This is a genomic window from Aliiroseovarius sediminis (assembly GCF_022678485.1).
Lineage (GTDB): Bacteria > Pseudomonadota > Alphaproteobacteria > Rhodobacterales > Rhodobacteraceae > Aliiroseovarius > Aliiroseovarius sediminis.
Map to the genome: position 1 here is coordinate 113758 of NZ_JALBYP010000026.1, position 57671 is coordinate 171428.

A 57671-nucleotide genomic window follows, 5' to 3' on the forward strand; every position below is an offset into this window, starting at 1 on the left:
AGAGCTGCGCGATCTGCGTGCCGCGCGCGACGATCTGGAACGTCGGGTGCATGACCTGAAGCTGACGCGACAGGTGACGATGCAATCCCTGCCCTCGATCCGGCTGGTGCAGGAAAACGACAAGTCACTGGTGACCAAAATCAATTCGACGCTGGTGAACACCGTGCCGCTGTGGGAAACCCAACTGGCACAGGCGGTGACAATCCAACGCTCGGCCGAGGCCGCTGTGGCCGTAAAATCCGCCACCGACCTGACGAATGAGCTTTTGACAGCAAACGCGGAAAATCTGCAAGAAGCCAACCGCCAAGTGCGCACGGAAATGGAACGCAGCGTCTTTGATATCGAGGCGGTGAAATCCGCCAACGCGACCCTGATCGCCACGATCGAAGAAAGCCTGGCCATTGCCGACGAAGGCAAAGCAAAACGGGCCGCAGCGGAAGAAGAACTGGTCAAGATGGAAGCGGAGTTGAAAGACACATTGGCTGCCGCGACCGCACATGGCACTGCGTCGGCGCATAACATGGCCGGCGCCGTGCCGCGCAGCTGATCGCACAAGGCCGAAAAGGGGACGGAATGCCACGCAATGCTTTGATCATGGCAACCGGGCTGCTGGCCGCTGGGCTGGCGCTATCGGCCTGCCAAACCGTGGGACCGGCGGGCACAGGATTGACTCGTTCCCCCTTGCCCAAACCGCGTGCGGCGGCTTTGCCCATCACGCCCAGTGCGGAAAGCAAGGCGCTTGAGGGGTATTACGCCCGCGTGCAGCGCAGCCTTCTGACACAGGGTCTGCTGCGCACCGATGGGGGCGGGGCGGACGTGCCTTTCAGCGCCGCGATGCTGGCCCGCAACTTCGAACGGATCGCGTTTTATAAGGAATATTCGCCATCTGGCGGGCGGCTCGTGGCGCGTGAAAGCCCCTCGCGCCTGACGCGTTGGCTAAAGCCTGTGCGCATTCAGGTGCATTTCGGTGCTTCGGTGTCGGACGAAAACAAAGCCCACGACCAGACCGTCCTGACCAACTACGTCCGCAGGCTGGGCCGCATCACCGGCCACCCGATCAGCTTGACCAAGGGCCGTGGCAATTTTCACGTCTACGTCATGAACGAGGATGAGCGAAAAGCCTTCGGGCCCGAACTGCAACGCATTGTGCCCGGCATCAGCGCGCCCAGTCAACGCGCGGTGATCAATATGCCGCGCGACACCTATTGCCTGGTCTTCGGGCGCGACCCTGTCGACAACGGCCAGTTCGAACAGGCCGTCGCCATCATCCGCAGCGAACACCCCAAACTGATGCGCACATCGTGCATCCATGAAGAGGTCGCACAGGGACTTGGTCTGTCCAATGATAGCCCGCTGGCGCGCCCGTCGATCTTCAATGACGACGAAGAATTTGGCCTGCTGACCACGCATGACGAATATCTGCTTCAGATGCTTTATGACGACCGCCTGCGGCCCAACATGACCGCCGACGAGGCGCGTCCAATCATCCGGAAGATGGCAGCCGAACTGATTGGCAGCGCCGTTTGACCAACACCTTAGAAAGAGAGCGTTATCATGGGAATTTTTGATTTTCTGACAGGTGAGTTCATCGACGTCATTCATTGGGTCGACGATACACGTGACACACTGGTTTGGCGGTTCGAACGCGAGGGGCACGAGATCAAATACGGCGCCAAGCTGACCGTGCGCGAAGGGCAAGCGGCGGTGTTCGTACATGAAGGGCAGTTGGCAGATGTATTCACTCCCGGCCTTTACATGCTGGAAACCAACAACATGCCGATCCTGACCACGATCAACCACTGGGATCATGGCTTCAAGTCTCCGTTCAAGTCGGAAATCTATTTCGTCAGCACCACCCGTTTCAACGACCTGAAATGGGGCACCAAGAACCCGATCATGCTGCGCGACCCCGAATTCGGCCCCACCCGTATCCGCGCCTATGGCACCTACAGTGTGCGCGTGTCCGACCCCGCGAAGTTTCTGGTCGAAATCGTCGGCACGGATGGCGAATTCACAATGGACGAAATCAGCTTTCAAATCCGCAATATCATCGTGCAGGCCTTCAGCCGCGTGATTGCGGGGGCCGGCATTCCGGTTCTGGACATGGCTGCCAATACCGCCGATCTGGGTGCGCTGATCGCCACCGAAATCTCGGGGATCGTGGCGGAATATGGCCTGATCATCCCGGAATTCTATATCGAAAACATCTCGCTGCCCCCGGCGGTCGAGGCTGCGTTGGACAAGCGCACGTCGATGGGCATTGCGGGCGACCTGGGCGCGTTCACGCAGTATTCCGCTGCCGAAGCCATGACCGCTGCCGCGCAGAACCCCAACGGAGGTGGCGGCATGGGCGCCGGTCTTGGTATGGGGCTGGGCATGGCGATGGCTGGCCAGATGGCGCAATCGGGGCCGTGGGGCGGGGCGCCTGCTGCAACCGCGCCCGCCAAAAGCACCCCGCCGCCCCCGCCACCGGTCGAACGCGTGTGGCATATCGCTGATGATGGCGAAACCAAGGGGCCATTTTCCAAGGCCGCAATGGGGCGCATGGCGGCATTGGGTGGTGTGACGCGTGATAGCCATGTCTGGACCCCCGGCCAAGACGGCTGGATGCGCGCCGAAGATGTGGCCGAGCTGGCACAGCTGTTCACCGTTCTGCCACCGCCCCCACCCGGCGCCTGACGCAAGGGACCGATCCGATGGCTTTCCCACGTGAAGATGCTCAAGCGGTGTTGGAAGAGCACCGCTTTCCCTGCGACAAATGCGGTGCGGATCTGCGGTTCGATCCCGAACGCAATCTGCTGACCTGCGACCATTGCGGCAATCAGCAGCCCATCGACGACCAGATCACCACGGCGCCCGTCATCCGCGAACTGGACCTACAAAGCGCCCTGGCCCAGCACCTGCCGGATACCGAGGTCGAGGTGGCGCGCGTCGTCACCTGCCCCAACTGCGCCGCGCTGATCGAATTTGACGGCGATACCCATGCCGACGAATGCCCCTTCTGCGCAACGCCCGTCGTCACCGACACCGGCACGCACCGGCGATACAAGCCCAAAGGCGTCGCCCCGTTTGAAATTCGCGAACGTGATGCCCACAAGGCCATGACTGATTGGTTGGGACGGTTGTGGTTTGCCCCCAACGGGTTGCGCGCCTATGCCCGCAAGGGGCGCAAGATGACGGGAGTTTATGTGCCCTATTGGACCTTCGATGCGAATACGCGCACCAGCTATCACGGCCAGCGCGGCACTGTGCATGAAAGCGTGCGCACCGTCACCGTCAACGGCGAGCGGCGGCAGAAACGAACGCAACATGTCAAATGGCAGGCGGTGACGGGCCGTGTCGCCCGATTGTTCGACGATGTTCTGGTGCTGGCCTCACGCGGACTGCCGAAAGCCTATACCGATGCGTTGGAGCCGTGGGATTTGTCACGGCTTGAGCCGTACCGCCCCGAATATCTGGCCGGGTTTCAAGCCGAAGGCTATACTGTCGATTTGGAACAGGGCTTCAGCGAGGCGCGTGATTACATGAACCGGATCATCCAGCGCGATGTGAAATTCGACATCGGCGGCGACCGCCAGCGCGTCACCTCTATGGACACCAAACTGTCCGACGTCACCTTCAAACACATCCTGCTACCGGTCTGGCTGGCCGCCTATAAATACCGCGGCAAAACATACCGCTTTGTCGTGAACGGGCAGAACGGCAAGGTGCAGGGCGAACGCCCCTATTCGGCCTGGAAGATCGCGTTTGCCGTTGTTTTGGGGCTGATTGCCGCGGCCATCATCGGCTATCTGTCCGCACAAAGCCAGTAAGAGGCGCCCACAACCGGAGAGGCCGATATGAGAGCTCTGATCCAACGAGTCAGCGAAGCTGCCGTCCACGTCGACGAAACCTTGATCGGCCACACTGGACCGGGCCTTTTGATCCTTGTCTGCGCGATAGATGGGGATGGCCACGCCAACGCCGATGCGCTGGCCGCCAAGATATCCAAGTTGCGGATATTCCAGGATGATGCGGGCAAGATGAACCGATCCCTGATCGACACCGGCGGCGGTGCGCTGGTGATCAGCCAGTTCACGCTGGCCGCCGACACATCGCGCGGGAACCGTCCGGGATTTTCGACCGCCGCCCCCCCGGCCGAGGGTGAAAGGCTTTACAATCATTTCGCGGACGCCCTGCGCGGTCTTGGCATCGCAACCCAGCAGGGGCAGTTCGGCGCGGATATGAAAGTCTCGCTGGTCAATGACGGGCCGGTGACGATCTGGCTTGAGATATAGCCGCCCGCGCGTCAGTAGCCCACCGCCCGGTCCACCAGATGCAAGAACGGCTCGTCCGCCTCGCCCCTTCGGATGTTTTCGGCGATCACTCGCGCCGCTGTGGCAGGGCGTGTGTCTGACGCAATATGCGGTGTCACGGTCACGTTGGGATGCGCCCAATAGGGGTGATCATCCGGCAGCGGCTCGACCCGGAATACGTCAAGAGTGGCGTGGCCGATCTGACCCGCATCCAGCGCCGCAAGAAGCGCCACATCATCGATCAGCGGGCCGCGTCCGGGGTTTATGATCACCGCGCCTTTGGGCATCTGCGCAAACCGGACAGCGTTCAACAAGTTCTTGGTCTGTGCTGTGGCCGGCAGCAGCAGAACCAGAATATCGGCGCAACCCAACACCGTCTGCAACCCGGCCTCGCCGCTGAAACTCTCCACACCATCGATCTGCTTGGGTGTGCGGCTCCACCCCACAACGTTGAAGTTCAACGCGCGCAGTGCTTGCGCCGCCGTCGCCCCCAAGGCGCCCAACCCCAGCACTCCTACCGTGCGGTCGCGCGCCAAGGGCGGGGCGGGGCAGTTCCAGATCGGCTGGGTGCGATGGATATAAGTGTCCATCCCAAGATGGTGGCGCAGCACATGGCCCGTGACCCATTCGGTCATGCCTTCGGTCAGCCCGTCGTCAACCATGCGGGTATAGGGCTGCGTCAGGCTTGGATTGCCCACTACCTTCTCGACCCCTGCCCACAGGCCAAGCACCGCCTTGGCGCGGGTGAAAGGTGTAAAATCCTGCACCGGCCCGTTGGGCGCATAGACGATGTAATCTACATCGGTCGCCGCAATATCAGGCGACAAATGCGCGGTGATACCTAGATCGGCCAACGCCCCGCTTAGCTCGGCGTCATAAACCGGCCACTGCGCCGGGTTGCCTGCGTAAAGAACTTTCACACTCATCTTTTCTGCCTTGCCCTATGAACATGTGCGCTTTGCACCAGACCGAACCCCACCAACAATACCAGCATCGCCGATCCGCCGTAGCTGACCAGAGGCAACGGCACACCCACGACAGGCGCCAGCCCCATCACCATCGACATATTCACCGCGAAGAACAAAAAGAATGTGATCGCCACACCTAGAATCAGAAGCGAGCTGAAACGATCCTTGTTCTGCAATGCCGCCGCAATGCAGAATGCCAGGATCAACACGTAAAGCGCCAGAAGCGATGCACCGCCAAGAAAGCCAAGTTCCTCGGCCAGTGTGGTGAAAATGAAATCAGTTTGTTTTTCCGGCAGAAAGTTCAGCCGCGATTGCGTGCCCTGCATGAACCCGCGGCCGGTCCAGCCACCGGACCCCAGCGCAATCTTGGATTGCGTGATGTGATACCCCGCCCCCAATGGATCGGTGGATGGGTCAAGAAACGTGTCGATGCGGCGATACTGGTAGTCTTTCAGCAACTGCCAATCGGTGCCGCGCGACATGAAAACAGACGTCACCAAGCCAATCCCCGCAGAGAAGACGATACCGAAATACCAAAGGCTGACACCCGCCAGAAACATAATTGCGCCCCCGCCCATCAATAACAGGATGGCGGTCCCAAGGTCTGGTTGCTTCAACACAAGCGCGGTTGGCAGAAGGATCAGGATGATCGGCAAAAGCACCCAAAACGGGCGAGAAACCTTCTTGATATCCAGCCAATCGTAGTAGGCCGCAAGGATCATCACCAAAGTGATCTTGGATAGCTCGGACGGTTGCAGGCGGATGAAGCCAAGGTCAATCCACCGCTGCGCCCCCATCCCTGTTGCACCGATGAATTCCACCAGCACCAGCAGCACCAGCGAGATGATATAGCCCAGCCCGGCCATGTTGCGCCAAAACCAGATCGGCACCATCGCAATGGCGAACATCAATGCCATGCCAAGGGCAAAGCGTTTCATCTGGGGCGCCGCCCACGGCTCCATGCTGCCGCCCGCGACGGAATAGAGCATCAGGAAGCCCATGCAGGCAACCGCCGTCAGCAAGAGTACAAGGAACCAGTTAAGATACAGCACCTTGCGCAGGCCTGTGGGCACATATTTGACATGATATTCAAGATAGCTCATGCCCGGTCACTTCCGTCCACGAAGCGTTCGACGGGGGGGCGGCGCAGCAGTTCTTCGACGTCGCGTTGCCGCGACCGGATCGTGCCGCGCTGGCTAGAGGGATACGCCTCAAGCGGCGGAGGACCATCATAGATGGTTTGAAGCAGAATATCGCGCGCAATCGGCGCGGCCGCCGTGGACCCGCCACCGCCGTGTTCAACCACCACCGACACCGCATATCGCGGCGCCTCGGCGGGGGCATAGCAGACAAACAGCGCATGGTCGCGCCGGTTCCACGGCAGGTCTTCGTTGCGGCTGACCCCGCGCGCGCGCTCGGCCTTTGTGATGTTGCGCACCTGGCTGGTGCCGGTCTTGCCGGCCATGCGCAGCCCATCGGCCACGATTTTAGATCGACCGCCAGTGCCGCGCTTGGCGTTCACAACCTGATACATCCCTTGCCGGATCAGCCCGAGGTTCTGCGCACCTATGCCCAGAAGCCCGTCATTACGGATCGGCTGCTCGACCCCGTTGATCGCGCGCACCAAGCGTGGCGCAATCGCCTGCCCTGTTGCGATGCGCGCCGTCATCACCGCCAGTTGCAGCGGCGAGGTCAGGACGAAGCCCTGTCCAATGCCCGCGTTCAGACTGTCGCCAATCACCCAATCCGCGCCTCGGGCTTGTCTTTTCCATGCTTTGTCAGGGATAAGCCCCTCGGCCACGGCGGACAGGGGAAGGTCGTGGCGTTCCCCCAACCCAAGACGACGCGCCATCGCCGCGATCTTTTCGATCCCGACCCGCTGGGCGATGTCGTAATAATACACATCGCAGCTTTCCCGCAAACTTTTGGTCAAATCCACTTTGCCGTGACCGGCGCGTTTCCAGCAGTGGAAGCGCCGCTTGTGGACTTCAAGATGCCCATAGCATTGGACGGTTTCGCCGGGGCTGATCACCCCTTCTTCAAGCGCCGCCAGTGCCGTGACCATCTTGAAAACCGACCCGGGCGGATAGGTGCCCTGCGCCGGTTTTGCCGCCAAGGGGCGATAAGGGTCATTCAGAAGCGCGTTATAGTCGGTACTGGAAATCCCACGCACAAATTTGTTTGGGTCAAAGGACGGGGCCGAGCCGATTGCCAGAAGGTCGCCGGTCTGCGTGTCCATCACGACCGCCGCCGCACTTTCACGCGCCATGCGTGCCTGCACATAAGCCTGCAAATCGGCATTTACCGTTAGCTGGATGTTGTCGCCCGCCTGCCCCTCTGCCCGGCCCAGTTCGCGCATTTCGCGCCCCATGGCGTTGACCTCGACCTCGCGGGTGCCAGCAGCGCCACGTAAGGGCATTTCCAACTTGGCTTCGACGCCGCTTTTGCCGATCTGGAAGCGCGGGATTTGCAGCAAAGGGTTTGGGTCTTCGAGCTTGTCCAAATCATAGTCCGACACCGGCCCGACATAGCCCACAACATGGGCAAAATCGGCTGATCGAGGATAGATGCGGGACAGTCCGACCTCGGGTGTAATGCCAGGCAGGACAGGTGCATTGACCGCCACCTCGGCCACCTCGCTCCATGCTACCCGGTCTGCGACCGTCACTGGTACGAAAGAACTGCGGCGCTTCATCTCATCCAGAATGCGCGCGACTTCGTCATCATCAATCCAGACGATTTTGCGCAAACGGTTCAGAACACGCGCCGGATCACCTGCATCTTCGCGCACCAAAACGATGCGATAATTCTGTTCGTTGCCAGCAATCAGTTGACCGTTGCGGTCATGTATCAACCCGCGCGATGGCGGGATAAGTTCGAACTTGATGCGGTTTTCTTCGGCAAGTGTGCGATATTCCTCGGTCTGGTCGACCTGCATGAAGCGCATCCGGCCAACCAGAATGGCAGCGAACGACACCTGCAACCCACCCAGAAACAGACCCCGGCGGGTAATGCCGCGGGCGCTTTTCTCGGTGTCTATCGGGGATCGTTTCATGCCGCCTGCCTCGCGATTGCGTCATCACCTGGTTGTAGCTTGCGAATACCCAGCACATAGGTCGTGACAAACACGACCAGCGGATAGACCGACGCGGTCGAGATCAGCTGCATCAGCGACCGCCCAAGCGGCAGTTGGTCAACAAAAAATACGGTCAACATCAGGCGCTGCCCGACCAGCATTGCCAGCAGCACCATCGCAACCAACCCCCATTCCAACAGAAAGTGCCGTTCCCGCAGCCGGGATTCGCGCCGTCTGAGAAACTCGGACCCCGCCACCACCATCAGGGGCCAAACACCGGGCACGCGCAAAAGCAGCATGTCCATGATGAAAAACAAAACGGCGACAAGCACGACCGGCACGTAATCGGGACGCCGCAGTACCCAAGCCAAAGTGAACGCTAGAACGATATCGGGCCCGGGCACGCGTCCCGGTGTCAGGTCAATCGGCAACAGGCGGGCAAACAATACCACCGCCGCAATCCCGACCAAGGTCAACGAAAACAACCAGCGCATAAGGGTCAGGCGGTCGGTCATCCGTCACCCCCTTCTGCAACTGGCAGGTCGGGCGCGGCGTCAGCCTCGGCGTCCAGCGCCGGCGCAGGGGTCGAGACGATCAGCGCCCCGTCATCATCCACCTTCTCGCCGGGGTGGCTGCGCAGGACGCGCAGGAACTCCAGCCGTTCATAGTCAGCGGACAGGCGCACCCGCAACCGCCTGTCCGTACCCATCGCAACATGGCCTACCAAAAGCCCCGCCGGAAAAACGCCGCCATCGCCGGATGACACGACACGGTCGCCGGGGCGCACCTTCTCTGGCGCCTCAAGAAAATCAATGGGGGGGGCTGCGCTGTTGTCGCCAGCCAAAAGCGCGCTCTGGCCCGAGGGCTGCACCATGATCGGCACCCGGCTGTTGCTGTCAGTCAGCAAGATCACGCGGCTGGTCCGTTGCCCGACGCCCGAAATGCGACCTGCCAGCCCCAGCCCGTCGGTCGTGGCCCAACCGTCAATGATCCCGTCCCGTGCGCCCACGTTCAGCAGCACCGATTGCCGAAAGGGCGAGCCACTGTCAGCCAAGACGACGCCCGTAACGAACGAAAGCTGCGCATCCAGCCGCACATTGTTCAGGTTCAGAAGCTGCGCGTTTTCCTGTTCCAACTGCAAAGCGGCCTCTTTCCAGGCTTTCATCTGCTGCAATTCGCGCCGCAATTCCTGGTTCTGGTCGTAAATCCGTTGATAGGACTGGAAATCCTCGACCATGCCGACCATGCGGGTGACAGGGACCAGCGCCCAGTCGAAGCTTGGCACGACGTGGTCGACAAGGTTTGCGCGGAACCGTTCGACGCGCGGGCTGTCAATGCGCCAGACCAGAAAGACAAGGAACAGGCACACCATGACCATTCCGACAAGCAGCCTGCGCAGGGGCCGGGCGTAGATGTCGCTTTGATTGGTCTTCTTTGCCAAGAATGGCCTCCGGTTCCTTTAGACGAGACCGGACCCGAGTGATCGGGGCTAAGGCTCGTCAGCTATCGTAGTCGATGACGTGGCGCAGTTGTTTTTCGTATTCCAACGCTTTTCCGGTGCCCAGTGCCACACAATTCAGGCTTTCATCCGCGACCGAGATCGACAGGCCAGTTTGTTCGCGCAGAGCAAGGTCCAGCTCGCCCAACAATGCCCCACCGCCGGTCAGCATCACGCCGCGATCAACGATGTCGGCTGCCAGGTCGGGCGGTGTCGCCTCAAGCGCGGTCATCACGGCTTCGCAGATTTGCTGCACGGGTTCGGCCAAGGCTTCGGCCACCTGCGCCTGCGAAATCTCGGTTTCTTTCGGAACGCCGTTCAGAAGGTCGCGGCCGCGAATTTGCAGCGATGCGCCGCGCCCGTCATCGGGCATCCGCGCTGTCCCGATCGAGGTCTTGATCCGTTCCGCCGTGGTTTCGCCCACAAGAATATTCTGCTGACGGCGCAAATAGTTGATGATGCCATCATCCATACGGTCGCCGCCAACACGCACCGAACGTGCATAGACGATATCGCCCAGCGACATCACTGCCACCTCGGTCGTGCCGCCGCCGATATCGACAACCATATTGCCGGTCGGGTCGGTAATCGGCATGCCCGCGCCAATCGCGGCGGCGATCGGTTCCGCGACCAACCCGGCCTTGCGCGCGCCCGCTGAAATCACTGATTGGCGAATCGCGCGTTTTTCAACCGGAGTGGCGCCGTGGGGCACACAAACGATGATCTTGGGCTTCGAAAATGTCGTGCGCTTGTGAACCTTGCGGATGAAGTACTTGATCATCTCTTCTGCGCTATCGAAATCGGCAATGACGCCTTCACGCATTGGCCGGATCGCTTCGATCGAGCCGGGGGTGCGGCCAAGCATCAGCTTCGCATCCTCGCCAACCGCCAACACCTTTTTGACGCCATCCTTGACGTGATAGGCGACGACGGAAGGTTCGTTCAGGATGATACCCTTACCCTTCACATAGACCAGCGTATTCGCTGTTCCCAAGTCAATTGCCATGTCCGATGAAAACAGACTCGCAAACCCCATCATCACTGCCTACCCCGTCTAAAACCCCTGTGGTCCGCGATTCCCCAAGGGATGCAGACCGGTGGATATATAAGGGTCGACCCGCGCAGGCGAAAGCCCTAAAGCACGTGCGCCGGCGGCTTATCGCTTAACGCACGGGCACAAAATTGCGTGACCTGCGGCTGGTCGAACCTAAGTGCAAAACGCGGTGTACCTGTTGCGGGCGGGGAACTGCCCACCCGCACACCAGTTGATAGCTCAAACCCCCTCGGGCTTCGTTTTCTCGCGCCGCACCAACAGGTTGTTCAGCGCGTTCACATAAGCCTTGGCCGAGGCCACGACCGTATCGGTGTCGGAAGATTGGCCGGTGACGATCTTGCCAGCTTCCTCCATCCGTACGGATACCGTCGCCTGCGCGTCGGTGCCTTCGGTCACAGCATGCACCTGATACAATTGCAGGCTGGCATCATGGGGAAACAGGCCTTTGATCGCATTGAAGGTCGCATCAACCGGGCCGTCGCCCGTAGCCGTCTTCTGGTGGTCCACGCCGTCAATCTCCAACGTCAGATCAGCTGATTGTGGTGCCTCGGTCCCACAGATCACGCGCAGGAACTTGACTTGGATGCGGTCGTTTTCGCTGTCGGTCCCATCCCGCATCAGGGCGATCAGATCGTCGTCGAACACCTCTTTCTTGCGGTCGGCCAGTTCCTTGAAGCGCACGAAGACGTCTTTTAACTGGTTGTCGCCCACGTCAAAGCCCAACTGGTTCAACCGGTCGCGCAGCGCCGCCCGGCCCGAGTGCTTGCCCAACACCAAGCTGGTTTCAGACAGGCCCACATCTTCGGGGCGCATGATCTCGAACGTCTCGGCGTTCTTCAGCATTCCGTCCTGATGGATGCCGCTTTCATGGGCAAAGGCATTCTTGCCAACGATGGCTTTGTTATACTGCACCGCAAAGCCAGACACCTGCGCCACGCGGCGCGAGATATTCATGATTTTCCGGGTATCAACACTCGTGTTCCACGGCATGATGTCGTTGCGCACTTTCAGGGCCATCACGACTTCTTCCAGCGCGGTATTGCCGGCGCGTTCGCCCAACCCGTTGATGGTGCATTCAATCTGGCGCGCGCCCGCTTCAACTGCCGCCAGCGCGTTCGCAGTCGCCATGCCCAAATCGTTGTGACAATGGGTGGCGAAGGTCACTTCATCCGCTCCCGGCACCTTTTCAATCAGCATGCGGATCAGATCGGCACTTTCGCGCGGCGCGGTATAACCCACCGTGTCGGGAATGTTGATCGTGGTCGCGCCCGCCTTGATCGCAATCTCGATCACACGGCACAGGTAATCGTGTTCGGTCCGGGTGGCATCCATCGCCGACCATTGCACATTGTCGGTCAGGTTGCGCGCGTGGGTCACTGTCTCGTGGATCAGGTCGGCCATTGCGTCTTGGGTCAAACCGGGAATATCGCGGTGCAAGGGTGAGGTGCCAATGAAGGTATGAATACGCGGCTTGGCGGCATTGCGGACAGCCTCGGCGCAGCGGTCAATATCCTTGATATTCGCACGGCTCAGCCCGCAAATGACCGAATTCTTGGACCGTTTTGCGATTTCGCTGACCGCGGCAAAGTCTCCTTCCGAAGCAATGGGAAAACCGGCTTCGATGATATCTACGCCCATATCGTCCAGCAGTTCGGCGATTTCCAGTTTCTCGTCATGGGTCATGGTCGCGCCGGGGCTTTGTTCGCCGTCACGCAGCGTTGTGTCGAAAATCAACACGTGATCCGATGTGGTGGTCATTTTTTTATCTTTCAGTAACTGTGTCTTAGCCTTGGTGGCCCGATGTCAGGCCGGTTCGTGGCGCGTATGGCGGTTCCCCTGAGCGGTCGCGCCGAAACGGCACGCTCAGAGGCGGCTAAGAAGAAGCAGAAGGCCCAGCGCGGGGCGGTGTGTTATATGTTTCTGCGATACCATGGGCGTGACTATAGGGCGCTTTGGCGCAAGATAAAGCCCCTTTTTCCGTCCATTGGCGACATTTTTCACAGCGCAATCCTAGTTCGTCGCGGCGCCTGAACTGGCTTCGGCGGCGGCAGCGCCTGCCGCACTGTCGACTTCCGGCGCAGCGGAAGATGTCACCGCCCCGGCGATCATGCCGTTTTCCCAAACGCCATCTTCTTGGCTGCCGTCAGGTCGCGTCACGACGCCTTCGCCGTGGCGTTTGCCTTCTTTGAAGCCGCCTTCATATCGGTCCCCGGTGGGGTAGTTGGCAACGCCTTGGCCGTGAAACAGCCCCGATACCCAGTCGCCTTCATACGTAAAGCCATCGGGTGCCTCGTATTTACCCTTGCCTTCGCGCAGCCCGCCAGCAAACGCACCGACATAGGTCGCGCCATCGGCAAAGACCGACTTGCCCTGCCCATGCGGCTTGCCTGCCTGCCAACCGCCCACATAAGACGTGCCGTCTGTCGCGGTCAGGCTGCCTTCGCCGTGATAAAGAGCATCCTTGAACGCCCCTTCATAGACTGACCCATCGTCATATTCGGCGACGCCCTGACCTTCGATTACACCGGCCTTCCATTCACCTTTATAGGTATTGCCGTCAGGGTAGGCGATCATGCCCGTACCATCGGCCAGCCCGTCGCGAAACTGTCCTTCGTAAACCGAGCCATCCGGATAGGTCATCTTGCCCTCACCCTGGATCACACCGGCGACCCAATCGCCTTCGTAGCGATAACCATCAGCGCCGACAAAGACCCCGGTGCCGTGGCGCTTGTCATCTTGAAACCCACCTTCATAGCGGTCGCCATTGGCATATTCGACGACGCCTTGCCCCTGCCGTTTGCCCGCTTCGAAATTGCCGGTGTAGATGTCACCATTGGCCTGTTTCAGAACGCCTTCGCCCTGCATTTGACCCTTGGCCCAGTTGCCGTCAAAGATCATGCCATCGGCCTGCGTCAGGATACCTTTGCCGTGACGTTCGCCGCCGGCCATTTCGCCGTCATACAGCGACCCGTCCGCATAGGTAGAGGTGCCGCGCCCCTCTTTCACGCCGGCAACCCAGTCGCCTTCATAGATATAGCCGGTCGGGCTTTGCAGCCGCCCCTGCCCGTGGTGCATGGCGTTGCGAAAGCCGCCTTCATACTTGATGCCGTTGGCATAGATGGCCAGCCCAGATCCGTTGATCTTGCCATCCACCCAGTCGCCTTCGAACGTCGAGCCATCCGCGAAGGTGATCTTGCCGAATCCTTCGGGCTTGCCCTTGGCGAAACTGCCTTCATAGATTGAGCCATTGGGGAAACGCGCAACGCCTTGGCCGATGATCTCGCCCTCGATGAACTCGCCGGTATATTCGTATCCTGTCGGCAGTTGCAGCGTGCCCATGCCATGCTGGACGCCGCCCTTGAACGTGCCCTCATAGAACGCGCCATCCTCGTATTGCTTGGTTTCGACCTGCGCCGCCGCCGGGGCGCCACCCAGCGTCAGGGCGATGGTGACACCACAAAGACCAGTGCGAAGGGAAGCCATGTGCAACCTCGTTTCAGAAAACCCTTTTCGCGCAAACCCCACGCGATTACGGCCCAAGCCTATCCAAGCCGTCGCCCTGAAACAACGCTTTTCCCACAAGCGGTCTTTTACACCGGCGCAAACCTGCTAAACCTGAAATCTTGATGACCCCGGCGTTGGTGGCCGGTCAAAAGGATACGCAGGATGAGCGAGACTTTCCGCCTGACACTGGCCCAGCTGAACCCCACGGTTGGCGCATTTGCGGCCAATGCGGCCAAGGCGCGCGAGGCTTGGGCGCAGGCCAAAGACGCGGGCAGCGACATGCTGGCCCTGCCCGAGGCGTTCATCACTGGCTATCAAACCCAAGACCTTGTCATGCGTCCACAGTTCTTTCGCGACGCGATGGCGGCAGTGGACCAACTGGCCACCGATTGCGCAGACGGGCCTGCGATCGGGATCGGAGGCCCGTTTTTCGACGGCACGGACTTGTTCAACGCCTATTACATCTTAAAGGACGGCAAGATCGCAGCGCGTGTTCTGAAACAACGCCTGCCCAGCCAGACTGTCTTTGACGAAAAACGCCATTTCGCCCCGGCCGACCCGCAAGGCCCGGTGGGAATGGGTCCGATCCGCATCGGCATTCCGATCTGCGAAGACGCATGGCACGGCGAGGATGTGTGCGAAACACTTGCCGAAAGCGGGGCGGAATTCCTGCTGATCCCCAACGGATCGCCCTATTATCGCAACAAATTCGACGTGCGCTTGAATCATATGGTTGCGCGTGTGGTCGAAACCGACTTGCCGTTGGTCTATCTGAACATGGTCGGCGGTCAGGACGATCAGGTGTTTGATGGGGGCAGCTTCGCCCTGAACCCGGGCGGCGCGCTGGCGCTGAAGATGCCCGCCTTTGACGAGGATATCCAGCATATCGACCTGACGCGCGATGACGAGGGCTGGCGCATCACATCAGGCCCCATTGCGGTGCATGGGGACGCGTGGGAACAGGACTATCGCGCCATGGTCGAAAGCCTGCGCGACTATATGCGTAAGACCGGGTTCAAGAAGGTTCTGCTGGGTCTGTCTGGCGGGATCGACAGCGCGATTGTCGCGACCATCGCAGCGGATGCGCTTGGGCCGGAAAATGTGCGCTGCGTGATGCTGCCGTCGGAATACACTTCGCAAAGTTCGCTGGACGACGCCAAGGATATCGCCCAGCGGCTTGGCTGCACCTATGATTTCATGCCTATCCGCGAAGGCCGCGACGCGATCACCAACACGCTGGCACCGCTGTTTGAAGGCACCGAACCCGACCTGACCGAAGAAAACATCCAGTCCCGCCTGCGCGGCCTGCTGTTGATGGCGCTGTCCAACAAGACCGGCGCGATGCTTTTGACCACCGGCAACAAGTCCGAAATCGCGGTGGGCTATTCCACGATCTATGGCGACATGGCGGGGGGCTATAACCCGATCAAGGACTTGTACAAGACACGAGTTTTCGAACAGTGCCGCTGGCGCAACGCCAATCACCGCGACTGGATGAAAGGCCCCGAGGGCGAGGTCATCCCCGTCTCGATCATCGACAAACCACCATCCGCCGAGCTGCGCCCAGATCAGAAAGACGAAGACAGCCTGCCACCTTACGAGTTGCTGGACGGCATCCTTCACGGCCTGATCGACGACGAAAAATCGGTGGCCGAGCTGGTGGCAGACGGGTTCGACCGGACAACGGTCAAAAAGGTGGAACATCTGATATTCATTTCAGAATACAAACGCTTTCAGTCCGCACCCGGCACACGCCTGACCAGACGCAGCTTGGGCCTGGATCGCCGCTATCCCATCGTGAATCGCTGGCGGGACGAAAGCTGATCGCCCCGCCGTGCGTTAGCCGATCAAAAGCTGATAGCTGTGCGGCACATAATGGAAGCCCTCGTCCTGGGTTTCGACATAACCCAGCGCCGGGAAGGGCATGTGATAGCCGATGAAGGGCATCTTCTCGGCGGCCAGCATCGACAGCAGGTTGCGCCTTGTTGCGGCGGCGGCTGATTTGTCCATGTCGAACTTCACTTCCCAGTCGGGATAGCCCAGCGACCAGACATAATGGTTGGCAAAATCTGCCGCGATCAGCAACGATTTTCCGTCGCTGTCCAACCGGAACGCCATGTGGCCGGGCGTATGGCCGAAGGCTTCGACCGCCTCGATGCCCGACACCACACTGTCGCCGCCCTTAATCATCGTTGTCTGTTCGGCCAATGGCGCGACCTTCGCGTCAAAATTATCATTGCCCGCCGCCGCCCAATGGTCAAATTCGACCGAACCGGTGACATAACGCGCGTTGGGGAATGTCACGCCACCGTCGCCGGACAATCCGCCGATATGATCCCCGTGCATGTGGGTCAGCACGACAATATCCACCTGATCCGGGGTGTAGCCCGCACCGGCCAACGCGGCCGTGATGCCCGCCGCGCTAAGCCCGGTGTCGAACAAAACAAGCTCGGCCCCGGTGTTGACCAATGTCGGTGTGAAAAAGAATTGCGCCGCAGTCGTCGGGATGTTTGCCGCATCAGATGCTGCTGCAAACTCCTCCGCACTGGCGTTCATGCCGAAAATGCTTTGCGGCTCTTCCACCGTGCGGTTGCCCGCCAGCAGGGTCGTCACCTCGAACGCTCCCAGTTTCACGGTCTGCGTGGCCGTTTTGGCTAGACCCATTTGTGGGGCCATAGCCTGCGCAGAACCGGCCACCAAGCCGGCAAAGGGGGTTGCGGCACCAGCGACCAATAGATGACGACGTGACAAGGTGGGCGTGGCAAAACGTTTCATATGGACCTCCCAAACGATCAGATTTTGTTGAAACACGAGCCAGCAGTATACTCGGATTTTAATGCTGAGGGATTCACACAATTGTGACGGGCCCATCGCAAGGCGGAAACACACAGATGACGTCCAACAGCAAAGCGACCAAAACCCAAGCGACAACGCTGGATGCCACCCGCTTCATCGAAGCGGTCGAGCCCTTGTCAAAACGCGAGGACGCCCGTTTACTTGACGACCTGTTTCGCAGACCCATTCTGGCCCAGCTTGGAAAACACAAGATGGGGAAGTCCTGCCTTTACGTAAACAAGCTGGCCGATATTGATCTGGACGTATTGGCCAAGCTTGTCCGCGCAGGACTTCGCGATCTGGACACGACATGGAAGGTTCAGCCTAGCTGATCACTCCCACCAGCGATCAATTTGCGCGATATCCTCATCCGACCATCCGAAGTGGTGTGCAAATTCATGCACAACGATATGACCCACCAGTTCCGGCAGCGACACATCCCCACGCGACGCCCATTCGTCCAGAATGGGTCTGCGAAACAGTGTGACCGTGTCCGGGGCGAAAGGTTGATCAGTGACCGATTTATGCGTCAAGGGAATACCTTCATAGACGGCGGTCAGCTCGAACGGATCTTCGATATCCATTTCCGCCAGCAACACAGCGCCCGGCAGGTTCTCGACCCGGATTGCAACCTCCAACGCCTTTTCGATAAAGGCGGGTGGCAGTCGCATTCGGGCGTCATAGGCGAGCGCCTCGATATCTGCGATGGAAGGGGCGTATTTACGAGTCATACCGGATTATATGGACAAAACCGGGCCAGTATGAAAGAGGGTCGCACCAAGGAGACATGACCCATGACCACCACCCGCTTTGCCCCTTCGCCCACCGGCTATATCCATGTTGGCAACCTGCGCACCGCGCTGTTCAACTATCTGATCGCTGCCAAGTCGGGCGGAAAATTCATCCTGCGTCTTGATGACACCGATCCTGAACGATCCAAGCAGGAATATGCAGATGCCATCAAGGAAGATCTGGAATGGCTGGGCCTGACATGGGACCGGGTCGAAAAGCAATCCGATCGGCTGAACCGTTATGAAGAAGCCGCCCAGCAACTGCGCGACATGGGCCGGTTTTATGAATGTTTCGAGACACCGACCGAGCTGGACCTGAAGCGCAAGAAGCAGCTGAACATGGGCAAGCCGCCGGTCTATGACCGCTCGGCGCTTGACCTGTCAGACGATGAAATGGCCAAGCTGCGCGAAGAACGCGGCCAAGGTCACTGGCGGTTCAAGCTGGATCACGAGCGGATCAGCTGGACCGATGGCATTCTTGGCGACATCTCGATTGATGCGGCGTCCGTGTCTGACCCGGTGCTGATCCGCGGTGACGGGCAGTTCCTTTATACGCTGGCTTCGGTCTGTGACGATATCGACTTCGGTATTACTGATGTTGTGCGTGGCTCGGATCACGTAACCAACACCGCGACGCAAATCCAGATCATCGAAGCCTTGGGTGGCAAGGTGCCATCGTTCGCGCACCACTCGCTTCTGACCGGGCCGCACGGCGAGGCGCTGTCGAAGCGCCTTGGCACATTGGCAATCCGCGATCTGCGCGAACGCGGCGTGCAACCGATGGCACTGCTGAGCCTGTTGGCGCGTCTGGGGTCGTCACAACCGGTCGAGCTTCGCAGCTCGTTGGAGGAAATCATCGAAGGTTTCGATCTGGAGACCTTTGGCTCGGCCCCCACCAAATTCGACGTCGAAGATCTGTTTCCGCTGACCGCCCGTTACCTGTCCCATCTGCCGGTGACGGCTGTCCCGGATACGCTGGACGGCCTTGGCGTCCCCGCCGACAAGGCCGATGCCTTCTGGACCGTCGCGCGCGAAAACATCACCACACTTCACGACCTTGAAGGCTGGTGGACCCTGTGCCGCGACGGTGCCGACCCTGTGATTGACGAAGAAGACCGCGAGTTTGTCGCGACCGCGATGGGCCTTCTGCCCGACGGTCCGTACAACGCCGATAGCTGGTCAAACTGGACCGCCGCCGTGAAAGAGGTCACAGGCCGCAAGGGGCGTGGCCTGTTCATGCCGCTGCGCAAGGCCGTCACGGGGATGAACCACGGGCCGGATATGTCGGCCCTGATGCCGCTGTTACACGTCATCCGCGCGAAGGAATGAAGCTTAGACCAGCGACGAAATCGGACGCGTCAAGCCTCGCCGCTTTATCGACAGAGGTCTGGCTTGGCACCTATATCAAACGCGGCATCAACGCCCGCTTTGCCGACTATGCCCTGACAGAGTTCACGACTGAGAAATTCGAAGATACCCTGGCCGACCCGGACGAGGTAATAACCGTTTGCGAACACGAGGACGGCATCATCGGCTTCGTGCGCGTGTCACACGGGAATGCGGCTCCTGCTAACGGGGCCTCTGACACCGAGATATCAACCTTGTATGTCCAGCCAAGACATCATGGTCAGGGGGTCGGAGCAGCGTTGCTGGCCCACGCGTTTCAGCAGTGCGGCAATCACGCCGTGAAAAAGGTCTGGCTGGCAACCAATTCAGACAACACCCCGGCGATCGCCTTCTATCTGGCGCAAGGTTTCCAAAAGATCGGACAAACGCGATTTCAGATCGGCGACGAAAGCTACCCCAACGACGTTTTCACATATCAGCTTTGACGGCGGTCGGGCAGCAGCCCACTGGCAGTTCGGGCAGAAGTTGGCCATGCTGCGCCGGTGCGACAGGAGTCGATAATGGCCCAACCGGCAACACCAAACCCCACGCAAGCAAAGTTCCTTCAAGGCAGCTTGTTGAAGCACATCATTGTTATGTCGCTGACGTCCTCGGTCGGGCTGATGGCGATTTTTCTGGTGGACCTTGTCGATATGATCTTCATCTCGATGCTGGGGCACGAAGAACTGGCGGCGGCGATTGGCTATGCGGGTGCGATCCTGTTTTTCACCACGTCCTTCGGGATCGGCATGTCGATTGCTGCGGGTGCGTTGGTTGCGCGGGCCTTGGGTGAAGGCGACCCTTTTACCGCACGGCGACGCGCGGCCACGGCGCTGCTGTATGGAATCGTGCTCGGCGGCGGCTTTGCGGCCTTGATCTGGACCTTTGTGCCGCAATTGACCGCACTTCTGGGCGCGTCGGGTGAGACTTTGTTGCTCGCGTCCAATTATCTCAGGATCGTCTTGCCCAGTATGCCCATTCTGGCGGTGGGCATGATCGGCGGCGCAATCCTGCGTGCCCATGGCGATGCGCGCCGTGCGATGGTCGCAACCATTGCGGGGGGTGTGGTGAACGCGGTTCTGGATCCGATCCTGATCTTCGGACTGAACCTTGAGCTGACAGGCGCAGCGGTTGCTTCGGTTTTTGCGCGTATCACGATTGCGGTGATGTCGGTCTATCCGCTTTTGCGACACCACGGCGGGCTTGATCGCCCTGACCCTGCCGGTTTTCGTGTCGATTTTCCGGTCATCATGGCCATCGCCCTGCCTGCTATCCTGACGCAGTTCGCCACACCTCTGGGGCAAGCCTATGTCACCCGCGCAATGGCCGAATTCGGCGAGGATGCCGTGGCTGGCATGGCCATCGTCGGGCGGTTGCTTCCGGTTTCATTCGCCGTGATCTTTGCGCTGTCGGGGGCAATCGGGCCGATTGTGGGCCAGAATTTCGGCGCAGGGCAGATGGACCGTGTGCGCCGGGCTTTGCGTGACGGGCTAATCTTCGTTCTGTGTGTGACGGTCGGCGTCAGCACAATCCTGTATCTGGCACGCGCACCCATCGCAGACCTGTTCAGCGCCAAGGGGCTAACGCGCGATCTGGTGTATCTGTTCTGTGGGCCGCTTTCCCTAGCGTGGTTCTTCAACGGCGTGATTTTCGTCACCAATGCCGGGTTCAACAACCTTGGACGCCCGTTCTATTCGACCATGATCAACTGGGGGCGCCAGACGCTGGGCACAATCCCACTGGTCATAATCGGCGCATCGGTTTGGGGCGCGCCGGGTGTACTGATCGGACAGGCGGCGGGCGGGCTTGTCTTCGCGGCCATTGCGCTTGCGCTATCTGCGCGCGTCCTGCGCATCGCCGAGCATGGGCGCTACCCGTCCGAAGCTCAGCCCTATCAGCGCCTAGCCAAACGCATCGCGCTTTTTCACTTTCGCAGATAGGCGCGACAGGGCATCATCGACAATGACACCATAAGCACAGCTTAGAACATGCCCTGCAGGCGACCGTATTCAACCTCTTGCCCAACGGCGCGCCGACCGCTAGTTTACGCAACGACGCATCGGGAGAATCTGGCGCCCGCCAGTGCCGAAGGAGCAACCGCCCCGGTAAACTCTCAGGCTCATGGACCGATGCGCCACAACGAACTCTGGAGAGTGGCACTTGTGCCCGCCGAAGGGATAACGATCTCAGGCGACAAGGACAGAGGGGGCATCGAGGGGCGCGATAGCGTCCGAACGGTGTCGGGCGCGTGGCTTTCCATTGCTTGCCGGCAACAGATGGAAGGAATGGCCATGAGTGCTTCCCAGGACGATCTGAAAAGAACCTGCCTGTATGATCTGCATCAGGAACTGGGTGCCAAAATGGTGCCCTTTGCGGGCTATGAAATGCCCGTGCAATATCCGCTGGGGGTTATGAAGGAGCACCTGCACACGCGCAGCCACGCTGGCCTGTTCGATGTCAGCCACATGGGTCAGGTGATCGTGCGCGGTGAAAATCCCGCCCTGTCGCTGGAACTGATCGTGCCGCAATCCATAGTGCCGCTTGCCGAAGGACGGCAGCGTTATGCTATGTTCACAAGCGAAGACGGCGGCATTCTGGACGACCTGATGATCGCCAACCGTGGCGACCATCTGTTTCTGGTGGTCAACGCCGGGTGCAAAGACGCCGACATCGCCCATATGCGCGCCAACCTGACCGATTGCGAGATCGAGGTGATCGAAGATCGCGCGCTTCTGGCCCTGCAAGGCCCCGCCGCCGAAACCGCGCTTGGACGTCTGGTGCCATGGGCGGTTGACATGAAATTCATGGATGTGGCCGTCACAGACAGCGACTTTGGCGAATTGTGGCTGTCCCGCTCGGGTTATACTGGCGAGGACGGGTATGAAATCTCGGTTCCCGTGGCGCAGGCCGACGCCTTTGCCCGCGCCCTTCTGGCAATGGACGAGGTCGAACCAATCGGCCTTGGCGCGCGTGACAGCCTGCGGCTTGAGGCCGGGCTATGCCTTTACGGAAACGACATCGACACGACCACCACCCCGGTCGAAGCCGCGTTGGAATGGTCTATCCAGAAGGCGCGCAGAACAGGGGGCGAGCGCGAAGGCGGCTTCCCCGGCGACGCACGCATCCTGTCCCAGCTTGAAAACGGCGCCGACCGCCGCCGCGTTGGTCTTTTGCCTGAAGGCCGTGCACCGATGCGGGCGGGCACGCAGCTTTATACCTCGGCCGAGGCTGACACACCGATTGGCCAAGTCACGTCGGGCGCGTTTGGCCCCTCAATCGAACGGCCCATGTCGATGGGCTATGTCACCACGGATCACGCCGAAATCGGCACCAGATTGTTCGGTGATGTGCGCGGCAAGCGCCAGCCGGTCACGGTCGCGGACACGCCATTCCGCCCCGCCACCGTTAAACGTTGACCCCAAATTTCCAGCAGGAGACACAAGATGAAATACACCGAAGAACACGAATGGCTGCGTGAAGAAGACGGCGTTTATACCGTGGGCATCACCGCTCACGCCGCCGAACAATTGGGCGATGTCGTCTTTGTCGAGCTGCCCGAAGTTGGCGATACCGTATCCAAGGATGACGAGATTGTCGTGATCGAAAGCGTCAAGGCCGCGTCCGATATCCTTAGCCCGCTGGACGGCGAGATTACCGAGGTGAACGAGGCCATCGTGGACGAACCCACCAAGGTCAACGAAGACGCCGAAGGCGAAGCGTGGTTCTTCAAGATCAAAGCCTCGGATACCAGCCCGTTGGACGATTACATGGACGAAGCCGGTTACAAGAAATTCATCGGCTGATCCACGGGCTTTAGCCCAAATGCCTAACAGCGCAGGGGCTTATCGGCCCCTGCCCGACCCTACATGCCTGCCCCCGCACGGAGAAACGCCATGTCGTTCACGCCCACTGGTTACAAACCCTATGACTTCGCCAACCGTCGCCATATCGGCCCCTCGCCCACCGAAATGGACGAGATGTTCAAGACTGTCGGCGTGAAGGATCTGGACGACCTGATCGACCAGACCGTCCCCAAAAGCATCCGCCAAGGCGAACCGTTGGATTGGGGCCCTGCCCTGTCCGAACGTGAGGCGCTGCACAAAATGCGCTATGTTGCGGCGAAGAACGTGGTCATGCGCTCGCTTCTGGGTCAGGGCTATCACGGCACGGTCACACCCCCCGCGATCCAGCGCAACATTCTGGAAAACCCGGCGTGGTATACGGCCTACACCCCTTACCAGCCCGAGATTTCGCAAGGCCGGCTTGAGGCGCTGTTGAACTTCCAGACAATGATTTCCGACCTCACCGGGCTTGAAATCGCGAACGCATCCCTGCTGGATGAAGCCACCGCGTGTGCTGAAGCCATGACCATGGGCCAGCGCATCGCCAAGTCGAAAGCCAGAAAGTTTTTCGTCGATAGGCGGTGTCATCCGCAAAACATCGCCGTGATGCAAACCCGTGCCGAACCGCTGGATATCGAGATTGTCATCGGTGATCCCGAAAAAGATCTGGTCGCGGACGAAGTCTTCGGCGCAATTTTTCAGTATCCCGGCACCTATGGCCGGGTCAGCGATTTCACCGATCAGATCACCGCTCTGCACGAAGCAAAGGCGATCGGCATCGTAACCGCCGACCCGCTTGCGCTGACCGTGTTGAAAGAACCCGGCGCGATGGGTGCCGATATCGCCGTCGGGTCTTCGCAACGGTTTGGCGTGCCGATGGGCTTTGGTGGCCCGCACGCCGCCTATATGGCGACGGCAGACAAGCACAAACGCTCGATGCCCGGTCGCCTGATCGGTGTGTCGATTGATGCACGCGGCAATCAGGCCTATCGCCTGTCGCTGCAAACCCGCGAACAGCACATCCGGCGCGAGAAGGCGACCTCGAACGTCTGCACAGCGCAGGCTTTGTTGGCTGTGATGGCCGGTTTCTATGCCGTCTTCCACGGCCCCGAAGGCTTGAAAGCCATCGCGCAAGACGTGCATCTGAAAACCGTGCGTCTGGCCAAGGGGCTTGAGGATGCAGGCTTCACCATCACCTCGGACCACTTCTTTGATACGATCACCGTGCATGTGGGCGGATTGCAAAACACCGTGCTGAAGTCGGCGCGTGAAGAAGGCATCAACCTGCGCCCTGTCGAAACAGAGTATGTCGGCATCACGCTGGATGAAGCCACCCGCCCTGCGGTGATCGAAGGTGTCTGGCGTGCCTTTGGCATCACACGCAGCTATGACGACAGCGACAACGAATATCGCCTGCCCGATGACAGCCTGCGCACGACTGACTACCTGACGCATCCCGTGTTTCACATGAACCGGGCGGAAACCGAGATGATGCGTTATATGCGCCGTCTGGCCGACCGCGACCTGGCACTTGACCGGGCGATGATCCCCTTGGGGTCGTGCACGATGAAGCTGAACGCGGCGGCTGAGATGATGCCGATCTCATGGCGCGAGTTTGCGTATATCCACCCGATGGCACCGGAAGATCAGGTCGAAGGCTATGCCGAGATGATCGAGGATCTGAAGCAGAAGCTGTGTCTGATTACCGGCTATGACGACATGTCGATGCAACCAAACTCGGGTGCCCAGGGCGAATATGCGGGGCTTTTGACCATCCAAGCTTACCACAAGGCGCAAGGGCAAGATCAACGCAACGTCTGCCTGATCCCGATCTCGGCGCACGGGACCAACCCGGCCTCGGCCCATATGGTCGGGCTGGACGTGGTCGTGGTGAAATCGGCCGAGAACGGAGACATCGACCTTGACGATTTTCGCGCCAAGGCCGAAGCGGCGGGCGACAAGCTGGCGGCGTGCATGATCACCTATCCATCGACCCACGGCGTGTTTGAAAAAACCGTGCGCGAGGTCTGTCAGATCACCCATGATCACGGCGGTCAGGTCTATATTGACGGCGCGAACCTGAACGCGATGGTTGGCCTGTCGAAACTGGGTGAAATCGGGGGCGATGTCAGCCACCTGAACCTGCACAAGACCTTTGCCATCCCGCATGGCGGCGGCGGCCCCGGCATGGGGCCGATTGGTGTCAAAGCCCACCTTGCCCCACACCTGCCGGGTAACGGGCTGGTGGGCGAAGATGGTGCGGTGTCTGCCGCCCCCTTCGGATCAGGTTCGATCCTGCCGATCAGCTGGGCTTACGTGCTGATGATGGGCGGTGATGGGCTGACACAGGCGACGAAAGTGGCGATCTTGAACGGCAACTACATCGCGGCCCGTCTGAAAGGCGCGTTTGACGTGCTGTTCACCGGAAAGAATGGCCGCGTGGCGCATGAATGCATCATCGACACCCGCCCCTATGCCGACAGTGCGGGCGTGACCGTGGATGACATCGCCAAGCGTCTGGTCGACAACGGCTTCCACGCCCCGACGATGAGCTGGCCCGTGGCAGGCACGCTTATGATCGAACCGACCGAGTCCGAGACCAAGGCCGAACTGGATCGTTTCTGCGACGCAATGCTGGCGATCCGCGAGGAAATTCGCGAGATCGAAGATGGCAAGATCGACCCGGAAAACAATCCGCTGAAAAACGCGCCGCACACCTATGTGGACTTGGTTGGTGAATGGGACCGGCCCTATACCCGCGAACAGGGGTGCTTCCCGGCAGGCAGCTTCCGCGTGGATAAATACTGGTCGCCTGTGAACCGGGTGGATAACGCCTATGGCGACCGTCATCTGGTCTGCACCTGCCCGCCTTTGTCGGATTACACCGACGAAAACTAAGCGGTCTGACAAAGAAAACAAACGGGCGGTGAACTACTCCACCGCCCGTTTTTGTATCGCTGGCCTAGCTTGCGGACCGCTGCAACATCCCGAACAAATCACGCGGGTCGTCGGGGTCGGCCAGCATATCAAGCTGCGTGAAGAACTCGGTCCCTACAATTGCTTTCGAGATATAGCGCAAAGCCGAGAAATCCTCGATCGCGAAGCCCACACTGTCGAACAGCGTGATCTCTTTGTCCGTGCGGCGGCCCTCGGTCTGTCCGGTGATCACCTGCCATATCTCGGTAATCGGGTGGTCTTTTTCTAACTGCTGGATTTCGCCTTCAACCCATGTCTGTTCTGGATATTCCACGAAGATGTTTGACCGCAGAAGAATGTCGCGATGCAGCTCGGTCTTGCCCGGACAGTCTCCGCCAATCGCATTGATATGTACGCCTTCGCCAATCATGTTGTCGGTCAGGATCGTGGCATATTGCTTGTCGGCGGTGCAGGTGGTGATGATCTGCGCACCCTCCATGCTTTCCTCGCCTGTTTTGCACGGCACGACGGTCAAGCCCGACCCTTGAAGGTTGCGGGCGCATTTTCGGGTCGCAGCTGAGTCCACATCAAACAGCCGCACCGTGTCGATCCCGCAGATCGCCTTGAACGCCAGACACTGAAATTCCGACTGCGCGCCGTTTCCGATCATCGCCATCGTGGTCGCGCCCTTGGGCGCCAGATGCTTGGCGACCATCGCCGAGGTCGCAGCGGTTCGAAGCGCCGTCAAAACCGTCATCTCGCTGAGCAGCTTGGGATAGCCCGAGTTCACTTCCGCCAGCAAGCCAAACGCGGTGACAGTTTGCAGGCCTTCCTTGGTGTTCTTCGGATGGCCATTCACGTATTTGAACCCGTACATCTCGCCGTCCGAGGTGGGCATAAGCTCGATAACCCCCACATCAGAATGGCTCGCCACGCGTGGTGTTTTGTCAAACAGATCCCACCGTTTGAAATCGGCTTCGATCTCGGCTGCAAGGTCGATCAGCACTGTCTCGATGCCGATGTGATGGACAAGTGCCATCATGTGTTCGACCGACACGAAAGGCACATAAGCAAGTTCAGAGGGCAGAGGCGGCATGAGGCGTCCTTTCGACAATCAATAGCTTTGTGTGCGACGGTCCAGAACGCGCCGGCCAAACAGGCTTGCGGTCAGGTCCACCATCAACCGGGCCGTGCGGCCACGGTCATCCAGAAACGGGTTCAGTTCCACCAGATCAAGCGATGAGACAAGGCCGCTGTCATGCAGCATTTCCATGATGTGATGGGCCTCGCGGAAGGTTGCGCCACCGGGAACCGTGGTGCCGACAGCGGGCGCGATGGCTGGTTCGATGAAGTCTACATCAAGGCTGACATGCAAAAGACCATTCGTTTGCGCGACCCGATCCAGAAACGGCAGCAGCAACTTGGCCAATCCATGCTCGTCAATCGTGCGCATATCATACGCATGTGCGCCCGAGGCTTGCAGCAAGTCCCGCTCCATCCCATCCACAGACCGCAGCCCCATCAGGCACAGATTGTCGGGATCCAGCCGCGCTGGCAGCGGCTTACCAAGAATGTCGGGAAAACCGTCAAGCCCGCAAGCAAACGCGACCGGCATCCCGTGGATATTCCCGCTGGGCGACGACGCGGGGACGTTGAAATCAGAATGCGCGTCCAACCAAAGTACGAATTGCGGGCGCCCCATCTGCGCGGCAGCGGCAACGTGGCCCGTGACGGTACCAAGCGACAAAGCGTGATCACCGCCGAGGTAGATCGGCAGCACGTCCTGCCCCGCCAAATCAAAGGCGTGACGGTGCAGGCTGCGCGCCCAGCCAGCCACTTCGGGCAGAAATTTCAGGTGGGTGTGTTCGGTTTCGACCGTCTCGACTGAATCGGGTCGGGCATCGCCCAGATCGACGACGCTGTGACCCAGCGCGCCCAATTCCTCGGCCAATCCGGCGGTACGAAAGGCGGCTGGCCCCATGATACATCCACGACGCCCGGCACCTTCTTCGATCGGGACACCTAGAAGGTGGATGGGGGTCATCGGACGGCTCCTGCGGTCTTTGGTTATGGAGTGGGTGTCGGTGGCAACGCGTTTCGTGCCCCGAATTAGACAATGATAGCATTCTCAGGATTTCACAGATAATAGACAAATTGAGTAGTTTAGATCAGGATACTTTCCATTATGTGTATTTTTGCTATAACTTTATCATGCATATCTTCGACGATCTTGACCGCAACCTGATCGCCATCCTGCGCGAGGATGGGCGCGCGCCGATCTCGAAACTGGCCGAAATCCTTGGCGTGTCGCGTGCAACCGTGCAGGCGCGGCTGGACCGGCTATTAGACAGCGGCGCGGTTCTGGGCTTCACCATCCGCGCGCGGCAGGATCACGGGCCAGACGGGGTTCACGCCATCATGATGATTGAGGTTTCTGGCAAATCCGCGACCGCCGTCATCAAACGGCTGCGCGGCCTTCCAGAACTACGAAGCCTGCATTCGACCAACGGCAAATGGGATCTGGTGGCAAAATTGACGGCGGACAACCTGACCCATTTCGACCGCATCCTGCATGATGTGCGGATGGTCGAAGGCATCACCAACAGCGAAACAAGCATTTTGTTGAGCACCGTCTGACCCCCTTGACGCAGGCCTGCGGCAAGATCATATGCTAGCTAATGAATATATCGGAGCATCCCATGTCCTCTTCCGCGAAAAAAATGACCTGCCTTGACTGCGGCAGCGTGAACCGTGTCCCGACCGACAAGCTGACTGCTGGCCCCAAATGCGGCACCTGTGGTGCGAAACTCGCGGACGGAAAGGTGCGCGAACTTGACCCCGCCACGCTTTCCAAAGCGGCCAGGAACGATGGCACCCCGCTGTTAGTCGATTTCTGGGCGCCATGGTGTGGCCCGTGTCGAACGATGGCCCCGGCATTTGCGCAAGCGGCGCGGAACATGGCGCCCGGCGTGCGGTTTGCCAAGATCAACACGCAAGATCACCCGAACGTATCAGCAAAGAACAACATCCGAGGCATTCCGGCCCTGATCCTATATCAAAACGGCAAGGAGATCGCCCGACACGCCGGTGCGATCCCGGCCAATGCGATCGAGGCGTTCGTGCACAAAAACGCGAAACTGTAAGGCGCAACATTTAACCTGACTATTTCTGTCAGAACTACTTTACGCCACTGCTCTCTCCGCTTAAAACGGGGCGCGTTCTGTAGGAGACCGCCCCATGCGCAAAACTCTATCCTTGGTGTTCTGTCTGGTCAGCAGTCCTACGGCCGTGGCAGAGGACGCAGGCCCATGGGGCGAACCGCACCTTACCCCCACCCCGCGCACCAAGGCCGAAGCCGCGCGGATCAAGGCCGCATCTCCGCGCAACCCCGCTGCTCTCTCGCCTTATGAGGGACGACCAGCAGGCGCCGCCACGGTAATGACACCCCCTAACCACGCCCCTTTTTCACAACCCGCATCCGGCCTGCCCCCCGATCAAGCACTGGATTTCACACTGGGCCGCGCACTGTTTGAAAAGCTGTGGGTGCAGGCGCCCGCCTCGACCATCTCATCCGACGGGTTGGGGCCGCTTTACAATGCGCGGGCGTGTTCGGCCTGTCACATCAAGGACGGAAGGGGGCATCCGCCTGACAGCCCCGACGACGGAACGCCCGGTCTGGTGGTGCGCCTTTCACAGCCTGGCCCGGATGGCACGACATTGCCGGACCCGACTTATGGCCGCCAAGTGCAGGATCGAGCGATTGCCGGGCATCTTGCTGAAGCGGCGATCCAAATCACCTATGATACGCACCCTGTGACGCTGGGCGAAGGCACGCGGGTCGACTTGCAAGCACCAACCTATTCGCTGGACAATCTTGCCTATGGTCCGTTGGGGGCGCAGACGGTCACATCGGTCCGCGTTGCCCCGCCAATGATCGGGCTTGGCCTGCTTGAGGCGGTGCCCGAGGCCGACATTCTGGCCAATGCCGACCCCGATGATGCCGATGGCGATGGGATTTCGGGCCGTCCCAACCGCGTCTGGTCGCGCGAGTTCAATCAATGGATGTTGGGACGATTCGGTCACAAGGCAGGCATCCCAACCCTGCGCCACCAAACCGCCGACGCAGCCAATGGCGATATCGGTCTGTCCAGCACTCTGTATCCCGCCGCGTTCGGCGACTGCACTGACCAGCAGACCGCCTGCCGCAATGCACGCCACGGTGACACCCCGGCGCAGAACGACAGCGAACTGGGCGACACCGCACTGGACTTGATGACCTTCTATGCCGCCAACCTTGGTGTTCCGGCGCGTGATCGGGCGGGGGACGCACAAGTGCTGGAAGGTAAAGCGTTGTTTCACGACGCAGGCTGCGCGACATGCCATCAGCCCAGTTTCGTCACACATCGCCTGCCCGACCAGCCGGCCCGTTCGTTCCAGTTGATCTGGCCCTACACAGACCTGTTATTGCACGATATGGGCAAAGGGCTGGCGGATTACCGCCCGCAAGGGCAGGCTTCGGGTCGTGAATGGCGCACGCCGCCGCTGTGGGGCACAGGCCGAACCGCCAACATTTCAGGGCGCACATCGTTTCTGCATGACGGGCGCGCGCGCACATTGCTGGAGGCCATATTGTGGCACGGGGGCGAAGCGAAACCGGCGCGCGAGGCGGTTCGGTTCATGGATGCCCCGGACCGTGCCGCCCTGATCAAATTTCTGGAGTCGCTATGAAACGTCTGATCCCCCTTGCCATCGTTTGTCTGATGCCAGCGATGGCCATGTCGCAAAACGCGCCATCTACGCCCGACCACAAAGCGGTGGCGGACCGGGTGCTGTCGGTGCTGGACCATCAATTCGGCACTTTCCGCGATCACGCGTCCGCACTATCTGATCAAGCGGCCTTGTTTTGTAAAGGTTCAGGGACCCGCGAAGGGGTGGTCAATGCACTGGCAGACACGTGGACGGCATGGGCGCCGCTTGATGCCTATCAATTCGGCCCGATCGAGGCGCAGGCGGCGGCGCTCACGGTCAACTTCTTCCCAGACAAAAAGAATTTTGTCGGGCGCGCGCTGTCCACATTGCTTAAACAGCCGGAAAGCGAACAGGGTGATCCGGCGGTGATCGCGGCCTCAAGCGCGGGTGTGCAGGGTTTACCGGCAATCGAACGACTGTTGTTTGAAGACCTGCAAACCTGCCCGGCGCTGATCGGCATCACCGGCAATCTGGCCCGCATCGGGTCGGACCTTTACACCGGCTGGTTCGCCCCTGACGGTTGGGCCGCACTGGTCCAAACCGCAGGCCCCAACAACCCCGTTTATCTGTCACCGGAAGAATTTACCCGGCAGATTTATACCGCGCTTGGGTTTTCCATCCAGCGCCTGCGCGACCATCGGATCGGGCGCCCTTTGGGCAGCTATGAGCGCAACTTCCCCAAAAGGGCCGAGGCATGGCGATCAGGTCTGACCAACGAAATCCTGCGCGCCCAATTGGCCGGGCTGGCCGAGGTGGTCGAAAACGGCTTCGCCACTGCCATCCCTGACGCATCGCGCACCCTTATCGCGGACAACGTTGCCGATATCGAGACCCAAATCACAGCCATTGGCGCCACCTTACCGAAAGCGCTGGACAATCCGCAAATGCGCTTCCGCGTTGAAAGCCTGCAAACGCGGCTGACCTACCTGCAAACACTGCTGGACCAGCATGTCGGCGCGCATCTGGATGTCGAGGCCGGATTCAGCGCGGGCGATGGGGACTAACGCAATGAAGCGGCGTCATTTTCTGGCTGGCGCATGCGCCAGCCTTGGCCTTGGCAGCATCACGTCGCAGGCTTGGGCAGCAGCGGGCGCGCCGGATTTTATCACGGCCGCAAACCGCGCGGATCTGTCGTCATGGTTGGTTGGCCTGACCCGGCACGGCGACGTGGTGTTTGACATCCCGATCCCCAGCCGCGGCCATGCAGCAGCGGTCAACCCACGCGCGCCCGAAGCGGTCGCCTTCGCCCGCCGCCCCGGTCGTTTCGCCATCATAATCGACTGCGCAGCGGGACAAGAAGTCGCGCGGCTGCAAAGCCCCAAGGGGCGCCACTTCTATGGGCACGGCGCATTTTCGTCTGACGGGAAAACACTTTTCACGACCGAGAATAATTTCGACGCGCCCGCCGGTGTGCTGGGGATCTGGGACGCGAGTGACGGCTATCGACGATTGGGCGAGGTGCCATCGGGTGGCATTGGTCCCCACGAAATCCTGCGCTTGCCGGATGGCGGGTTCGCGGTCGCCAACGGTGGTATCCAGACCCACCCTGAAATGGCGCGGGCCAAGCTGAACCTGCCGACCATGCAGACCAACCTGACCTATCTTTCTGACAACGGGACCATCCACGACCAAACAGAACTGACCGGCGTGATGCACCAGAACTCGATCCGCCATATTGCGTTGGACGACATTGGGAATGTCGTGGCTGCCCTTCAATGGCAAGGCCCGCCAACCAAACAGGTGCCGCTGGTCTTGCGCAACACGCCGGGCGGCCAAGCTGCGTTTCTGCCCCACCCCGATCAGGCGCGTCTGAAAAACTATGCGGGATCTGTGGCCGTCTGCCCCCAAACCGGAGATATCGCCGTCACTGGACCGAAAGGCAGCACCGTGATCTATTTCGATGCAGACGGTCAGCCGCACGGATGGGCGCATCACAGCACCGCGTCAGGCGTCGCCCCTGCGCCCGATGGCGGACTGACCATCACCTGCGACGGCGGCATGGTACATCGCGCAAACGGGGTCGAAACCCCCATCCCCGTCAGCCCCGACTTGGCATGGGACAATCATCTGATCGCTGTGTGACAAGAAACCGAAAATGGCCCCGTCAGAGGGCCATTCTGTTGAATATTTGATACCTCAGCCGTCCTTGCGGATCGCGTCGTTCTTGGGATCATAGGGGCTGTCCACAGTGATTTCGGCATCCCACAACTTGTCAAACATCTTGATTTTCAACTTGGTGCCCGGAACGGCCAGTTCAGGCATGACATACCCCATGCCAATGGACTTCCCGAACGCGACCGAATAGCCGCCCGAGGTCAGGCGACCCACCTTGGTATCCCCATCATAAAGCGCCTCGCGGCCCCACGGGTCCGCATCATCCGGCCCGTCGATTAGAAGCGTGACGCATTTCGAACGTATGCCCTTGGCGACCATTTCGTCCTTGCCGTGGAAGTCTTTTTCCAGGTCAATGAAGCGCGGCAGGTCAGCCTCTTGCGGGGTGGCATCCCGGCCAAGTTCGGTGCCAAATGCGCGATAGGATTTTTCCTGTCGTAACCAGTTTTGCGCCCGCGCGCCGACCAGTTTCATACCGTGCTTTTCACCCGCCGCCATTAACAAATCCCACAGGTAATTCTGCATCTCGATCGGGTGGTGAAGTTCCCACCCAAGCTCGCCGGTATAGGCGACGCGGATCGCGTTCACCGGGCACATGCCCAGCTCGATCTGACGGGCCGTCAGCCACGGGAAACGTTTGTTTGACAGGGCGGTTTCGGGGTCTGCGTCCTTAATCACCTCGTTCAACACATCACGCGACTTTGGCCCGGCGATGGCGAACACGCCCCACTGCGTGGTCACGTCCTGGATCTCGATGTAGCCGAATTCATCCATCTTATCTTCGGCGGCTTTGCGCATGAAATCGGCGTCATATTCCGTCCACGCGCCTGCCGAGACCAGATAATACTCATGCTCTTTCATCCGCACGATGGTGTATTCGGTGCGCGTGGTCCCTGCCGCCGTCAGGGCATAGGTCAAGTTGATCCGACCGACCTTGGGCAGCTTGTTGCAGGTGAACCAATCCAGAAACTCGGTCGCGCCCGGCCCTTTGACCACATGCTTGGTGAACGCAGTGGCGTCGATAAGGCCGACACCTTCGCGGATCGCTTTCGCTTCTTCGACCGCATATTGCCACCAACCGCCCCGGCGGAAACTGCGCGCGTCGTGGTCAAAATTCTCCGGCGCATCCAGCGGGCCATAGTAGTTCGGACGTTCCCACCCGTTAACCCATCCAAACTGCGCACCTTTTTCCTTCTGCCGGTCATAGGCGGGCGATGTACGCAGGGGCCGTGCTACCGGGCGTTCTTCGTCCGGGTGGTGCAGGATATAGACATGCTCATAGCATTCTTCGTTCTTGCGAGCGGCAAATTCTGTCGTCATCCAGTTGGACGAGTAACGTTTCGGGTCAAGCGCGGCCATGTCGATCTCGGCCTCGCCATCGACCATCATCTGGGCAAGGTAATAGCCCGTGCCGCCTGCCGCGGTGATCCCGAAGCTGAACCCTTCCGCCAACCACATATTGCGCAGACCGGGGGCGGGACCAACCAGCGGGTTGCCGTCAGGTGTGTAGCAAATCGGACCGTTGAAATCGTCTTTTAGCCCGCTTTCCTCGCAGGACGGAACCCGGTGGATCATAGCCATGTATTGTTCCTCGATCCGTGCCAGATCGAGCGGGAACAGGTCGGCGCGGAAGCTGTCGGGCACACCGTATTTAAAGCAGGCAGGTGCATTTTTCTCGTAGACTCCCAAAATCCAGCCGCCGCGTTCTTCGCGGACATAGGACTGCGCGTCGGCATCGCGAACAACGGGGTGCTCTGCCCCGCCTTCGGCGCGGTATTTCACCAGCTCGGGGTCTTTGTCCATCACGATAAATTGGTGTTCGACCGGGATCGCCGGGATCTTGATGCCCAGTTTCTTGGCGGTGGTCTGGGCGTGGTTTCCGCTCGCGGTGACGACATGTTCAGCGGTGATGACGATTTGTTCGTCAGAAGGCACAAGGTTGCCGCCTTTTTCGACCATCTTCGTGCAGGTGACTTCCCAATGCGTGCCGTTCCAGTGATACGCATCTGCTTGCCATTTGCGCACAATCTCGACGCCGCGTTGGCGCGCGCCCTTGGCCATCGCTTGCGTTACATCTGCTGGGTTAATGTAGCCGTCGGTGTTGTGATACAGCGCGCCCTTCAGGTCGGACGTTTCAATCAGAGGCCAGCGGGCCTTGATCTCGTCGGGTGTCAGCCACTCGTAAGGCACGCCCACGGTTTCCGCGGTTGTGGCATAGAGCATGTATTCATCCATACGCTCGTCCGTCTGCGCCATACGCAGGTTGCCGACCACGGCAAAGCCAGCGTTCAGCCCGGTTTCTTCTTCCAGCGTCTTGTAAAACTTGACCGAGTAATCGTGGATGTGGGTCGTTGCAAACGACATGTTGAACAAAGGCAGCAGGCCAGCCGCATGCCAAGTGGACCCGGATGTCAGCTCGTCACGTTCCAGCAACATCACATCATCCCAGCCCGCTTTTGCAAGGTGATAGGCAATCGAGGTGCCAACGGCACCACCGCCGACAACAAGAGCTTTGACTTGGGTTTTCATGGGGCGACTCCCTTCGGGCATATGCGTTGCAACATACATGGCGCACGGTCAGCAACCGTGCCAAGCCAGCCCGACCTTTGCCTGCGGAAAAACGACATTGCAGCCAGTTTCAGCGCCCCAGCGCGTCGCCCAGCCGGGTGACGGGCAGCACCGGGCCGATCAGGGTGGCCAGATCGGCGCGGCGCGGGTTCGTTGGGTCAAACAGGGTCATGCACATGTAATCTTCGACCATCGCGGCCTGCGCCTCAAACCCATAAGACAAATAGGCCCCCGGCTCGCGCCCCGGCCAGTAATAGGGATCGCCGGGGCGCAGGCTTTCGGCCCCCGACCGGAACGGCGTGTATCCCGTAAGCTCGCGGTTTTGCCACTGCCAGACATGCACAAGCTCGTGCATCATCAAAAGGGCGTGGGGCATCGGCAGGCTTTCGGGCCAACCTTCGAACATATCGTCCCGATAAAGATCGCGCTTCAGGAATACTTGGTTCCACAAGACAAAGCCTGCCGGAAACTCGATCTTGCGATCTGGCTGGGGCACCCGGTCGCAGACTCCCTTGGGCAGCTTGCGCGCGTCCTGCTTGGGCGCATCGTCCGGGATCGGCTTGGCTTTCGGCAAGGGCAGAACGCCGATGCCCGCACGCACCCGCACCTTGTCGGTGTCCAGACTGTCACCAAACACCAGTTGCGACATCTCAACCTCGGTGTCCGAGAGTTTGCGGGCACAACCAGCCGTGCCCAGCACCACCAACATCCCGGCAATCAGGATCAGACGTCCCATCATACGAATCGCGTGACCTTACAGCATCCCCGGTACAACCTGATCGGGCGGACGATGCCCGTCAGCGAAGGTCTTGATGTTGATCAGCACCTTCTCGCCCATCTCGATCCGCCCTTCGACAGTCGCCGACCCCATATGCGGCAAGGCCACGACATTGGGCAGATCACGCAGGCGCGGGTTGATTTCGTTGCCGTGTTCGTAAACATCAAGCCCGGCCCCCGCGATATCCTCAGCACGCAGCATTCGGGTCAGGGCGTTTTCGTCGATGACCTCCCCGCGCGAAGTATTCACGATCACCGCATCAGGCTTCATCAGCTTCAACCGGCGGGCGTTCATCAGATGGAAGGTCGATGGCGTGTGCGGGCAGTTGATCGACAGCACATCCATCCGCGCAACCATCTGGTCAAGGCTTTCCCAATAGGTTGCTTCTAACTGTTCCTCGATCTTGGCGTGAACGCGCTTGCGGTTGTGATAATGCACCTGCATCCCGAACGCGCGCGCGCGTGTCGCAACCGCCTGCCCAATCCGGCCCATGCCAAGAATGCCAACGCGCCGCCCCTGAATGCGATGGCCCAACAGCGCAGTGGGCGACCAGCCTTCCCACTTGCCCGACGCCATCAGACGAATACCTTCGGGGAACCGCCGTGTCACAGCCAGGATCAGCGCGATGGCCATATCGGCGGTGTCATCCGCCGACACGCCGGGGGTGTTTGACACCAAAATGCCGCGCTGCCGCGCCGATGCCACATCAATGTGATCAACGCCAGCACCATAATTCGCGATCAGCCGCAACCGTTCGCCCGCACCGGCCAGCATATTGGCGTCGATCTGATCGTTGATCGTGGGAACCAGCACATCGCAACGTGCCATTGCCTCGGCCAGTTCTGCGCGGGTCATCGGGGTGTCATCATCCCGAAGCTCGACATCGAAAAGTTCCGTCATCCGGGTCTCGACGACCTCGGGCAACCGTCGCGTGACAACAACACTCAGACGTTCAGCGGCCATGCCCGCCCTCCCTTTAGCTTTTCTTTTGCGCATCTCCCTGACAAAGTGACAAGGAAAGAGGCAAGGCACAAGCGCCGCCGAGACGCAAACGAAAGAAAATTGCGCACGCGATCGGTTGCAGCAGGCGATGAGGACGAAAATGCGGTTATCCAGCACGCTGGCAGCGGTGGCAATTGCCATCGTTTCAATGCTTTGGCAGGGGTCGGCCCACGCCGACGATGCGAAAGCTGATCCGGCACGCGGGTCCGTGACCAATCTTCCGATTCCCCGGTTCGTGTCGCTGAAAACGTCAGAAGGCAACGTACGTCGCGGCCCCTCGCTGAGCCATCGCATTGACTGGGTCTTCAAACACCCCGGAATGCCCCTGGAAATCATCGGAGAGTTCGGCCATTGGCGGCAGGTGCGCGACCGCGACGGTATGGGCGGCTGGGTGCATTATTCGCTGCTGTCGGGCGCGCGTACCGCCATTGTCGATGCCGACCTCAGCCCGCTGTACAACCGCGCCGATGAAAACAGCCAGGTCGACGCATACCTTGAGGCCGGCGTGATCGCCCGCATCGACACTTGCGGTGTGGATTGGTGCCGGGTGAAGGCCGACGGCATCCGTGGCTGGACGTCTAAGGGCAACCTGTGGGGGGTGCGTCCGAACGAGGTGATCGACTGACCCGCTCGTTTCACTTGCACCTGTCGCGCGTGATGGGCTAGCCCGACATCATGACCGACACCCGCACCAGATTGAACCTTTCCGCCGGCATCGCATCCGCCCTTGTGGCGGTAACACTGGTGGCGTTGAAACTGTGGGCCTTGGGGCAGACGCAATCGCTGTCCGTTGCCGCGTCTCTGGCCGACAGCGCGCTTGACCTGATGGTGTCTTTGGGGGCGCTGGTCGCGATCTGGTATGCCGCGCGACCCGCCGATGACGACCACGCCTTCGGACATTCCGCCGCTGAAGACTTGGCCGCCCTTGGTCAAAGCCTGTTTATCATGGCATCCGCCGGGATTATCACTTGGGCCGCCATTGCGCGGCTGTTGTCGGGCGAGCCGGCGCCAATCATGGCCCACCATCGCGGCATCGCCGTCATGGTCGTGTCAATCGGCCTGACGTTGGCGCTGGTTCTGTGGCAACGTCATGTGGCTGGCCAAACCGGGTCTGCGGTCGTGAAAGCCGACAGCCTGCATTATCTTGGCGATTTGATCCCCAATATCGGTGCCATTCTGTCGCTCTGGGCGGCCCATTTATTTGCGATGGAGGCAATCGACAGCATCGTCGCAATCGGTGCTGCAATCATGCTGGTTGTCGGTGCCGCGCGTATTTTCAGAACAGCGTGGGACGGCCTGATGGACCATGCCGCCGACCCAGATCTTGTCGCCGGGGTCGAGGAAATCGCCCGCGCCCATCCTGGCGTTCAAGGGTATCACGACCTGAAAACACGTCGGTCCGGGTCGATCACCTTTATCAACATGCATATCGAGCTGGACGGCGAGCAAAGCCTGAATGATGCCCACGCGATTGGAGCAAGCCTGCGCCGGGCGATCCTGCACACCTTTCCCGATACGGACGTGATGATCCACAAAGACCCGGTCGGGGTAACGCCCCACCCCGACGACCCCTCACGCCGGTCTTAGGTTTCCGCCAACCCGCGGCCTTTCAGAAGTGCTTCAACCCCCGGCAACCGTCCGCGGAAGGCGGTGTAAAGGTCTTCCGCCTCGACCGAGCCGCCTTTGGACAGGATATGGTCGTGCAGCTTCTGCGCCATTTCGGGATCAAACGCATCGCCGGTTTCCTTGAATGCGTCGAACGCGTCTGCGTCCATCACCTCGGACCACATATAGCTGTAATAGCCGGATGAATAACCGTCGCCTGCAAACACATGCGCAAAGTGCGGCGTCGCATGGCGCATCCTGATTGCGGCGGGCATCCCGATCCGGTCAAGTGTCGCCTCTTGCGCGGCCATTGCATCCTTGGGCGCAGGGCCATCGTGAAAATCGAGGTCCACCAAGGCCGAGGACAGGAATTCAACCGTCTGAAACCCCATATCGTGGGTCGAGGCTGCCAGAAGCCGCTGCAAAAGCGCGGGTGGCATTGGCTGACCGGTGTCGGCATGGGTCGCGAATTTCCCAAGCACCTCGGGCACCTCAAGCCAGTGTTCATAAAGCTGGCTGGGCAGTTCCACGAAGTCGCGCGCCACGGACGTGCCCGAAATCGAAGGATATGTCACATCCGACAGCATCTGGTGCAGCGCGTGGCCGAATTCATGGAACAAGGTGCGCGCATCGTCCCATGACAACAGCGCCGCCTGCCCCGCTTCGGGTTTGGCGAAGTTGCACACATTGACGACCACCGGACGAATGTCATCTGCCAGCTTTTGCTGACTGCGGATCGCCGAACACCACGCACCAGACCGTTTCGACCCGCGCGCGAAATAATCGCCGATGAACACGGCAAGATGCTTGCCATCCCGCGTCACCTCCCACGCGCGGGCATCAGGATGATAAAGCGAGACATCAAGCGGCGCGAATTCAAGCCCGAACAGCCGATGCGCGGTGTCGAACGCGGCTTCGATCATCCGGTCCAGTTGCAAGTAGGGCTTGATCTCGGCCTCGTCCAAGTCATGTTCGGCCTCGCGGCGCCGTTCCGCGTAAAAGTGCCAGTCCCAAGGCTCAAGATCCCCATTATGCCCATCAGAATGTAGCATTTCTGTCATTCGCTCCGCATCCGCCACCGCGGCTTTCCGGGCGGGTTCCCAGACCTGCATCAACAAATCGCGCACCCGGTCGGGGTGGCCTGCCATCTCGGTTTCCAGTTTGAACTGCGCGAAATTGTCATAGCCCAACAGCCGCGCGCGTTCTTCGCGCAGGGCAAGCGTTTCGGTGGCAATCGCGCGGTTGTCGGTGCCGCCCCCATTGGCGCCACGGGCGGTATAGGCCAGATAGGCCGTCTTGCGCAGATCGCGGCGCGGCGAGTGCTGCAGGAAGGGCGTGATCACTGATCGGGCCAGCGTGACGGCCGGACCATCGCATTCTTTCTCGGCCCCTGCCGCACGGGCGGCATTGATGACGAAATCGGGCAACCCAGCCAGATCGCTTTCATCCAACGGCATGAACCATGTCCGCTCATCCGAAAGAAGGTTCTGGGTGAACTCGGTCCCAAGGCTTGCCAGCCTTTGCTGCACCTCTTTCAACCGGTCGCGATCCGCCCCTTGCAACTGCGCGCCCGACCGCACGAACCGGCGACGCGTCAGCATCAGCACCCGCGCCTGTTCGTCGGTCAGATCAAGGCTATCACGGGCCTGCCACAGCGCCTCGATCCGCGCGAACAGGGCTTCGTTCATCATGACTTCGGACGAAAAAGCGGCCAGACGCGGGGCAAACTTGCGCTGCAAATCCTCTCGCGCAGGCGTGCTGTCGGCACCTGCGACGTTATAGAATACGCTAAGGACGCGATCCAGCAGGGCATCAGATAGCTCCAGCGCGTCAATGGTGTTGGCGAAGGTCGGGGCATCAGTGTTTTCAGTGATCTTGCGAATGGCGCCCCGTGTGTCTTCCAATCCGGCGTCGAACGCGGGCTCGAAATGTTCATCCTTGATCGCATCGAAGGGCGGCAGGTCAAACAGCGTGTTCCAGTCAGTCAGAAGCGGATTGGTCATGGGGAAATCTCCTTTGCTCAGAAGCTATGTGGCGCAGGCACGAATTACCAGAGAGCAAGCCGCCCAAGGGTCAGTCGTGATCAAGATCGCGACGGAAGGTTTCACATTCCAGATCGCCGATAACCGTGTGACCAGTGCAGATGAACCCGGATTTCTGCAATACCCGTTTTGAGGCCAGATTTTTCAGCGCCACCCGCGCCTCAAGCGCCCAAATCCCACGATCTCGTGCCTTGTCGCAGGCCATGGCAACTGCAAGTGTGGCAACCCCCTGCCCCGTATGTGCCTGACCGATACGATAACCCAACTGCGCCACACCCTCGTCCAGCGCCGTCAGGTTCACGCGCCCCATGATCCGGCCGCCCCGCTTCAACAAATACATCATCTCGCCAGCTTCAACCTGCTCACGGACAACCTGCGTCAGGGTGTCGAGCTTCCAATAGCTGTCGGGCCGCGGGCCGACGCGCTGTTCGAACCACAGGCGGTTCGCCACCTCGAACGCAAGTAAGTCCGGGGCATCCTCGACCGACAGCGGGGCAAGCTTCAGATCAGGCACAGCAGGGACAATCGGGGCGTTTCTTCGTGCGGATCACCCGCGTTTCGGCATACAGCGCATCATAGATCAGCATCCGTCCGCGCAGCCCCTCGCCCGCGCCGGTAATTTCCTTGATCGCTTCGGTCGCCATGATCGTGCCAATGATGCCGGGCAAGGGGCCGATCACGCCCGCTTCCGAGCAACTGGGGGCAAGGTCGGGCGCGGGGGCTTCGGGAAAGACGCATTGATAACAGGGCGCCCCGCTTGCCGGATCGAAGGTCGATACCTGACCTTCCCATTGGCTCAGCGCCCCGCCGATCATCGGTTTTCCCAGCTTTGCAGCGGTCCGATTCACCAAATAGCGCGTTTCAAAGTTGTCCGTGCCTTCCAGCACCAGATCATAGTCGGCCAGCAACTCCTCGGCGATGTCGTCCGTCAGGCGGCGCTGATAGGGCCGGACAGAAATCGCGGGGTTTTGCGCGCGCATCGCTGCTTCTGCGGAAAAGACCTTGGGAACGCCAATGTCAGCATCGCGATGGATGACCTGCCGTTGCAGGTTCGAGTTATCGACCACATCATCGTCGATCACACCAATCGTGCCCACACCGGCGGCGGCCAGATACAGTAGGACGGGCGAGCCCAGCCCACCCGCCCCCACCACCAGCACACGCGCATTTTTCAGGGCGACCTGCCCCGGCCCTCCGATTTCGCGCAGGACGATGTGGCGGGCGTATCGGTTCAGCTCGGTATCCGTGAAGGGGCCATCATCGGCGTCGGCAGTGGCGGGTTTGGGCGCGCGTGCCTTCAGCCACGCCACCCCGCGCCCGTAAAGTGCGCCCAGTGCGATAACGGCGAACAACACTGCCCAAGATGTGAAATTGCCGCCCAGCGCCTGACGGATGCCCGCGCTTTCGGGCAACACCAGATGGCTCAGCAACACGACCGCACCCAACAGTGCGGTCAGTTGCCAGCGGCGCCCAAGGCTAAGGCCCGCGAAACCACCGCCGACCCAAATCACAGCTGCCCAGATCAGTATCCAGATCACAATCGCCTCCGATCATCCGCGCCCGGTTGATCCGAACCCGCCGCCACCGCGCGCGGTATCGGACAGGGCGGCGACCTGAGTGTATGTCGCTTGCACCACCGGGGCGATGACCGCTTGCGCGATCCGGTCGCCGTGACCGATGTTGAACGGCTCGGTCCCGAGGTTGATCATAATCACCCCAAGCGGGCCGCGATAATCGCTGTCGATCGTGCCGGGGGTATTGACCAGCGTCACGCCATGTTTGGCGGCAAGGCCCGACCGGGGGCGGATCTGCATTTCAAACCCATCAGGGATTTCGACGCGCAGCCCGGTTGGCACAATGCGCCGCTGCATTGGTGCCAGCGTCCAACCGTCGGCGCGGTCACTCACGGGCAGGTTCGCGCGCAGGTCGGCTCCCGCCGCGCCCGTTGTTTCATAGGCGGGCAGCGGTAGGGCGGCGTCGGCGTCATCCTCGCGCATGACGTTGATCGTGGGCATCACGCATCCCCCGCAATCACGGCGGCAATCCGTGCAGCCAACTGGCGGGCCACATCATCTTTGCCCATGCGGGGCCAGTCCTCGGCCCCTTGATCCGAGATCAAAGTTACCGCGTTCTCTGACCCGCCCATGATGCCGGTCTCGGGGCTGACATCATTGGCAACGATCCAATCACAGCCCTTTCGGTCGCGTTTGGCGGTGGCGTTTTCGATCACGTCGTTGGTTTCAGCAGCAAACCCGACGACCAGACCGGGGCGGCCCTTCCTCATCTGGCTGATTGTAGCCAAAATGTCGGGGTTTTCAGCGAACTCCAGCGCTGGCAAGCTGCCATTTCGGTCCTTCTTGATCTTTCGATCCGAGGCCGTCGCGACACGCCAATCCGCTACCGCCGCCGCAAACACAGCGGCGTCTGCGGGCAGGGCGGCCTGCACGGCCTCAAGCATTTGTTGCGCGGTCTGCACTTGCACCACGTTTACCCCTTCGGGCGGCGGCACATCGGCGGGGCCGGTGATGAACGTCACATCAGCGCCCAACGCCGACAGCGCGCGGGCAAGCGCCGTTCCCTGCGCGCCGGACGACCGGTTGGCAATATAACGCACCGGGTCGATCGGTTCATGTGTCGGGCCAGAGGTGACGAGGACATGCTTGCCCTTCAGCGGCCCGTCCATCAAAGCGGCTTCGACAGCGGCGACGATATCAAGGGGTTCCGACATGCGGCCCGGTCCGAATTCGCCACAGGCCATCGCGCCATCGGTGGGGCCGACAAACAGCACGCCATCGCTCTTCAAGGTCGCTACATTGCGTTGGTTGGCAGGGTGGTCCCACATCCGCACGTTCATTGCAGGCGCGACCAACACGCGCTTGTCCGTCGCCATCAGAAGGGTCGAGGCAAGATCATTGGCCAGCCCACCGGCCATCTTGCCCAACAGATCCGCCGTGGCGGGCGCCACCACCACCAGATCGGCGGCGCGGCTGAGTTCGATATGCCCCATCTCGGCCTCGTCCGTCAGATCGAACAGGTCGGTGTAAACCTTCTGCGCTGCCAGTCCCGACGCCGACAGGGGCGTGACGAATTCCTGCCCTGCACGGGTCAGAACCGGCGTGACCGCAGCGCCGCGTTCGCGCAGTCGGCGGATCAGGTCAAGCGCCTTGAATGCGGCAATCCCGCCGCCGATGATCAGAAGAATGTGTTTTCCAGCCAGCATATGCGTCCCCCAGAACGGTTCTTGAAACAGTTACGGGACAGGGGCCGTGGGTTCAATGGGCAGATGCCCGGCGTATCACTTGAAAGTGTCGCAGGGATCTGGGCGATCAATGCTGGGCGCATCGTAGATCAGGTCGAACCTGCCACCCGGCGGGTGCCCGTCTTCGCCCTGCCCAATCGTGATCACGTCAAGATCGGGCCGCACCAGTTTAAGAAACGCCGGCACGCCCCAATCCGCGCGGGCATGGCCGTTTCCGGTAATGATCACCACCGGACGCCCCTGTGCGTCAAGCGCATCCAGCGTCGCTTTGGCCAGTGTTGCGTCCCGCAGGCGCTGCACTTCGATCATCCCGCCAAGCGCTTCGCGCGGCATCGCCTCGCAATGTGCTGTAAACTGAAGGTCCAGCCGCAGGTCGTGCTGATCCTTCGGCAGTGGTTTATCCAGTCCGAACAACGCAACATCCCCGTCGAAATGCGCCGCAACACCTTCGGTATAACTGGCGCGCGCCACCTCTCGTGGAACTGCCGCACCAAAGATCGGCGCATCAGACGCAGTGAAAACCGGCAGATACATGGCGTAATCAGGCCAACCGCTGTCTTGCCAGGTGTCGTGGTATCCGGGCTTGTCCTGCTCAAGCTTGACCACCTCATCGGGGGTCAGCATCTCGATTACCAGCGCCGCCGGGTCCAGCGTGGCAACTATGCTGGCCTGTAGCGTGTGATGGGCCGGATTGTCGTGTGTTTCGCCAACGATCACGACATCAGCGGCAGCCATCAGCGCCAGATCATCGGCACTTGGCACGGCGTCCGAAGACACCGCAACTGTCGGGGCGAGAAGTGTCGCGATCAAAGAAATCCATCTCATGCGATAAGGCTAGGACCGGCTCGCCCACGCTACAAGCGGTTTCGCCTTGGCGGACCACGTGTCGCAGTGCTAGGCAATCGCCATGACGGTCACACTCCCCCCTCTGACACTGGTTTTGGGCGGCGCGGCATCGGGCAAGTCGGACTATGCCGAACGGCTGGTCGCGACCACCGGGCGCCCCTTGGTCTATATTGCGACCGCGCAAAGCTATGACGCCGAGATGTCGGCAAAAATCGAACATCACCAAACAAGGCGTGGTCCCCAATGGCGCACAGTCGAGGCCCCTTTGGACCCGGCCCCCGCCTTGGGCCAAGCCGACCCGACACAGGTCATTTTGCTGGATTGCGCCACCATGTGGCTGTCGAACCACCTGCTGGCAGGCACGAAGCTGCCCGACGCCGAAGGCCAGCTGCTGCGCGCACTAACCAACTGCCCTGCCCCGGTCGTCATCGTGTCAAACGAGGTCGGCGCGGGCATCGTGCCGGAAAACGCGCTGGCGCGGAAGTTTCGGCAAGCGCAGGGCGAATTAAACCAGCGCCTCGCGCGGCAATCGGACCTTGTAATCACCGTAATGGCAGGGCTGCCGCTGTGCCTGAAAGGCAGTCTGCCCAAGGGCGCGCCATGACTGACGCGGTCAGTTGGTGGTGGGTGCGCCACGGCCCGACCCACGCGAATACGATGGTAGGCTGGCGCGACCTGCCCGCCGATCTGTCGGACCGGGCGGCGCTGGCGTGGCTGTCCGGGGCGCTTCCTGCTGACGCGGCACTGGTGTCATCGGACCTGATCCGCGCCGTGGCCACCGCGGATGCGGTCGAGGCCGGGCGCACCCGCCTGCCCCATCAATCCGCCCTGCGAGAGTTTGATTTCGGCGACTGGGACGGGCTGCATTGGCAGGCGGTATCCGATCGCGACCCAGAGCTTTCCCGCGCCTTTTGGGAGGACCCGGGCGACCATGTCGCCCCCAACGGGGAAAGCTGGAACCAGTTGGCTGCGCGGGTGGCAGGCGCGGTCGACCGGATCAACAGAGCTGGCCACCGCCATGTTGTTGCCGTCGCCCATTTCGGCGTGATCCTGACCCAGATTGCACGGGCGGGCAGCATGACACCCTATATCGCGCTCGGTCATAAAATCGACACCCTGTCGGTCACGCGACTGGATTGGGATGGCCGGGAGTGGGCGATCCGTTTCATCAACCAGACGCCCACTCAAACCGATTAACCATTCAGTAACCATGCCGCGCTACGCTTCCGGCGGAATAAAGCAAAGGGGCGGGCCATGGTCGCGCGCATCAATACGGTGGCTTTCGAAGGCATCCGCGCACGGCTGGTCGAGGTGCAATGCGCGCTGTCGCCGGGCCTGCCAAGTTTTGCCATCGTCGGCCTGCCCGACAAGGCCGTGTCAGAAGCGCGCGAACGGGTACGTGCCGCCCTGTCCGCCATGGGGTTGGCCCTGCCCCCGCGCAAGATCGTCATCAACCTGTCGCCAGCCGATATCCCGAAAGAGGGGTCGCACTTCGACCTTCCCATCGCGATGGCGCTGCTGGCCGAAGCCGGCATTCTGGCGCGGGAAGACATCGCAGATGTGGTCGCCCTTGGCGAACTGGCACTGGACGGAACTCTGCTGCCCGTTGTCGGCGCGTTGCCCGCTGCCTTGGCGGCCGCTGAAAAAGATATGTCGATGTTCTGCCCGAAGGACTGCGGCGCCGAGGCTGCGTGGATCGGCGCGACCAAAGTGCACGCCGCCGGCTCGCTTGCCGCGGTTCTTCAGCATTTCACCGGCCAATCCCCGCTGGCCGTGGCTGAACCCGGCAAGGTCACGACCGAGACAACCACGAAAGACCTGCGCGATGTAAAAGGGCAGGAACGCGCCAAAAGAGCGCTTGAGATCGCCGCAGCGGGTCGCCATCACCTGCTGCTTGTCGGCCCGCCGGGGTCTGGAAAATCCATGCTGGCCGCGCGCCTGCCCGGCCTTCTGCCCCCCATGTCCGCGCCCGAGGCGCTGGAAACCTCGATGATTCACTCTGTGTCGGGGCTTCTGGAAGGGGGTGGCATTTCACAAGCTCGTCCCTTTCGTGCGCCGCATCATACCGCCTCTATGGCCGCGATTGTTGGTGGCGGACGCGGCGCAAAACCGGGCGAGATCAGCCTGGCCCATAATGGCGTACTGTTCATGGATGAGTTTCCTGAATTCAACCGCCAAGTCCTGGAAACCCTGCGCCAACCGCTTGAAACAGGCGACGTGATCATCGCGCGTGCCAATGCGCATGTGCGATATCCCAGCCGTTTTCTGCTGATCGCTGCGGCAAATCCATGCAAATGCGGATATCTGACGGACCCCAGCCGCGCCTGCAATCGCGCCCCGCTGTGTGGCGAGGATTATATGGGCCGCATTTCGGGCCCGCTTCTGGATCGGTTCGACATGCGGGTCGAGGTGCCACCGGTCACATTTCAGGATCTGGACCTGCCCGCCAATGGCGAGCCCTCAACCGCCGTCGCCCAACGTGTCACCCGTGCCCGTGCCATTCAGGCCGATCGCTATGATGGGCTGGACGACGTCGCGACGAACGCCGATATCGAAGGCAGGACACTTACCGAATTCGCCAGCCCGGATCAGGAGGGACGCGATGTACTGGCGAAGGCATCGGAACGGTTCGGCCTGTCGGCACGCGGATACCACCGTGTCCTGCGGGTCGCGCGCACCATCGCCGATCTGGCAGAATCGCCACAGATCACGCGCAAACATGTTGCCGAGGCGCTGAGCTTTCGGTTGGTGTCGCATCGCGAAACTGTCGGGTGATAAAGTCGGCTGCGCGTGTAAGCGCCGTACGCGCCTCGGGCACCCACCCATCCAAGATCACCCACACGTGGGGCGCATCCGGCCATTCGTCCAATTCGACCATCCCACCTGCGGCCCGCAACCTATCTGCCATGCGAAGACTTTCATCGCGCAAGATTTCGGTCGACGAGAACTGAAAGAAAGCGGGGGGTGGTGCGTTGAAATCATGCAGGATCGGCGATGCAGCTACATCATCTGCCGAAGCCGATCTCAAATAATTGTCGACGACCAGATCACGCCGTTCAAACGGTAAAAGTGAGTCTTTGTGCCTGTTCTCCTCGAACGAAGGCGACCTGAACCGCAAATCCACAATGGGAGAAAACGCAAAGACCGCACGTGGCGGCGGCAACTGCCCGTTGATGCACGCAAGCACCGAAAAGGTCAGCCCTCCACCCGCACTGTCACCGCCAATGATGATATTTTTCGGCAAATAGCCTGCTTCTATCAGAGCTTTATACGTAGCCTCGCAATCCTGAACGGCTGCGGGGAACGGATGTTCGGGCGCTTTACGATAATTGGGCGCGCAGATCCGCAGCCCTGTCAGCCAAGACAACCGCGCCAACATTTTACGGTGCGTCCAAGGCGACCCCGCCGCGAAGCCGCCCCCATGAAGGTATAAAATGACCTGATCATCGGGGGGTGGCCGGGTCGCGGGGCGCGTTTCGATCCAAAGAACATCAAGATCATCAGTCAGCGCAACCTCGCGATACCACGCAAACGGCGGGGCGCGGAAGAACCAGTCCGCAGCGAACTCAAACTCGCGGCGTGCGGTTGCTGGGTTATTCAAACGGCGCAGCCGCGGTTTGAGAAGATATCTCGACAGAAGTTTGGCGGCCGCAAGTCGCAGGCTCAAACTCGCCGCGCCTCAATCGCCTGCCAGATTTTTTCGGCCACATTAATACCGTCAAATCGCTCAAGCTCAACAATACCCGTGGGCGAGGTCAGGTTAATCTCGGTCAGGTAGTCGCCAATCACGTCGATCCCGACGAACACCTGCCCCTTTTCCCGCAAGAGTGGGCCGATGGCAGCGCATATCTCGTGGTCGCGGTCGGTCAGGCCGATCTGTTCAGGGCGACCACCAACATGCATGTTGGACCGGGTTTCCCCTTCCGCGGGGACGCGGTTGATGGCGCCCACAGGCTCTCCGTCCACCAAGATGATTCGCTTGTCGCCACTGGCAACATCGGACAGAAATTTCTGCGCGATCAACGGCTCGCGATTGATACCGGCGAAAAGCTCATGCAGCGAAGCCAAGTTGCGATCATTGGCGTCCAGCCGGAACACGCCTGCGCCCCCGTTGCCATAAAGCGGTTTCAGGATGATATCGCCGTGTTTGGCCTTGAACGATTTCAGCGTCTCGAAATCACGGGCAATCATCGTGGGGGGCGTCAGGTCGGGAAACTGCAACACCAGCAGCTTTTCGGGGTGGTTGCGCACCCAGAACGGATCATTCACGACCAACGTCGCCGGGTGAATCATCTCAAGAATATGTGTGGTGGTGATATAGGCCATGTCGAAAGGTGGATCCTGCCGCAGCCAAACGACATCGAAATCGCTAAGCTCGACGTCCGTTCGTTCACCCAACGTGTAATGGTTGCCTTTCTCACGCCGAACGGTCAGCGGCCAGCCGCGAGCGAAAACGTGCCCTTCGCGAAAGCTCAGATGGTCAGGTGTGTAGTAAAACAGGCTGTGCCCACGTGCCTGCGCTTCTTCCGCAATGCGAAAGGAACTATCCGCATCTATATCAATGCGGTCGATCGGATCCATCTGAATGGCGACTTTCAACGACATGGCACTCTCCCTCTCATTTCTCCATTACATGGGGCAGAGCGCACAAATGCGCAATGGGGTTCAATATGCCAACGCGTTCTCGATGATCTGCGTGGCTCCTTGCGCGTTGACCAGTGCCACATCAAACCGGCAGGGCGTCATCTGCCCCTTGGGTTCGGTTTCCAGAAACTCGCATGCAGTGGCATGGATGCGTTGCAGTTGCGCCTTGGTGATCCGTTCGGCAGCACGCAGGAAGTCACGCGATTTCTTGACCTCAATGAAAACCACGGTGTCACCGTCGCGGGCAATCAGATCAACTTCGCCGTACTTGCCGCGCCACCTTTGCGCTTCAATGGGTTGGCCGCGACGGGCATAATCAGCCGCCACACTGTCTTCCGCCGCCTGCCCGGACAAGTAGGAGACAAGACCGCTCATCCCTGCCGCCCCATCGCAAGAGCGGCCTGATAGACCTTTCGGCGCGGTAGTCCCAAGGCTTGCGACACGGCGTTGACTGCATCTTTCATCGACATATCCGCCATGGCTTTCTTCAACATATCCTCCATCGCGCCTTCGTCCTGAACATCGCCGGGCCGGTCCAGAATGACGACCACCTCACCCTTGATCGGATTGTCCGCAAGGTTTTCTGCCAGCTCCGCCACGGAGCCGCGCCTGACGTCTTCGAACTTCTTTGTCAGCTCACGGCAGATGGCCGCCCGGCGCCCGTCCTCTCCAGCCAAACACAATTCATCTAACAATCTATGAACACGTTTGGCGCTTTCAAAGAAAACCAGCGTTGCCGGCGTTGGCAGCAACTCGGCCAGCCACGTGGCGCGCGCGCCCTTGGCTGCGGGTGGGAAACCCGCGAACAGAAACCGGTCCGTCGGCAGCCCGGACAGGCTGAGTGCAGCAAGGGGCGCAGACGCGCCGGGCAGGACCGTCACATAATGACCACCATCGGCCAAGTCGCGCGCCAGTGCATAGCCCGGATCGGCAATCAGGGGGCTGCCCGCCTCGCTTGCATAGGCGACCGATTTTCCGTCTGCGATCAGTTTCATGACGCCCGCGCGCGCCGCTTCGCCTGAGTGATCGTGATAGGGGATAAGCCGCCGGCCATTCAACGCAATACCGTGGATATCCATCAACTTGCGCGTGGTTCTTGTATCTTCTGCGGCAATGACGTCCGCCGACGCCAGCACATCCAGCGCCCTGAGCGTGATGTCACGCGCGTTGCCGATCGGGGTCGCCACAAGGTAAAGCCCCGGGTCAAGCTGGATGGTCTTGGGTTTCACACTGGACCTGTCGTTTGTTGAGTCTATGATACGGGAGTCGACATTTTTGTGTGCTGCCGCGCCCCGGAAAAGGATTTTTGCATGTTCTCTGTTTTCACTCGTACCCGCAAGGCGCTGCGTCGTCTAACGGCCACTTTGGGCCTGACCGCCCTTGCCGCCTGTGGCGTTCAAGGGTCCCAGATCGGCCAGAACATCAACCCTGAAAAACCTGTGCCCGTCGCACTTCTGGTGCCCGGTGGGTCGGGGTCGGCCAATGATGCCAACCTTGCCACATCGCTGGAAAACGCTGCGCGCCTGGCAATGTCTGAACTGTCCGGGGTCGAGGTCGACCTGCGCGTGTACAACACCGGCGGCAGCCCGAATCAGGCGGCGGCAATGGCGGTCAGGGCCGTTCAGGACGGTGCGAAGATCATTCTTGGCCCGGTTTTCGCGCAAAGCGCCAATGCCGCCGGGGTCGCCGTCGCCAACCGTAATGTCAATGTGCTGAGCTTCTCGAACAACACCGATATCGCCGGGGGCAATGTGTTCGTCTTGGGCAACACGTTCGAGAATACCGCAAACCGCCTTGTGCGTTACGCAAACCGCAGTGGCAAAGGTCGGATCATGATCCTGCACGGCAATGATCAGGCCGAAGTCCAGGGCAGCCAGGCGATCAGGGCTGCGATTGCTAATTCGGGGGCGACGCTGGCCGGCACCGCATCGTTCGAACTGTCGCAAAATGGGATCGTCAACGCGATGCCTGCGATCAGTTCAAAAGTCAAAAGCTCGGGCGCGCAATCGGTCTTTCTGACCTCAGGCACGTCAGGCGCGCTTCCGTTCTTGGCGGGGCTTCTGCCCGAGAACGGCGTCAGCCCGCAAACCACCCAATTCATCGGGCTGCAACGCTGGGATATCCCGTCAAACGCGCTGGCGTTGCCGGGCGTACAGGGCGGTTGGTTCGCCCTGCCCGATCCGGGCCTGTCCAACCGCTTTGCCAGCCGGTATCGGGCGCGCTATGGTGCCGCCCCGCATCCGATTGCGGGATTGGCGTATGACGGCATCGCAGCCATTGGCGCCTTGGCGAAATCGGGGCGTGCAAGTGCACTAACCACCACCGCGCTGACGCAGTCGCAGGGTTTTGTGGGCGTCAACGGCATCTTCCGCCTGCGCCCCAACGGCTCCAATGAACGCGGTTTGGCGATTGCACAGGTTCAGAACAATCAGGTCGTCGTGATCGACCCTGCACCCAGAAGCTTCGGCGGTGCCGGGTTCTGAGCCCAACCGGGACGCCTTCGCCCGGAAACCGGACCTGATATGCCCGCCGCGTGACATCTTCGATGGTGACGCGCTTTGGCAGAAGCTGGAGCCTGCCTTGGATCGGGCGGGGCAAGATGCAGCCGCCGTGCGCCACGAAACGGTCACGGTCTTGCGCACGGCGATGAAGGACGGGCGCGCCACCATCGCTGCGGCGCTGGCGAAACAACCGCTGGTCGCCTATCCAGCGATTGCGGCCTATGCCTACTTGACTGATGAAGTCGTGACGTTCATCCATCGCGTCGCGGTTGAAAAACTGCACCAACGCCCCAACCCGACAACGTCCGAGCGCATCGCCGTGTTGGCCGTCGGCGGATACGGTCGGGCCGAGATGGCACCGCAATCCGACGTTGATCTGCTGTTCCTGACCCCCTACAAAATCACGTCCTGGGCCGAAAGCGTCATTGAAAGCATGTTGTATATGCTTTGGGATCTGCGCCTGAAAATCGGCCATGCCTCGCGCACAATCGACGATTGCCTGCGTCTTGGCGAAGCCGATTTCACCATCCGCACCGCACTTCTGGAACACCGGCGCGTCTGTGGCGACGAAACTCTGGCCCAAGAACTTGACGATCAGCTGTGGGCACAGCTTTTTGACCACACCCTTGCGGAATTCATCGAGGCCAAGCTGGCCGAACGGGACGAGCGTCACGAAAAACAGGGCGATCAACGTTATATGGTCGAACCCAACGTAAAAGAGGGCAAAGGCGGGCTTCGCGATTTGCAGACCCTTTTCTGGGTCGCGAAATACCAACACCGCGTCAGCCAGCATGAAGACCTCGTGTCAAAAGGCGTGTTCATCGAAGAAGAATACCAGACATTCCGCGAGGCCGAGGAATTTCTGTGGGCCGTGCGCTGCCAGTTGCATCTTGCGACGGGTCGGCCATCGGACAAGCTGACCTTCGATCTTCAGGTCGAAGTCGCAGAGCGGCTGGGCTTCAAGGATACCGGTGGCCGGCGCGGGGTCGAACATTTCATGCAGGCCTATTTTCGGCACGCAACCCAAGTGGGCGACCTGACCCGCATCGTGCTCAGCGCGCTTGAGGCGGCGCATCTGAAACAAGCCCCCGCGCTGCTACGCCTGTTCAAACGGCGCAAACGTGTCAGGCCGGGTTATATCGTCCGACATGGGCGGCTTGGCGTCGCGGATGAAGACGCTTTTCTGTCAGACAAACTGAACCTTCTGCGCATTTTCGACGAGGGGTTGCGCACGGGCATGTTCGTCCATCCGGATGCGATGCGGTTGGTGTCAGCCAATCTGGACCTGATCGACGACGACATGCGGCACAACAAGGAAGCCAACCGTATTTTCCTTGGCCTTCTGTTGAAACATGGCAATCCCGAACGTGCCCTGCGGCGGATGAACGAGGTCGGCGTTCTGGCCGCGTTTTTGCCGGAGTTTGAGCCAATCGTGGCAATGATGCAGTTCAATATGTATCATTCCTACACGGTGGACGAGCACACGATCCAGGTCATCTCGAACTTCGCGCGGATCGAGCGGCAGGAACTGGGCGACGAGTTGCCAATCGCCACCGAAATCATGAGCGGAAAGGTCAACCGCAAGGTCCTGATGGTGGCGATGCTGCTGCACGACATCGGCAAGGGGCGACCGCAAGACCATTCCATACTTGGGGCGCAGATCGCACGGAAGGTGGCACCAAGATTGGGTCTCGGACCCAAGGACAGCGCGACGGTCGAATGGCTGGTGCGCTATCATCTTTTGATGTCGGACATGGCGCAGAAACGCGACATTGCCGACCCGCGCACGGTGCGGGATTTTGCCAAAGCGGTGAAAACGGTCGAACGTTTGGACTTGTTAACCGTGCTGACCGTCTGCGACATTCGCGGCGTCGGGCCGACCACATGGAACAACTGGAAAGCCACGCTGATCCGCACGCTTTACAACCAGACCCGCCGCGCATTGGAAGACGGGATGGAAGATCTGAACCGCGCCCATCGGGGTGCCGAGGCCAAGCGCGCTCTGCGGCAAGAACTGTCCGACTGGTCGGCCAAGCAACTGCGCGCCGAGACCGCGCGCCATTACCCCAGCTATTGGCAGGGCCTGCACGTCACCGCTCACAAGGTCTTTGCCAAACTCTTGCGCGACATCAAGGATAACGAAGTGCGCATCGACATCTACGAGGATGAAGAACGCGACGTGACGCGCATCTATTTCGCGTTGGCCGATCACCCCGGCATCTTCTCGCGCATCGCAGGGGCGCTGACGGCGGTGCGGGCCAATATCGTGGATGCGCGGACCTACACATCCAAGGACGGCTATGCAACCGCATGTTTCTGGGTGCAGGACGCCGATGGTCATCCGTTCGACGCCGACCGTAAAGAACGCGTCGAAAAGATGCTCTATCGACTGCTGAAAGGTGAAGTGATTGCGACCGAGGCCAGCGCCAACAGCGAAAAGCTGAAAAAGCGCGAGCGGGTCTTCAAGGTGCCAACCCACATCACCTTCGACAATGACGGGTCCGAGATTTACACGATCATCGAGGTCGACACACGCGACCGCCCCGGCCTGCTGCACGACCTGACGCGCACTTTGGCAAATGCGAACATCTATATTGCGTCGGCCGTCATCGCCACGTATGGCGAACAGGTCGTGGACTCGTTCTATGTTAAAGACATGTTCGGCCTGAAAATCATGGCCGAACACAAGAAAAATCAGCTGGAAGCCAAGCTGCGGCAGGCGATCGAGCAAACGGCCGAAAGGGCAACGGCATAATGGCATCCGGACTGGCGCGTGGCTTCATGACCGTGGGCGGCTGGACGATGGCCAGCCGCATTCTTGGTTTTGTGCGCGATATCATGATCGGCGCGTTTCTGGGATCGTCGGCTGTGGCCGAGGCCTTCCTGATCGCCTTTTCATTGCCCAACATGTTCCGCCGCTTCTTTGCCGAAGGCACGTTGAACGTGGCATTCGTGCCGATGTTTGCCAAGAAACACGAAGGCGGCGACGGAGCGATGGAATTTGCCCGCGACGCTTTGTCGGGGCTGGCATTCATTCTGGTGATCTTCACCATCCTCGCGCAAATATTCATGCCCGCGCTGGTCTATGCCATGGCGTCGGGCTTTGCCGCGGATGAACGCTTTGATCTGGCCGTTACATATGGGCGCATTGCGTTTCCCTATATCCTGTTCATCTCGATCGCGGCGCTTCTGTCGGGGGTTCTGAACGCGACAGGGCGGTTCATGGCCGCGGCGGCCGCGCCAGTACTGCTGAACGTGATCTTCATCACGGCAATGTTTGTCGCCGATTTTCTGGGCTATGACATCGGCAACGCGCTGGCTTGGACCGTGCCGGTAGCCGGGATTGCGCAGGTCATCCTGGTCTGGGTGGCGGCCAGCCGCGCGGGCTATCGGCTTGTGCCGCGTATGCCGCATATGACACCCGAACTGAAACGTCTGTTCATCATTGCAGCCCCCGCCGCCCTTGCCGGTGGCGTGACGCAGATCAACCTTCTGGTAGGCCGTCAGGTCGCCAGCTTCTTCGACGGAGCTGTGGCGTGGCTTTATTACGCCGACCGGCTGTATCAACTGCCCTTAGGCGTCGTGGGCATTGCCATCGGCATCGTGTTGCTGCCCGAACTGTCGCGCAACCTGCGGTCAGGCGACACTCTGGCCGGGCGCGACGCGCTGAGCCGCGCGGGAGAGCTGGCGCTGGCGCTGACCTTCCCGGCCGCCGTTGCCTTGATGATCGTCCCCACCCAGTTGATCGAGGCGCTGTTTCAACGCGGTGCCTTCACCTCTGATGACACGGCGAACACCGCCCTTGCCACTGCGGTCTATGGCCTTGGGTTGCCTGCATTCGTGCTGCAAAAGGTGCTCGCCTCGGTTTATTTTGCCCGCGAAAACACCCGCACACCGTTTCACTTTGCCATTGTCGGGATGATCGTGAATGTCGTGATTGCGGTCGGGCTTAGCTATTGGTTGGGCTTTATTGCTGCCGCCATCGGCACCACAGTCGCCGGCTGGACGATCACCGGCCTGACATGGATCGGCGCCGCCCGTATGGGCGAGGATACAAGGTTCGACGCCCGCTTCTGGCGCCGCTTCTGGCGCATGGCCGCCGCCAGTTGGGCGATGGGCGCAATCCTTTGGGTCTTGGTGATCATTTTGGGGCCAATGTTCGGCATTGCGGGGCTGAAGATTGTGGCCGTGGCCGTGCTGGTCCTTGGCGGGATGGGCGCCTATGGCCTGTTTGGCCATTGGTTCGGTGCCTTCCACCTGTCCGAGATCAAGGGCGCCCTGCGCCGCGGCTGAGCCAGCTAGCGCTTTCGCAGCTTGGCCAGCACATTCGACCACCCCCCGGGGCTGACCAGGAAAGACAGGCCGAACCCTGCGACAAAGCCCGCAATCTCGGACACCCATGTCAGCCCTGCGCCAAACAGCAGGCCGAAGATCAGTTGCAACGCCATCAGAAACGCGATGATACGAAAGGCCGACAACTGGTTGCCCCCTGTCGCGGCCAGATTGGTCCACAGCAGGAACGTGTATGCCCCGATCAGCCCATAGACCGCTGGAAATCCGCCAAACAGCACAACCGGCGTGTCCCAAACCAGCCAATAGGCCAGCGCCCCGCCAATCGACGCGCCGAAATAGACCACCAGAAAGGCAAGGGGCGAAAACACCTCGCCCACCATTTTGCCCAGCGCCAGAAGAAAGACCAGCACGAACAGAAGATGGGTAAAGCTCAGATGCAGGAAGGGGTATGTGAAAAACCGCGCCAGTTCGCGCGGCGGATACTGCCCGTTTTCCACCATCCAAGTGAACAGGGTCTCGCGAAAGCCCCACTCCTCGATCATCAGAATGCGCCAGCCCGCCGCTTGCGGCCCGCCGATCAAGCCACGGCTGCCGGCGAAGAACACAAGCTCGATCCCCACCAAGAACACCGCCAACGCGATCACGACGGGCGGCAGGGGGTTTACGGGGCTTTCTTCACGATAACTGCTCATACTTGCGCTCCTTGGCGTCTTCTATGCGCGCCTTTCTTGACGCCCTTGGTCCACATGGGTAAGCGACGAGGAATAAGAAATCCAGACGGAGTGAAAACATGACCAATCACACGCCACGCGTCTTCTCAGGCGTAAAGCCTTCGGGCGGGCTGCAATTGGGCAACTACCTTGGGGCCATCAAGCGATTTGTGGACATGCAAGGGCAGGACTTCGAAGCAATCTTTTGCGTCGTCGACCTGCACGCCATCACCGTCTGGCAAGACCCGAAAGAGCTGAAGGCTGCAACCCGCGAAGTGACGGCGGGCTATCTGGCGGCGGGGATTGACCCGGCAAAATCGGTTCTTTTCAACCAAAGCCAAGTACCCGCCCATGCAGAATTGGCATGGCTGTTTAACTGTGTGGCCCGCGTTGGCTG

General features: G+C 60.3%; 53 protein-coding genes and 1 riboswitch (2 of these 54 only partly in view). Of the genes, 27 read left to right on the forward strand and 26 right to left on the reverse strand.

What is annotated here, in order from left to right; all coding sequences use genetic code 11:
• The 5 genes in view from MN186_RS07055 to dtd are tightly spaced (at most 27 nt apart) and all read left to right on the forward strand, a layout consistent with a single transcriptional unit that may run on beyond the window.
• Positions 1-547, forward strand: partial view of a toxic anion resistance protein gene (locus MN186_RS07055; RefSeq protein WP_242113667.1) — the end only. The gene continues 647 nt to the left of window position 1, outside the view; 547 of the gene's 1194 nt are visible here — the last part of the coding sequence; its start codon lies beyond the left edge, outside the window; the stop codon is at positions 545-547.
• Positions 548-573: 26 nt separating this feature from the next.
• Complete coding sequence (locus MN186_RS07060; RefSeq protein ID WP_242113668.1) at positions 574-1527, forward strand: DUF2927 domain-containing protein; 954 nt, start codon at positions 574-576, stop codon at positions 1525-1527.
• A gap of 27 nt (positions 1528-1554) precedes the next feature.
• Positions 1555-2679: an SPFH domain-containing protein gene (locus MN186_RS07065; RefSeq protein ID WP_242113669.1), complete on the forward strand. Its 1125-nt coding sequence runs from the start codon at positions 1555-1557 to the stop codon at positions 2677-2679.
• Positions 2680-2696: 17 nt separating this feature from the next.
• On the forward strand, positions 2697-3812 hold the full coding sequence (locus MN186_RS07070; RefSeq protein ID WP_242113670.1) for a TFIIB-type zinc finger domain-containing protein: 1116 nt from the start codon (positions 2697-2699) through the stop codon (positions 3810-3812).
• Between the two features lie 27 nt (positions 3813-3839).
• Positions 3840-4277, forward strand: a complete 438-nt coding sequence (dtd, locus tag MN186_RS07075) for a D-aminoacyl-tRNA deacylase (protein ID WP_242113671.1) — start codon at positions 3840-3842, stop codon at positions 4275-4277.
• A gap of 11 nt (positions 4278-4288) precedes the next feature.
• Here dtd and MN186_RS07080 read toward each other — a convergent pair whose 3' ends face one another.
• The 8 genes from MN186_RS07080 to MN186_RS07115 all read right to left on the reverse strand — a co-directional run bounded on the left by MN186_RS07080 (position 4289) and on the right by MN186_RS07115 (position 14374).
• Complete coding sequence (locus MN186_RS07080) at positions 4289-5221, reverse strand: 2-hydroxyacid dehydrogenase (protein WP_242113672.1); 933 nt, start codon at positions 5219-5221, stop codon at positions 4289-4291.
• Positions 5218-6366 carry a rod shape-determining protein RodA gene (gene rodA / locus MN186_RS07085; RefSeq protein WP_242113673.1) on the reverse strand — a complete coding sequence of 383 codons (1149 nt, stop codon included), beginning with the start codon at positions 6364-6366 and terminating at the stop codon, positions 5218-5220. Before rodA ends, MN186_RS07080 begins: the two co-directional genes overlap by 4 nt.
• Positions 6363-8318, reverse strand: a complete 1956-nt coding sequence (gene mrdA / locus MN186_RS07090; RefSeq protein ID WP_242113674.1) for a penicillin-binding protein 2 — start codon at positions 8316-8318, stop codon at positions 6363-6365. The genes rodA and mrdA overlap by 4 nt, the downstream gene beginning before the upstream one ends.
• Complete coding sequence (locus MN186_RS07095) at positions 8315-8854, reverse strand: rod shape-determining protein MreD (RefSeq protein WP_242113675.1); 540 nt, start codon at positions 8852-8854, stop codon at positions 8315-8317. Before MN186_RS07095 ends, mrdA begins: the two co-directional genes overlap by 4 nt.
• Entirely contained in the window at positions 8851-9780 is a 930-nt protein-coding gene (mreC, locus tag MN186_RS07100; protein ID WP_242113676.1) for a rod shape-determining protein MreC, read from the reverse strand. Before mreC ends, MN186_RS07095 begins: the two co-directional genes overlap by 4 nt.
• A 58-nt stretch (positions 9781-9838) precedes the next feature.
• Positions 9839-10876 (reverse strand): rod shape-determining protein, encoded by a 1038-nt coding sequence (locus MN186_RS07105; protein WP_242113677.1) that lies wholly within the window; start codon positions 10874-10876, stop codon positions 9839-9841.
• 234 nt (positions 10877-11110) lie between these two features.
• Positions 11111-12649, reverse strand: coding sequence for a 2-isopropylmalate synthase (locus MN186_RS07110; RefSeq protein WP_242113678.1), 1539 nt, complete (start codon positions 12647-12649; stop codon positions 11111-11113).
• Positions 12650-12901: 252 nt separating this feature from the next.
• The gene (locus tag MN186_RS07115) at positions 12902-14374 is read right to left on the reverse strand and encodes an MORN repeat-containing protein (protein WP_242113679.1); all 1473 of its coding nucleotides are present in this window, start codon (positions 14372-14374) and stop codon (positions 12902-12904) included.
• Between the two features lie 183 nt (positions 14375-14557).
• Between MN186_RS07115 and MN186_RS07120 the strand changes: the two genes are divergently transcribed.
• Entirely contained in the window at positions 14558-16219 is a 1662-nt protein-coding gene (locus MN186_RS07120) for an NAD+ synthase (RefSeq protein ID WP_242113680.1), read from the forward strand.
• Positions 16220-16234: 15 nt separating this feature from the next.
• Here the strand turns inward: MN186_RS07120 and MN186_RS07125 are convergent, their stop codons facing one another.
• Positions 16235-17170 (reverse strand): MBL fold metallo-hydrolase, encoded by a 936-nt coding sequence (locus tag MN186_RS07125; RefSeq protein ID WP_242113681.1) that lies wholly within the window; start codon positions 17168-17170, stop codon positions 16235-16237.
• A gap of 116 nt (positions 17171-17286) precedes the next feature.
• On the opposite strand from MN186_RS07125, the gene MN186_RS07130 reads away from it, so the two are divergent.
• Positions 17287-17562 (forward strand): DUF1801 domain-containing protein, encoded by a 276-nt coding sequence (locus MN186_RS07130; RefSeq protein WP_242113682.1) that lies wholly within the window; start codon positions 17287-17289, stop codon positions 17560-17562.
• On the opposite strand, the gene MN186_RS07135 is transcribed toward MN186_RS07130, so the two are convergent.
• The gene (locus MN186_RS07135; RefSeq protein WP_242113683.1) at positions 17563-17961 is read right to left on the reverse strand and encodes a metallopeptidase family protein; all 399 of its coding nucleotides are present in this window, start codon (positions 17959-17961) and stop codon (positions 17563-17565) included.
• A 63-nt stretch (positions 17962-18024) separates the two neighbouring features.
• On the opposite strand from MN186_RS07135, the gene gltX reads away from it, so the two are divergent.
• The 6 genes from gltX to gcvP all read left to right on the forward strand — a co-directional run bounded on the left by gltX (position 18025) and on the right by gcvP (position 26147).
• Positions 18025-19350 (forward strand): glutamate--tRNA ligase, encoded by a 1326-nt coding sequence (gene gltX / locus MN186_RS07140; RefSeq protein WP_242113684.1) that lies wholly within the window; start codon positions 18025-18027, stop codon positions 19348-19350.
• Positions 19347-19853, forward strand: coding sequence for a GNAT family N-acetyltransferase (locus MN186_RS07145; RefSeq protein WP_242113685.1), 507 nt, complete (start codon positions 19347-19349; stop codon positions 19851-19853). The genes gltX and MN186_RS07145 overlap by 4 nt, the downstream gene beginning before the upstream one ends.
• A gap of 75 nt (positions 19854-19928) precedes the next feature.
• Complete coding sequence (locus MN186_RS07150) at positions 19929-21347, forward strand: MATE family efflux transporter (RefSeq protein ID WP_242113686.1); 1419 nt, start codon at positions 19929-19931, stop codon at positions 21345-21347.
• A 110-nt stretch (positions 21348-21457) separates the two neighbouring features.
• A riboswitch (glycine riboswitch) is annotated at positions 21458-21546 on the forward strand.
• 152 nt (positions 21547-21698) lie between these two features.
• Positions 21699-22823 carry a glycine cleavage system aminomethyltransferase GcvT gene (gene gcvT, locus MN186_RS07155; protein WP_242113687.1) on the forward strand — a complete coding sequence of 375 codons (1125 nt, stop codon included), beginning with the start codon at positions 21699-21701 and terminating at the stop codon, positions 22821-22823.
• A gap of 27 nt (positions 22824-22850) precedes the next feature.
• On the forward strand, positions 22851-23210 hold the full coding sequence (gcvH, locus tag MN186_RS07160; protein WP_242113688.1) for a glycine cleavage system protein GcvH: 360 nt from the start codon (positions 22851-22853) through the stop codon (positions 23208-23210).
• Positions 23211-23300: 90 nt separating this feature from the next.
• Positions 23301-26147: an aminomethyl-transferring glycine dehydrogenase gene (gene gcvP, locus MN186_RS07165; protein ID WP_242113689.1), complete on the forward strand. Its 2847-nt coding sequence runs from the start codon at positions 23301-23303 to the stop codon at positions 26145-26147.
• A 64-nt stretch (positions 26148-26211) separates the two neighbouring features.
• Here the strand turns inward: gcvP and MN186_RS07170 are convergent, their stop codons facing one another.
• Complete coding sequence (locus MN186_RS07170) at positions 26212-27261, reverse strand: ornithine cyclodeaminase (protein WP_242113690.1); 1050 nt, start codon at positions 27259-27261, stop codon at positions 26212-26214.
• Positions 27262-27279: 18 nt separating this feature from the next.
• Positions 27280-28209, reverse strand: coding sequence for an arginase (gene rocF, locus MN186_RS07175; protein ID WP_242113691.1), 930 nt, complete (start codon positions 28207-28209; stop codon positions 27280-27282).
• A gap of 167 nt (positions 28210-28376) precedes the next feature.
• On the opposite strand from rocF, the gene MN186_RS07180 reads away from it, so the two are divergent.
• The 5 genes from MN186_RS07180 (at position 28377) to MN186_RS07200 (ending at position 32996) form a co-directional block, all read left to right on the forward strand.
• A complete protein-coding gene (locus tag MN186_RS07180) occupies positions 28377-28802 on the forward strand; it encodes an Lrp/AsnC family transcriptional regulator (RefSeq protein ID WP_242113692.1) in 426 nt (141 codons plus the stop codon).
• 83 nt (positions 28803-28885) lie between these two features.
• Positions 28886-29308 (forward strand): thioredoxin TrxC, encoded by a 423-nt coding sequence (trxC, locus tag MN186_RS07185; RefSeq protein ID WP_242113693.1) that lies wholly within the window; start codon positions 28886-28888, stop codon positions 29306-29308.
• A gap of 94 nt (positions 29309-29402) precedes the next feature.
• Positions 29403-30893 carry a di-heme oxidoreductase family protein gene (locus MN186_RS07190; RefSeq protein ID WP_242113694.1) on the forward strand — a complete coding sequence of 497 codons (1491 nt, stop codon included), beginning with the start codon at positions 29403-29405 and terminating at the stop codon, positions 30891-30893.
• Positions 30890-31918, forward strand: coding sequence for an imelysin family protein (locus MN186_RS07195; protein WP_242113695.1), 1029 nt, complete (start codon positions 30890-30892; stop codon positions 31916-31918). Before MN186_RS07190 ends, MN186_RS07195 begins: the two co-directional genes overlap by 4 nt.
• Positions 31919-31922: 4 nt before the next feature.
• Entirely contained in the window at positions 31923-32996 is a 1074-nt protein-coding gene (locus MN186_RS07200; protein WP_242113696.1) for a DUF1513 domain-containing protein, read from the forward strand.
• Between the two features lie 54 nt (positions 32997-33050).
• Here MN186_RS07200 and MN186_RS07205 read toward each other — a convergent pair whose 3' ends face one another.
• The 3 genes from MN186_RS07205 to MN186_RS07215 form a co-directional block, all read right to left on the reverse strand.
• Positions 33051-35555 (reverse strand): GcvT family protein, encoded by a 2505-nt coding sequence (locus MN186_RS07205; protein ID WP_242113697.1) that lies wholly within the window; start codon positions 35553-35555, stop codon positions 33051-33053.
• A gap of 109 nt (positions 35556-35664) precedes the next feature.
• Positions 35665-36333 carry a hypothetical protein gene (locus MN186_RS07210; protein ID WP_242113698.1) on the reverse strand — a complete coding sequence of 223 codons (669 nt, stop codon included), beginning with the start codon at positions 36331-36333 and terminating at the stop codon, positions 35665-35667.
• Positions 36334-36348: 15 nt separating this feature from the next.
• Positions 36349-37335, reverse strand: coding sequence for a 2-hydroxyacid dehydrogenase (locus MN186_RS07215; protein WP_242113699.1), 987 nt, complete (start codon positions 37333-37335; stop codon positions 36349-36351).
• A 139-nt stretch (positions 37336-37474) separates the two neighbouring features.
• On the opposite strand from MN186_RS07215, the gene MN186_RS07220 reads away from it, so the two are divergent.
• The gene (locus tag MN186_RS07220; RefSeq protein WP_420838907.1) at positions 37475-37999 is read left to right on the forward strand and encodes an SH3 domain-containing protein; all 525 of its coding nucleotides are present in this window, start codon (positions 37475-37477) and stop codon (positions 37997-37999) included.
• Between the two features lie 50 nt (positions 38000-38049).
• The gene (locus tag MN186_RS07225) at positions 38050-38961 is read left to right on the forward strand and encodes a cation diffusion facilitator family transporter (RefSeq protein WP_242113700.1); all 912 of its coding nucleotides are present in this window, start codon (positions 38050-38052) and stop codon (positions 38959-38961) included.
• On the opposite strand, the gene MN186_RS07230 is transcribed toward MN186_RS07225, so the two are convergent.
• From MN186_RS07230 to MN186_RS07255, 6 genes are all read right to left on the reverse strand, one after another.
• Positions 38958-40982 carry a M3 family metallopeptidase gene (locus tag MN186_RS07230; protein WP_242113701.1) on the reverse strand — a complete coding sequence of 675 codons (2025 nt, stop codon included), beginning with the start codon at positions 40980-40982 and terminating at the stop codon, positions 38958-38960. The genes MN186_RS07225 and MN186_RS07230 overlap by 4 nt on opposite strands.
• A gap of 70 nt (positions 40983-41052) precedes the next feature.
• Positions 41053-41535, reverse strand: a complete 483-nt coding sequence (locus tag MN186_RS07235; protein ID WP_242113702.1) for a GNAT family N-acetyltransferase — start codon at positions 41533-41535, stop codon at positions 41053-41055.
• On the reverse strand, positions 41528-42559 hold the full coding sequence (locus MN186_RS07240; RefSeq protein ID WP_242113703.1) for a HesA/MoeB/ThiF family protein: 1032 nt from the start codon (positions 42557-42559) through the stop codon (positions 41528-41530). Before MN186_RS07240 ends, MN186_RS07235 begins: the two co-directional genes overlap by 8 nt.
• Before the next feature lie 12 nt (positions 42560-42571).
• Positions 42572-43036 carry a dUTP diphosphatase gene (dut, locus tag MN186_RS07245; protein ID WP_255743916.1) on the reverse strand — a complete coding sequence of 155 codons (465 nt, stop codon included), beginning with the start codon at positions 43034-43036 and terminating at the stop codon, positions 42572-42574.
• Positions 43036-44241 carry a bifunctional phosphopantothenoylcysteine decarboxylase/phosphopantothenate--cysteine ligase CoaBC gene (coaBC, locus tag MN186_RS07250; protein ID WP_242113705.1) on the reverse strand — a complete coding sequence of 402 codons (1206 nt, stop codon included), beginning with the start codon at positions 44239-44241 and terminating at the stop codon, positions 43036-43038. The genes dut and coaBC overlap by 1 nt, the downstream gene beginning before the upstream one ends.
• 75 nt (positions 44242-44316) lie before the next feature.
• On the reverse strand, positions 44317-45105 hold the full coding sequence (locus tag MN186_RS07255) for a ChaN family lipoprotein (protein WP_242113706.1): 789 nt from the start codon (positions 45103-45105) through the stop codon (positions 44317-44319).
• Between the two features lie 82 nt (positions 45106-45187).
• Between MN186_RS07255 and cobU the strand changes: the two genes are divergently transcribed.
• The 3 genes from cobU to MN186_RS07270 are packed head-to-tail and all read left to right on the forward strand — an operon-like array spanning position 45188 to position 47901.
• Entirely contained in the window at positions 45188-45730 is a 543-nt protein-coding gene (gene cobU / locus MN186_RS07260; protein WP_242113707.1) for a bifunctional adenosylcobinamide kinase/adenosylcobinamide-phosphate guanylyltransferase, read from the forward strand.
• The gene (locus MN186_RS07265) at positions 45727-46323 is read left to right on the forward strand and encodes a histidine phosphatase family protein (protein ID WP_242113708.1); all 597 of its coding nucleotides are present in this window, start codon (positions 45727-45729) and stop codon (positions 46321-46323) included. Before cobU ends, MN186_RS07265 begins: the two co-directional genes overlap by 4 nt.
• A 57-nt stretch (positions 46324-46380) precedes the next feature.
• Positions 46381-47901, forward strand: a complete 1521-nt coding sequence (locus tag MN186_RS07270; protein ID WP_242113709.1) for a YifB family Mg chelatase-like AAA ATPase — start codon at positions 46381-46383, stop codon at positions 47899-47901.
• Here MN186_RS07270 and MN186_RS07275 read toward each other — a convergent pair.
• From MN186_RS07275 to rsmI, 4 genes are all read right to left on the reverse strand, one after another.
• The gene (locus MN186_RS07275; protein WP_242113710.1) at positions 47834-48727 is read right to left on the reverse strand and encodes an alpha/beta hydrolase; all 894 of its coding nucleotides are present in this window, start codon (positions 48725-48727) and stop codon (positions 47834-47836) included. The genes MN186_RS07270 and MN186_RS07275 overlap by 68 nt on opposite strands.
• Before the next feature lie 62 nt (positions 48728-48789).
• Positions 48790-49731, reverse strand: coding sequence for a glutathione synthase (gshB, locus tag MN186_RS07280; protein ID WP_242113711.1), 942 nt, complete (start codon positions 49729-49731; stop codon positions 48790-48792).
• Between the two features lie 60 nt (positions 49732-49791).
• The gene (locus MN186_RS07285) at positions 49792-50145 is read right to left on the reverse strand and encodes a YraN family protein (RefSeq protein WP_242113712.1); all 354 of its coding nucleotides are present in this window, start codon (positions 50143-50145) and stop codon (positions 49792-49794) included.
• Positions 50142-50999 carry a 16S rRNA (cytidine(1402)-2'-O)-methyltransferase gene (rsmI, locus tag MN186_RS07290; protein WP_242113713.1) on the reverse strand — a complete coding sequence of 286 codons (858 nt, stop codon included), beginning with the start codon at positions 50997-50999 and terminating at the stop codon, positions 50142-50144. Before rsmI ends, MN186_RS07285 begins: the two co-directional genes overlap by 4 nt.
• Positions 51000-51080: 81 nt before the next feature.
• Here rsmI and MN186_RS07295 point away from each other — a divergent pair, with 81 nt between their 5' ends.
• Genes MN186_RS07295 through murJ form a run of 3 tightly spaced genes read left to right on the forward strand, consistent with a single transcriptional unit; the run spans position 51081 to position 56564 of the window.
• On the forward strand, positions 51081-52253 hold the full coding sequence (locus MN186_RS07295) for a penicillin-binding protein activator (RefSeq protein ID WP_242113714.1): 1173 nt from the start codon (positions 51081-51083) through the stop codon (positions 52251-52253).
• Entirely contained in the window at positions 52240-55026 is a 2787-nt protein-coding gene (locus MN186_RS07300; protein WP_242113715.1) for a [protein-PII] uridylyltransferase, read from the forward strand. The genes MN186_RS07295 and MN186_RS07300 overlap by 14 nt, the downstream gene beginning before the upstream one ends.
• A complete protein-coding gene (gene murJ / locus MN186_RS07305; protein WP_242113716.1) occupies positions 55026-56564 on the forward strand; it encodes a murein biosynthesis integral membrane protein MurJ in 1539 nt (512 codons plus the stop codon). The genes MN186_RS07300 and murJ overlap by 1 nt, the downstream gene beginning before the upstream one ends.
• A gap of 5 nt (positions 56565-56569) precedes the next feature.
• Here murJ and MN186_RS07310 read toward each other — a convergent pair whose 3' ends face one another.
• Complete coding sequence (locus MN186_RS07310; RefSeq protein ID WP_242113717.1) at positions 56570-57256, reverse strand: rhomboid family intramembrane serine protease; 687 nt, start codon at positions 57254-57256, stop codon at positions 56570-56572.
• A 98-nt stretch (positions 57257-57354) separates the two neighbouring features.
• Between MN186_RS07310 and trpS the strand changes: the two genes are divergently transcribed.
• On the forward strand, positions 57355-57671 hold the start of the coding sequence (gene trpS / locus MN186_RS07315; RefSeq protein WP_242113718.1) for a tryptophan--tRNA ligase. It continues 709 nt past the right edge of the window; 317 of the gene's 1026 nt are visible here — the first part of the coding sequence; it begins with the start codon at positions 57355-57357; the stop codon falls past the right edge of the window.

Coding starts and splice junctions, on each gene's coding strand:
- MN186_RS07105 (WP_242113677.1), bottom strand. CDS start 10,876: ATGATGGGGTTTGCGAGTCTGTTTTCATCGGACATGGCAATTGACTTG.
- MN186_RS07180 (WP_242113692.1), top strand. CDS start 28,377: ATGCATATCTTCGACGATCTTGACCGCAACCTGATCGCCATCCTGCGC.
- murJ (WP_242113716.1), top strand. CDS start 55,026: ATGGCATCCGGACTGGCGCGTGGCTTCATGACCGTGGGCGGCTGGACG.
- MN186_RS07145 (WP_242113685.1), top strand. CDS start 19,347: ATGAAGCTTAGACCAGCGACGAAATCGGACGCGTCAAGCCTCGCCGCT.
- MN186_RS07190 (WP_242113694.1), top strand. CDS start 29,403: ATGCGCAAAACTCTATCCTTGGTGTTCTGTCTGGTCAGCAGTCCTACG.
- gshB (WP_242113711.1), bottom strand. CDS start 49,731: ATGTCGTTGAAAGTCGCCATTCAGATGGATCCGATCGACCGCATTGAT.
- cobU (WP_242113707.1), top strand. CDS start 45,188: ATGACGGTCACACTCCCCCCTCTGACACTGGTTTTGGGCGGCGCGGCA.
- dtd (WP_242113671.1), top strand. CDS start 3,840: ATGAGAGCTCTGATCCAACGAGTCAGCGAAGCTGCCGTCCACGTCGAC.
- MN186_RS07120 (WP_242113680.1), top strand. CDS start 14,558: ATGAGCGAGACTTTCCGCCTGACACTGGCCCAGCTGAACCCCACGGTT.
- MN186_RS07220 (WP_420838907.1), top strand. CDS start 37,475: ATGCGGTTATCCAGCACGCTGGCAGCGGTGGCAATTGCCATCGTTTCA.
- rocF (WP_242113691.1), bottom strand. CDS start 28,209: ATGACCCCCATCCACCTTCTAGGTGTCCCGATCGAAGAAGGTGCCGGG.
- MN186_RS07215 (WP_242113699.1), bottom strand. CDS start 37,335: ATGGCCGCTGAACGTCTGAGTGTTGTTGTCACGCGACGGTTGCCCGAG.
- trxC (WP_242113693.1), top strand. CDS start 28,886: ATGACCTGCCTTGACTGCGGCAGCGTGAACCGTGTCCCGACCGACAAG.
- MN186_RS07170 (WP_242113690.1), bottom strand. CDS start 27,261: ATGCCGCCTCTGCCCTCTGAACTTGCTTATGTGCCTTTCGTGTCGGTC.
- MN186_RS07070 (WP_242113670.1), top strand. CDS start 2,697: ATGGCTTTCCCACGTGAAGATGCTCAAGCGGTGTTGGAAGAGCACCGC.
- gcvT (WP_242113687.1), top strand. CDS start 21,699: ATGAGTGCTTCCCAGGACGATCTGAAAAGAACCTGCCTGTATGATCTG.
- gltX (WP_242113684.1), top strand. CDS start 18,025: ATGACCACCACCCGCTTTGCCCCTTCGCCCACCGGCTATATCCATGTT.
- MN186_RS07195 (WP_242113695.1), top strand. CDS start 30,890: ATGAAACGTCTGATCCCCCTTGCCATCGTTTGTCTGATGCCAGCGATG.
- MN186_RS07265 (WP_242113708.1), top strand. CDS start 45,727: ATGACTGACGCGGTCAGTTGGTGGTGGGTGCGCCACGGCCCGACCCAC.
- MN186_RS07210 (WP_242113698.1), bottom strand. CDS start 36,333: ATGATGGGACGTCTGATCCTGATTGCCGGGATGTTGGTGGTGCTGGGC.
- rodA (WP_242113673.1), bottom strand. CDS start 6,366: ATGAGCTATCTTGAATATCATGTCAAATATGTGCCCACAGGCCTGCGC.
- MN186_RS07150 (WP_242113686.1), top strand. CDS start 19,929: ATGGCCCAACCGGCAACACCAAACCCCACGCAAGCAAAGTTCCTTCAA.
- MN186_RS07225 (WP_242113700.1), top strand. CDS start 38,050: ATGACCGACACCCGCACCAGATTGAACCTTTCCGCCGGCATCGCATCC.
- MN186_RS07135 (WP_242113683.1), bottom strand. CDS start 17,961: ATGACTCGTAAATACGCCCCTTCCATCGCAGATATCGAGGCGCTCGCC.
- MN186_RS07310 (WP_242113717.1), bottom strand. CDS start 57,256: ATGAGCAGTTATCGTGAAGAAAGCCCCGTAAACCCCCTGCCGCCCGTC.
- gcvH (WP_242113688.1), top strand. CDS start 22,851: ATGAAATACACCGAAGAACACGAATGGCTGCGTGAAGAAGACGGCGTT.
- MN186_RS07255 (WP_242113706.1), bottom strand. CDS start 45,105: ATGAGATGGATTTCTTTGATCGCGACACTTCTCGCCCCGACAGTTGCG.
- MN186_RS07060 (WP_242113668.1), top strand. CDS start 574: ATGCCACGCAATGCTTTGATCATGGCAACCGGGCTGCTGGCCGCTGGG.
- dut (WP_255743916.1), bottom strand. CDS start 43,036: ATGCCCACGATCAACGTCATGCGCGAGGATGACGCCGACGCCGCCCTA.
- MN186_RS07270 (WP_242113709.1), top strand. CDS start 46,381: ATGGTCGCGCGCATCAATACGGTGGCTTTCGAAGGCATCCGCGCACGG.
- gcvP (WP_242113689.1), top strand. CDS start 23,301: ATGTCGTTCACGCCCACTGGTTACAAACCCTATGACTTCGCCAACCGT.
- MN186_RS07285 (WP_242113712.1), bottom strand. CDS start 50,145: ATGAGCGGTCTTGTCTCCTACTTGTCCGGGCAGGCGGCGGAAGACAGT.
- MN186_RS07080 (WP_242113672.1), bottom strand. CDS start 5,221: ATGAGTGTGAAAGTTCTTTACGCAGGCAACCCGGCGCAGTGGCCGGTT.
- MN186_RS07095 (WP_242113675.1), bottom strand. CDS start 8,854: ATGACCGACCGCCTGACCCTTATGCGCTGGTTGTTTTCGTTGACCTTG.
- MN186_RS07230 (WP_242113701.1), bottom strand. CDS start 40,982: ATGACCAATCCGCTTCTGACTGACTGGAACACGCTGTTTGACCTGCCG.
- MN186_RS07125 (WP_242113681.1), bottom strand. CDS start 17,170: ATGAAACGTTTTGCCACGCCCACCTTGTCACGTCGTCATCTATTGGTC.
- MN186_RS07065 (WP_242113669.1), top strand. CDS start 1,555: ATGGGAATTTTTGATTTTCTGACAGGTGAGTTCATCGACGTCATTCAT.
- MN186_RS07295 (WP_242113714.1), top strand. CDS start 51,081: ATGTTCTCTGTTTTCACTCGTACCCGCAAGGCGCTGCGTCGTCTAACG.
- MN186_RS07200 (WP_242113696.1), top strand. CDS start 31,923: ATGAAGCGGCGTCATTTTCTGGCTGGCGCATGCGCCAGCCTTGGCCTT.
- MN186_RS07110 (WP_242113678.1), bottom strand. CDS start 12,649: ATGACCACCACATCGGATCACGTGTTGATTTTCGACACAACGCTGCGT.
- MN186_RS07115 (WP_242113679.1), bottom strand. CDS start 14,374: ATGGCTTCCCTTCGCACTGGTCTTTGTGGTGTCACCATCGCCCTGACG.
- MN186_RS07130 (WP_242113682.1), top strand. CDS start 17,287: ATGACGTCCAACAGCAAAGCGACCAAAACCCAAGCGACAACGCTGGAT.
- MN186_RS07205 (WP_242113697.1), bottom strand. CDS start 35,555: ATGAAAACCCAAGTCAAAGCTCTTGTTGTCGGCGGTGGTGCCGTTGGC.
- coaBC (WP_242113705.1), bottom strand. CDS start 44,241: ATGCTGGCTGGAAAACACATTCTTCTGATCATCGGCGGCGGGATTGCC.
- mrdA (WP_242113674.1), bottom strand. CDS start 8,318: ATGAAACGATCCCCGATAGACACCGAGAAAAGCGCCCGCGGCATTACC.